We start from the raw sequence: 57285 nt of genomic DNA, 5'->3' as shown, positions 1-57285 counted from the left end.
GACGACGATCTCAAGGAACGCACCAAGCGTCAGGTGAAGGCGATCGACGGCTTCATCAACCGCTTCACCGAATTGCAGCGGAAGTCCGAGGACGCGCAGGTGGCCGAGAATCCGATCCGGGTGATCTTCGCGCTCGTCCGGCCCGATCATCGCCGAGGCGGCACCCTCGCCGGGCTGGTCGATCCGGTCATCGAGCGCGGTCGGCGGGAACGGTTGCCGGTGACGGCGAGCACGAGCGATCCCCAGCTGTCGGAACTGTACGCGCGCAAGTGGAATGCGTTGGTGCGCGCGGAGTTCACCCTGACCGGCGGGCCGACGGTGTGGGTCCAGCGCGTCGATCCGCCTGCCTGAGCGAGAACGAGCCGAGCCCCTGCCGCGGGTGCGACAGGGGCTCGTGGTCGGGTGGGTCAGCTACCGAAGAACCACGGGAACGTCTTGGGGCGGGCCTGCGGGCGCGCCTGATTGCGCTGCTGCGGGCGCGCCTGACGCCGGTTCTGGGACTGCGGCCGGCGGTTCTGCGCGGGTTTGTTGGGCATTCGTTCATCCTGTTCTCGTTCGGTCGCACCGATCAGGGAACCGGTGCGGTCGCACGTTCCGGCGACGAATCCCAAAGTAGGGAGCCAACCTTCGGGTTCGAATGGTTCCGGCTGTCAGCTTCCTGGGAGACCGCGCCCGCTGTCAGCGCGAGTGGCGGCCCGGCGCATCCGGGCCCTCACCCGGGAAGTCGCCCGGGTACTGCTCACCGGGGTAGCCCGTGCTGGGGCCGGGGGGCGGGTAGTTGCCGGCACCGGGATAGTTCCCGGGCGGCGGATAGCTACCGGGCGCGGGCTGCGGTGTGGGATACGGCTGTCCGGACGGGCCTCCCGGCGGCGGTCCCTGCGGAGGGCGATTCTGCGGGGGAGCGGACTGGGGCGGAGCCGACTGGGGTGGAACGGATTGCGGGGGATTCGGGCGCGAGGGCGGACCCTGGGGTGACGGGGGAGTCGAGATGCGTTGTGTGGTACCGGCTCCGGCAGGTGCCTCGTACGGCGCGAAGGAACCCGATGGCGGACCGTAGGAGTCGCCGACCGGTCCGGCCGGATCGGTGAGATGCGCAGGCAGGTCACTCTCGGCCTCCGCCTTGGCTTTCGAGGTGCCCTCGGGGTCGAGTAGATCGCGGATCTCCGAGAGCAGCGCGATCTCGGTGACCTCCGCTTTCTTGCCGAAGCCGCCCAGCTCGGCGAGCTTGTTGTACGGCAGGATGATGATGAAATACACCACTGCGGCGATGATCAGGAAGTTGATCACGGCCGTGATGACGCTGCCGAGGTCGACGAATGTCGATGGGTTGTCCGTGATCTGGAATCCGAGTCCCTGCGCGGCGTCGGAGCCGACGGGGATCGAGTTGATGATCGGCTGGACGATGCCGTCGGTGAAGGCGGTGACGATCGCGGTGAACGCCGCGCCGATGATGACCGCTGTTGCCAGCTCGACGACATTGCCCTTGAGTATGAAGTCCCTGAATCCCTTGAGCACGGTGTGCGGCCTCTTTTCGGTGATGTCCTGCTCTTGTCCGGCGATTCTGTGCACGATCGGAGCAAATCCGACATGCGCTGTGCGAGCTCGTACTACCCTATCCACGATCGTGAAGGAACCGATCCATTTGAGTTGATTCGCGCGGCTGTGTCGTCACGCCGCGATCGGCGTGTGCGCTCAGTGCAGGACGACCGCGAGCGACGTGTCGAGCCCGGCCGCCGCGACCCGGTGAGCAGATGCGGCGTCCATGGCGAGCAGCACCGGGGCGGCTGTCGTGCGGCTGGGGGCGAGGCCGCCCGACGGCGAATCGGCGCCGTGGAGGGCGACCACCGCCCGCCGCGCCAGTACTTCTGCCTCCTCGGTCAACACATCCACCACATCGCCGGGACGGAGCAGCGACGTCACCGCGTCGTCCGACAGCCGGATCGGCACGAGGCGGGCATCGCGCATCCCGGTCAGGTCGGCAGGCAGATGCGAGGAGAGCAACCGCGTGTCGGTCAGCATCTCGCCGGCGCGGACACGTCCGGTCACCGTCCGCCCGACCGCCGGCGCCGCATCGGTCAGGACCCCGTCGGGGACGCTCGTGCCCGCGACCCTCCGCGGTTGCACGTCACCGGACTCGACGACCTGACCGGGCAACAGGTCGTGAGCGGCGACGAGGACCTCGACATCGCCGTCGGCGCGGGTGCCGGCAACCCCGACCACGACCGCGGCGACGACCAGGGCCGCCGCGGCGACGCGACGGACCAGGAGGTTGCGGGTCCAGCCAGGTCGCAGTGCGGACCCCAGCCGGTCGCGAAGGCGGGGGGCCAGCGAGGCACGGGATGGATGCGTCGACGCGGGAGGCATGGGGCGACGGTAGGTCCGTGCCCGGTGGTCGTCGGCTCTCGGTGCGGGCCTGTGGACAACCGCCGGGTCCGGTGGCTCTCCTGGGGATGCGTCCGCCGCCGGCACCGGCGCGGCGGGCCGGGGTGTTGCGTGGGAGAATCGGTGGCGGTGTGCCGGGAAGTCTGGTCGGCCGTTGCCCGGTGCGGGCGACGTCGAGATGATCTGTCTGTCCGACCAGAGGAGCAGGATGACCGACGAGACACCAGGTGGCGGCATCAGCCGGGCGACCCGTGCGCGGCGCTGGGCCGCGCTCGACACGACCAGCGGCGCATTGCTCCTTGTGGCCGCCACAGTCGCCGTCGTTTGGGCCAACTCCCCGTGGGGGGAGACCTACGACGCCCTGTTGCACGTCGAGGTGGGACCCGAGTCGCTCCACCTGCACCTGTCGCTGGCGCACTGGGCGTCCGACGGATTGCTGGCGATCTTCTTCTTCGTCGTCGGAGTCGAACTGAAACACGAGTTCGTCGCCGGGAGCCTCCGGGACCTGAAGCTCGCCGGCGTGCCGATCGCGGCGGCGGTGGGCGGGATGGTCGTCCCCGCGCTCTGCTATGTCGTCGTGGTCGCGATCGGCGACCCCGAGGGGTTACGCGGCTGGGCGATCCCGACCGCCACCGACATCGCCTTCGCCCTCGCGGTTCTCGCGATCTTCGGCCGCGGCCTGCCACTTGCTCTCCGGACGTTCTTGCTGACGCTTGCCGTCGTCGACGATCTCCTCGGCATCATCGTCATCGCGACCTTCTACACCGATGAGATCGACTTCGTCATGCTGGCGGCCGCCCTTGCCGCGGTGGCCCTCTTCGCCGTGCTGGTGCGGCAGGCGTGGCGGTGGTGGCCGGTTCTCATCCCGGTCGCCGTCGTCGCGTGGGCCCTGATGCACGCCTCCGGGGTGCACGCGACCGTTGCCGGCGTGCTGCTCGGCTTCGTCGTGCCGGCCGTCGCGATCCGCGGCGAGAAGCAACCGCGCACCGAGCGGCTCGACGACGCGGTCCGCCCGTACTCGGCCGCGCTCGCCCTGCCGGTGTTCGCGTTCGCCGCCGCGGGGGTCACCGTCGTCGGCGGCGAGGGATCGATCGTGCAGCCGGTGTCGATCGGCATCGTCGTCGGTCTCGTCGTCGGCAAGCTCGTGGGTGTCCTCGGCTCGACGTGGCTGATGACGACGTTCACGCCACTGCGGTTGCCCGACTCGATCGGCATCCGCGACCTGCTGCCGGTGGGTCTGCTGACCGGCATCGGGTTCACGGTCGCATTGCTCATCGCCGAACTGAGCTTCGAGGGCGGCTCCGACGATCACGCCGCCGCGGCCAAGGCGGCCATCCTCGTCGGCTCGGTGGTCTCGGCGATCCTGGCCGCGGTCCTGCTCCGGTGGGACGCCCGCCAAGCGCGCGATCCGGACATGAACCGCGACGACATCCCCGACATCGACAAGGACGTCATCGGGGGATGACCCCGCAGGTGGGAACCCATCACACCCGTCGCTTAGCACTCGGAATGAGTGAGTGCCAAAGTCGGTTACACTGGTCAGCGTTTACTGACTTTTCGGAGGTTTCGGTGCCCACCTACTCGTATGCCTGCACGGAGTGCGACAACAAGTTCGACATCGTCCAGTCCTTCTCCGACGACTCGTTGACCGAGTGCCCGCAGTGCGCGGGTCGACTGCGCAAGCTGTTCAACTCGGTCGGCATCGTGTTCAAGGGAAGCGGCTTCTACCGCACGGACTCGCGTCCGGGATCCTCGTCGGACACCTCGACGTCGTCGTCCTCGTCGGACAGCTCGTCGTCGAGTTCCTCGTCGGACAGCTCGTCGTCGAGTTCCTCGTCGGACAGCTCGTCGTCGAGTTCCTCGTCGGACAGCTCGTCGTCGAGTTCCTCGTCGGACAGCTCGTCGTCGAGTTCCTCGTCGGACAGCTCGTCGAGCAGCACGAAGTCGGACACGTCGAGCTCGTCGTCGACCAAGAGCGAGACCAAGGCGGCGACGCCCGCCTGAGGGTGCCGCACCAACATCACCTAGTAGAACCCGGGTCGGGTCGCCACGACACCGCCCGGGTTCTGCTGTACCCGTCGATCAGCCGAGCCGGCGGAACCCGTCTCCGGGTGTGAGCGTCCAGCCGACCGGCACGTCGTGGTCGCCGGACGGCAGTGAATCGACGACCTCGTCGTCGTAGACCACACCGACGAGGTCGGCCGAGAGCCCGTGGAGGGTGCGGTCGTAGTACCCGGCGCCACGTCCGAGTCGCACCCCGCTCTTGTCGATGGCGAGCGCCGGTACGAGGATCACCGACGCCGCGCGGATCGCGGTCACGCCGACCCGGTCGGTCGACGGTTCGAGGAGCCCCCAGCGCCCGGAGGTCAGCGAGTCCGGTCCCGTGTAGGGGGCCCAGTCCAACGGTGCGGGACCGCCCTCGGGAACCACCGGGACGAGCACCGAGACGCCGCGGTCGACGAGTGCGTCGAGCATCGAATTCGAGCCGGGTTCGTTACCCACGGGGACATGGGCGGCAACCGTGACGTCGTACTCCAGACGAAACGGACAGGCATACATCCACTCGGCGAGTGCCGCCGCGGACCGGTCTCGCTCGGCCTCGGAGCGACGCGAGCGTCGCTCTTCGATCTCTTGTCGCAGTTGCTGTTTCAGCGTTGGCAAGACCCGACCGTCCTTCGCGTCGTCTCGACACCGGTGTCGTGTTGGCCCCGGCGGTGACAGCCGGGACGCCCGCACTGTATCCGACCGTCGGATCGCGTGCGATGAGGTCCCGGTCACCGCCGTCTGTCCGGCCGACAATCGGCTCCTGTCCTAGGGTGGATTCATGAGTGCGACGGATAAATCTGGTTTCAGTGAGTACGACGGTGTACCCAACACTCCGCCGATCCCGCGTACCGCGGTCGTTCCGGCAGCCGGGTTGGGCACGAGGTTCCTGCCGGCGACCAAGACGGTTCCCAAAGAGCTGTTGCCGGTCGTCGACACCCCCGGCATCGAGCTCGTCGCCGAAGAGGCCAAGGCGGCCGGCGCCGACCGTCTGCTCATCGTGACCTCGCCGGGCAAGGACGGTGTGGTCGCCCACTTCGTCGAGGACCTCGTTCTGGAGAACACGCTCGCCACGCGCGGCAAGGAGTCGATGCTCGCGAAGGTGCGCAAGGCGCCGAACCTGCTCGAGGTCGCCTCGGTCGTGCAGGAGAAGCCGCTCGGCCTGGGACACGCGGTGGGTTGCGTCGAGAGCTATCTCGACGACGACGAGGACGCGATCGCGGTCCTGCTGCCCGACGACCTGGTGCTCCCCGGCGGCGTCCTCGAGGTCATGGCCCGCACACGTCAGCGCCGGGGTGGGTCGGTGCTGTGTGCCATCGAGGTCCCCGAGGAGCGGATCAGCGCCTACGGCGTCTTCGACGTCGAGCCGCTGCCCGATGCCAACAACCCCAACGTCATGCGCCTCAAGGGCATGGTCGAGAAGCCCGAGCCCGAGGACGCGCCGTCGAACCTCGCCGCTGCGGGCCGCTACATCCTGGACCGCAAGATCTTCGACGCGCTGCGGCGTATCGAACCCGGGGCCGGCGGTGAACTCCAGCTCACCGACGCCATCGCGCTTCTCATCGAGGAGGGCGAGCCGGTTCACGTCGTCGTCCACCACGGCACCCGACACGATCTCGGCAACCCCGGCGGTTACCTGAAGGCTGCGGTCGACTTCGCGCTCGATCGCGACGATTACGGTCCCGATCTGCGCGAGTGGCTCGAGAAGCGCCTCGCCGACAGCTGAGTCCGCGCCGCGATCGAGGAGTGCATCCGCGCGCCTCGCACGCCGAGCCGGGACTGCTCGATAACGTTTCCGACGTGTTGTATCGAGTGCACGACGTGCCGACGGCTGTCGTCCGCGCGCTCCGGTGTGCTGACCGGTTGAGACGGGAAGAGCGGTGAGATGCGATCTGTCGAGGATCATCTGACGCTGGTGACCGCGGCGGCAGTGGCGCCGCGACCGGTGCGCGTCGCGATCTCCGAGGCGCAGGGCCTGATGTGCGCGGAAGAGGTCGTCACCGAGCACCCGATGCCCGGATTCGATCAGGCGGCGATCGACGGTTACGCGGTGCGTGCGGTCGACGTGGGACTGGCTGGGGTGCTCGCTCCCGAGGACCTCGAGGATTTCGACGCCAACGGCGCGGAGCTGGTCGACCTCGAAGCCGGCGAGCCGATGATCGTGTCGCTCCCGGTGGTCGGGGAGGTCGGCCCGGGCTCCCGTACGCCGACGCGACTGCAGCCTCGTCAGGCGGTGCGCGTCGAGACCGGGGCCCCGATGCCGACGCTCGCCGATGCCGTGGTTCCGCTGCGCTGGACCGACGGGGGCGATCAGAAGGTCAAGATCGGACACGGCGTGGAGAGCGGCAACTATGTCCGGCGGGTCGGCGACGACGTGCAGCCGGGCGACGTCGCGGTCCGCGCCGGATCGATCATCGGCCCGGCCCAGGTCGGGCTCCTCGCCGCCGTCGGCCAGGCGCGGGTGATGGTCCACCCCCGGCCTCGGTTGTCGGTCATCTCGGTCGGCAGCGAGCTCGTCGACATCGACCGCACACCCGGACCCGGTCAGATCTACGACGTCAACAGTTATGCGCTGGCCGCGGCCGCCCGCGACGCTGGCGCCGACGTCAACCGCGTCGGCATCGCCGAGCGCGATGCGTCGCGGATGCGGGAAGTCGTGGAGGCGCAGCTCATCCGCTCCGAGATCGTGGTGATCTGCGGTGCCGTCGGGGGCAGTGCGTCGACCGCCGTCGCCGACGCACTCGCCGATCTCGGCGACCTCGAGATCGTGCGGGTGGCGATGCATCCCGGATCGGTCCAGGGTTTCGGCCGCCTGGGACGCGACGAGGTTCCGACGTTCCTGCTCCCCGCCAACCCGGTGAGCGCTCTGGTGACCTTCGAGGTGATGGTCCGCCCGCTCATCCGGATCGCGCTGGGCAAGCGGCAACCGATGCGGCGGATCATCAAGGCGCGCACCATCGGACCGATCGCATCGGTCCGCGGTCGCAAGGGTTATCTGCGCGGGCAGCTGATGCGCGACGAACGATCGGGCGACTACCTCGTTCAGGTGCTCGGGGCGTCACCGACCGGGTCGTCGCACCTGCTCGCCGAACTGGCCGAGGCCAACTGTCTGATCATGGTCGACCCCGATGTCGAGGAGATGGGGACCGGCGACGAGGTGGAGGTTGCCTTCCTCGCGCAACGCGGGTGAGGCCGGACGTCGTGTGCGCTCACTCCCGCTGGTTGAGTCGAGTCGAAGCCGCCCGGCACGAGATGCAGGTCTCATGCCGGCGCCGGTGTGACAGCGCATAAACTTCTCCTCGTGTTCAGGTGGTTGAGCGGCAATCAGGGAAGCCCGGGCTGGCGGGCAACTCTCGGGCCGCTGCGCACCCGCACCGGCATGGTCACCCTGCGGCCCGTGAAGATGCGCGACGCCAAGACGTGGAGTGAGTTGCGGATCCGCAACCAGAACGCGCTGCTGCCGTGGGAACCGACCGGCGTGGGAAGCTGGGCCGAACGCCATCAGCCGGGGTCATGGCCGCCGCTGTTCGCGGTGCTGAAGTCCGAGGCGAAGCGTGGGGCGCTGCTGCCGTTCGTCATCGAACTCGACGGCCGCTACGTCGGACAGCTGACCGTGGGGAACATCCAGCGCGGCGCGGTGCGCACCGCATGGATCGGCTATTGGGTCGACTCGGACTTCGCCGGCAACGGCATCGCGACCGCCGCGGTGGCCCTCGGGGTCGACCACTGCTTCGGTGCCGTCGGCCTGCATCGGCTCGACGCGACGGTACAACCGGCCAATGAGGCGTCGCAGAAGGTGTTGACCAACATCGGATTCCGGCAAGAGGGCCTGTTGCTCCGCTACATGGACGTCAACAAGCGATGGCGTGACCACATGCTGTTCGCGCTCACGGCCGAGGAAGTGGCCGGCAGCGCGGCCGAGGCGCTGGTCCGGGCCGGCCGCGCGTCGTTCCAGTGACGATCCGGCGATCTGCCCGCGCTGGTCGGTCAGTAGACCGGAGCCGACACGTCGGCGCCTAGGCTCTCGTCCATGACCGAGCACATCGACGACCTGGAGATCGTGGTCCGCGGCCAAGCTCGCGGGCGCTACCGGCCCGAGCGCGGGATCATCCATCTCGTGGTCCGAGTGGAGGGTGCAGATAAACCGGCCGTCTACACGCGGGCGGTCGAGGTCCACGCCGACCTGACGAGGGCGCTCACCGACCACGAGTCGGCCGGCGGGGTTGCCCGCTGGTCCGCCGATTCGGTACGGGTGTACTCATACCGTCCGTACTCCGAGACCGGTGAGCGGAGAGAACCGGTATACAACACCCGTATCCGGATCGAAACCGAGTTCGTCGACTTCGAGAAACTGTCGGAGTTCATCGATGTCTGGGCGTCGGTCGACGCCGTCGAGATCGGTGACATCGACTGGGATTTGCGCGACGAGACCCGGCGTGAACGCGAGCGAGAGTTGCGACGTGCCGCCGTCGACGACGCGATCCTCAAGGCGCAGGCCTATTCCGACGCCGTCGGGCGGGGGCCGGTCACCCCGGTGCTCCTCTCCGATCCGGACATGGCCTCGCGGGTGCCGCCGTCACCGCGGCGGGCCATGCCGATGGCGGTTGCCGCGAGTCCGACGCCGTCGCCGTCGCTCGAACTGCGGACCGACGACATCGAGATCGCCGTCGCGGTGGACGCCCGTTTTCGAGCGCACTGACCGCGTCGGCGCCGGTGTTGCTGAGAGGTGCGTGTGAAACAGAGCCGATTCGCTCCCGCTCCGGCGCGTCTACCCGGGGGTGACGTTCCGCCGCCCTAGATTGTGAACTGGCCTCGTGTGACCAGAGTGAATGAAGGGAGAGTCGCATGCCCAACTCAGTACTGTGGGTCTGTCTCGTCGCGGTTTGGCTCTTCGTGCTGGTCCCGATGGTCATCAAAGGGCGTCCGCAGATCCTGAAGTCGACCGACGCGGCGCGCAAGACGCGACTGCTGCATCGCGGTGGGTCAAGGGCCACGACCGCATCGGGGAGCCGACGCCGGTCGTCCGCCCGACACCCACATGACCCGTCGTGGAAGTCCTCGCGCCGCAGCGCCACCGCGACCCTCGAGAAGGACGCCGACGTCGAGACCGAGGACGACGCGGACGAGTTCGTGGACGTCGAGGATGCCGAGTACGAGGACGCCGACGACAGCGAAGACGAGGACGCCGAGTACGAGGACGACTCGGACGACTCCGAATACGAGGACGCGACAGGCGAACTCGACGAAGACGAGTACGACGACTACGCCCGTGGCTCGCGGCACACCGAGGCGCCGTCGGTGATCGACGAGGACGATGCCGACGAGACCGAGCTCGACGAGATCGAGGACAGCCGCCCGACGGCCCGTTCGTCGAGTGGCCGGCGTTCCGGGCGCAGCATCTACTCGTCGGAGACGGAGCGCGCGCTCAAGTATCGGGAACGTCAGCGGGTCACGCTGGGGTTGTTCGTCCTGGTGCTGCTGGCGATCGCGGCAGGTTTCGTCGTGGGAACGCCCGGCTGGGTGGCCACCGGCATGCTCGGCCTGCTCCTGGTGGGTTACCTCGCCTACCTGCGTCGTGCGGTGAAGACCGAGCAGCAGATCCGGGCCCAGCGCCTGGCCCGTGCCAAGCGATCGGCGCGCGCCGAGGAGGAGCGTCGACGACGCGCAGCCTCGGTCCCGGAGTTCGCCGCCGCACCGCCCCCTCCGCGACTTCGGCGACCCGGTGGCGCAACGGTTCTCGAGATCGACGACGAGGATCCGGTGTTCGACCACATCCCGCCGTTCCAGCGTCGTCGCATGGACCGCGAAGACCTGCAGTACCGCCGCGTCGGCTGATCTGCGCAGACGCGCTCGGCAACAACCTCGTTCAGCAGTAGGTGTCGCTCACCGATACCTACTGCTGAACTGTTGCTGGGCCGAGGGTTCGGGTTAGGTGGTCAGCGCCGGCTTGCCGTGCGAATCCAGCCACGCCTGACCGGCTTTCGCCGCCTTCGACAGCGCGAATCGTTCACCGAGATAGGTCGCCGGAGCGCCGATGACGGGGATGTAGGCGAGCATGCGGAACAGCGCCATCGGCTGCGGGCGCTTCTCGAATTCGTCGTCGACCGCGCGGAGCAACTTCGCCGCATCCCAGATCGCCGCGAACAGCGACCTCTCGCGTTCCTTGGGTTCGGACGGCAGGGACTTCCCGGACCCGGCGGTGACGTCCGGGTTCGTGAGGTCGCGCTTGCACAGCACCGACGCGAGCAGCTGGACCTGTCGCTTGCGGTCGGTGACCTCGTACTCGCGGGCGATTGCGACCAGCACCATGGCCTGATTGGCGAAGCCGAGATACGGGGTGATCGGCAACCGCTTCGCCCACACCCCGAAGACCCCCGGGAACGCCACGGCACCGGTGTTCAGGGTGCCGATACGGGTCACCCACCAGCTCGCGCGCTTGTGCATCGACCGCTCGGACCAGCCCTTGGTGCCGGGCCATTCCGCGACGTCGAGCACCTTCGCCGCGGCGTGCTGGGCTTGCTGCAGACGCGACTCGGGATGGTCGTCGTCGTGGAAGGTGTGGCCCTTCAGCCCGAGCGGATCCCGCTCGGCGAGGGCATCGAGGACGGGGTTGATCACCCCCACCACATTGTCGAGAACTCCGGCCAACTGCTGATCAGACATCTTGGGCACGCGTCCAGCCTAGTGGTGGACCGGCCGTTTGGGATTCGACGACCCCGGGCTGATAAAGTGGCTCGCGGTTGGTCGCGAGACCTCCCGGGGCTATGGCGCAGTTGGTAGCGCGACTCGTTCGCATCGAGTAGGTCTGGGGTTCGATTCCCCATAGCTCCACAAGTTTCGACGACGACGCACCCTGCGGGCCACCGGCCGGCAGGGTGTTTCGTTGTGTGCGGCCGGCCACTGCGGCTTCGGCGCAGGTGCCGACGGTCGCCGGCCTGGCCGGTTACTACGCGCTGTGGGTTCGCTGTCTCCGGACGGGACGGCCGGTGGCGGCCCTGTATCGACCGGTCTGGGGTGTGGCGGTTCCGATGGCCGTCCTGCCGGTGCTGGTGTTCGTCGCCGCGGCGGGCTGCCTGCGCAATCCATGGCTCGGGGCGTCGGCTGTGGTCCTCGCCGTCGGGCACGTGCCGGCGGCGCTGCGTATCGCCCGCGAGGTCAGCGACGCGCGCTGACCAGGCCGGTCCGCACGACACGGACTCGTCGTCGCGGCGGTGCGCCCGTGACGGGTGCCGGGAGTACACTTCAGGCAACTGGATCGAACATCTGACAGACTCCTGTCGGCGTCGCCGGTGTCGAATGGTCACTCTTCGCGTGACCAAGTCAGGTGGCAACGGTGATGATCGGTTCACGTGTCGTGAGCATCCGCCCGCAAGGGCTCGCGTACACCGGAGATCGGCGATGAAGCCGCTGCTCGGCCCGCCCCGGGTCCGGTTCGGGCTGGATCCCGCCGCCGCGATCAACGGGGCTTGGTACCCGTACACCTTGCGCCTCGCCGAGGAACTGCCGGGCATGCTCGCGGCCGCTCGCCCTCAGATCGGCGAGGTCAGCGGAATCGACGTGAACTGGAGCAGCTTCCGCCGGCTTCCGGGCCTCGATTCACCGGACTCGCCGGAGATGCCGCCACTGATGACACTCACGTGCGGAAGCAATACCGTGATGCTCCTGGTCATCCCGCCGCGGACGGCGTCGTCGCTGGCGGCCATCCTCTTACGGCAGGCAAGCGACACCGCCGCGCCGGGCGGTCAGTGCCACTCGCTCGAATATCGACGTGCCGAGCGCATCCTGGTCCGTGCGGGTAGCCACGCGGCCCCAGCCGTCCGCTGAACCGCGTCGAAGGCAACGCCCGTCGCGCTGACTTCGACACCGCTGCCGAGCGGCCCAGTGTAAATTTCGCTCATGACCGCCGCGATGCTGACGTTCGCCGGGACGTTGCTCGTGGCGGTGATCGGTGCGGTCATCGCACGACTCGACGCCAACGACCGGCATCAGAAGCTCGCGCAGAAGGTCGACATCCTGGCCAAGCTGCCGCATGACTCACCGGCACATGCACGGATGAGCGGCATCGTCGTCGACGCCATCGACGAACTCGGTGAGTACGAACACCGACGGCGGAGCGCGGTCTTCCAACGTCGGGCTCTGACGATGGCATTTCTCGCCTGGCTCGTGGTGGTCGGCCTGCGCATAGCGGCTGAGCAGTTCGACGTCGGGCACTACGAGCAGATCATGCACTATGCCGCGGTCACGCTTCTCGTGCTGGGTTTCGTGCTCGTGTTCGCCTCGGCGGTCGCGACCATCCGCGACATCCGGCATCGCGACGGAGGACCCTCGTCGTGAGCTGAGTGGCGTGCCGCGGGTGTGCCCCTCCCCGCGCCACGATCGAACTGCCCCGACGGGTCCACCCAAACGCACGTCCCGGCCTGAGACGGTTTGTTAGCTTTCGTCCATGAGATCGCCGAGGATCCTGTGGGGCCTGGTCGTCGCCGTCATCGGGGTGCTGGTGGTGTCCGTGGCACCGGCCCGTGCCGACACGCTGCCGGTCACCTACAACTTCCTGGCCGGCATCCCGAATGAGCTGACCGACCCGGGCGGCTCGTTACACGGCTCGAATGACTGGGACTGCCGGCCGTCCGCACGCCATCTGAATCCGGTCATCCTGGTCCACGGGACGGGCGGGTCGCAGCAGACCAACTGGGGAACCTATGTCCCGCTGCTGAAGAACGAGGGCTACTGCGTGTTCGCGCTGACCTATGGTGCGGTCACAGGTGCGCCGTGGCCGATCAGCGCGATCGGCGGTATGGGCGAGATGACGCGGAGCGCCGCCCAGTTCGGTGCCTTCGTGGACAGAGTTCGTCGGGCGACCGGGGCGACCCAGGTCGACATCGTGGGCCACTCCCAGGGCACCGTGGTGCCCGCGTACTACGCGAAGTACCTCGGCGGACGGAATGCCATCGACAACTACGTGTCGCTGGCGCCGGCGTGGCGGGGTTCCGGCGTCGGCGGAAACGATGTGATCATGCCGATCGTCCGGTCCCTCGGACTACGGCCCGAGCAGGTGCCGTTCTGCCAGGCCTGTGCCCAGCTGGACCCCGGTGCCCACGTGCTGCGCAAGATCGCCGCCGGTGGCTTCTATCTGCCGTCGATCCGGTACACCAACATCGCCACGCGGTACGACGAGCTCGTCGTGCCATACACTCTCGGGTTGCCGCCGGGCGGCCCGAATGTACGCAACATCGTTGTGCAGGACGGGTGTTCGGTCGACTACACCGAGCACGCGGGGATCGCGGGGTCGCGCCGCGCGGCATTCTTCGTGCTCAACGCGCTCGACCCGGAAAATCCGCGACCGGTTCCGTGTGATCGTGCGGCACCCATCACCGGGAGTCCGTTCTGAGCACGTACCGGCGACGTTCCGGTGGCGGGCCCAGGCGAGTGCGTGTCGTGGCCATCGCGGCGGCCGCGACGCTCATCGCGATCTGCGGACTCGGCGGCGTCGGGGCGGCGTCGGCGAGCGTGCCATCGCTCGGTTCTGCCTTCGAATTCGGGGTCGCCCAATCGGGTTTCCAGTCCGAAGGGTACAACCGGGACTCGAACTGGGTGCGTTATGGCGATCAGGGCCGGGTCGCCCATCGCGTCGGCAATGCCGTCGACTTCACTCATCGCTACGCCGAGGACATCGCTCGTGCCGAGAGTCTCGGGGTGGGTATCTACCGGACATCGGTCGAGTGGTCGCGGGTGGAGCCGTCGCGCGGCCGGGACGATCCGGCCGGCTGGGCGTTCTACGACCGGGTGATCCGGGCGGTCGTCGACGCCGGGATGCGACCCATGATCACCCTCAACCACTGGGTTCATCCGGGTTGGGCGGTCGATCTCGGCGGCTGGAACCGCCCGCAGATGTCAGCCGACCTCGTGCGGTTCGCCGAGCGTGTGGTGGACCGGTACTCGTGGGCCGACCCGCTGTGGATCACTTTCAACGAACCCACCGAATACGTTCGGCGCGAACTGATGTACGGGGGAGTGGCACCACGGAACGTGGGGCTCATGGCGGACGGGATCGTGACGGCGCACCGGGCGATCTACCGTCACATCCATCGTGTCCAGCCCGGCGCCCAGGTGTCGTCGAACATGGCCTACTACCCGATCGCCGGCGTCCAGACGTGGCTCGAATCGGTGTTCCCGCAACGTATGCGGGACACCCTCGATTTCGTGGGTGTCGACCACTACTACTCCTTCTCGGTCACCGACGCTTCGGTCGCCAACGGTGCTTCGGGCGAGTTCTGGAAGAGTTCGCAGGCGCCGGAGAGCATCTACTACGTGCTTCGTCATGTGGCGGAGCAGTTTCCGGGTGAGCAGATCCGGGTGATCGAGAACGGTCTGGCCACCGACCCGCGGGGTCGACGGCCAGACGGTTATCGCCGTGCCGACCACCTGCGCGACACCGTGTACTGGCTGCAGCGCGCGCGTCAGGACGGCATCGACGTGGTGTCCTACAACTACTGGAGTCTCACCGACAACTACGAGTGGGGCGACTTCGATTCACGTTTCGGCCTGTACACCGTCGACGCGCAACGCGATCCGAGTCTGACCCGTCACCCGACCGACGCGGTCGCCGCCTACCGTGAGATCACCCGCGACAGCGGCGTGCGCAGCGGTTATCGCCCGACGCGGCTGCCGGTGGCGTGTTCGCTGGTCGCCGTGCCGGACAGCTGTACGAGCCCGGCCATCGTCCGGTGACGTTTCCCGACCCGGACATCAGGCGACGCCGAGTGCTCGCAATCCCGCCGCGGTGGCGGCGGCGAGGATGACCACGACGGCGAGGGGCGCTTTCAGGAGCGCCGCGATCACCCCGACCGTCACGCCCGCGGGCCGCGCCCATCCGGCGAAGTCGTGGTCGACGAAGAACGTACCGGTCAGCGCGACGGCGACGAGCAGGACGACCGTCGCCCGGTCCATCAGCTTCTCGGTCGCCTCCGACACCGAGATCCGGTTCCGCAGAACAGGTCCGGCCGCGCGCATCGCGTAGGTGCCGACCGCGAGCAGCGTGATGCCGACGGCCAGCGAGATCCCGGCGTTCATCGCCTACTCCGAACATTGTTGTGCCCGAGCACGTCCCGGGCCGAGGCGCCTTCCTTGGCGGCGTCGGTTCCCGTGCCGGCGGTTTCCGGTGCGCGCAGAGACGCTTCGCGAGACCGGCGGACTGTTTCCAGGGCGGCGAACCCTCCGAGCGCACCGATGATCGGCAATCCTGCGGGAAGGAAAGGCGTCGACGCCACGGCCACCGCGGCGCCGACGGTCACCGCCGCCCAGGTCGCGCCGTCGCGAAGGGCCGGGATGGCCAGTGCGGCGAGCAGGGCGGGGAACGCGGCGTCGAGGCCGAGCTTCGCCGGATCGGCCACCACGCCGCCGAGGGTGGCGCCCAAGGCCGCACCGGCCGGCCACGCGACGAGAACCCCCAGTCCGCACAACAGGAAGGCGGCGCGTGCACGACGCGGGTCGGATTCGGCGGTCGCCAGGGCGGCCGTCTCGTCGTTGATGAGGTGGGCGCCCAGGAGGATCTCGGGGGTGCCGCGCAGGTGCTTTCCCACGGCGAGGCCGTATCCGAAGTTGCGCGTGTTGACCAGCAAGCCCGCCAGCGCCGCCAGGATCGGCACCCCGCCGGCGGCCAGGATGCCGACGAAGACGAACTCCGACGACCCGGCGAGCACCACCGTGGCGACCAGCACGATCTGCCAGAGAGCAAGACCCGCGCCGTGCGCAGCCACCCCGTACGACGTGCCGATGACGAGGACCGACAGAGACATCACCACGACGGCGCGCAGGGTCGCTGTGTCGAGTGTTCTCCAAGCCGAACGCATGACTATCATAGTGAACAGTAGTTGTGTGTTCGTCAAGATGGACGATCGGACGGTTTGATGAACGAAGCACGATCGGTGAACCCGAAAGAACTCGTCGCCGCGTCGTTGAAACGGGAACGCACACGGGCCGGTCTGTCCCTGACCGAACTCGCGCGTCGTGCCGGCATCGGGAAGTCGACGCTGTCCCAGCTCGAATCGGGGGAGGGGAACCCGAGCGTGGAGACGCTGTGGGCCCTCTCGACGGCGTTGGGGGTGCAGTTCTCGGCGCTGCTGGACTCGCCGACGCCGACCGTCGAGGTCATCCGTTTCGGCGAGGGGCCGGTGATCCCGGCCGCGGATGCCGACTACTCGGCCACACTGCTGTCCACCGCGGCGCCGGGATCGAGGCGCGACTTGTACGTCATCCGGGCGGAGCCGGGCAAACCCAGGGTGTCGGCACCGCACGCTCGCGGAATGATCGAGCACGTCGTGATCAGTTGCGGCCGTGCGCGTCTCGGCCCCACCGCCGCCGCCGAGGTTCTATCGGCCGGCGACTACATCTCTTACCCCGGCGACGTCGAGCACGTCTTCGACGCACTCGAACCCGGCACCGTCGCGGTCATGCTGAACGAGGCGTTCTGACAACTGTGTTGTCGTGTAGGGGTTTCGATGGCGTGCCGTGGTCGCGCAGTCCGGGGCCGTCGCCCACGGTTCCAAACGCGACCTGCATCACAGCGATTCGCGGTATCGATTACCGACGCGTACTGTTGCTGAAAGTGATGCGCCCGTACCGGCCGCGTCTAGCGTCGTAGAACGCCTCTCTCGCAGGTTGGAGATTCCGACACCGGTCGGCCACCTGCCATTGACTTCATACGGCGAACGAGCTCGCGCACCCGCGTGTTCGCCACCGGCACCGCCCTCGCACGTCAGTCGTGCTGTTCGCGTGCCAAGCACAGGAAGACACCTGCACACCACATGACTGCTGTACTCGAAAACCCGACGACCACCTCTTCCGACGCCGCTGCGGTGTCTCCGGGAGTGTCGTTCGAATCGCTCGGTGTTCCAGCCGAACTCGTCAAGGTTCTCGCCTCGCAGGGCAAGACCGACGCCTTTCCGATCCAGGCAGACACCCTGCCGGACACCCTCGACGGCAAGGATGTCCTGGGCCGCGGCAAGACCGGCTCCGGCAAGACCCTCGCCTTCTCCATCCCTCTCGTCGCCGGCCTGGCCGAGATGCAGGTCAAGCGTTACGTGGGAGCACCCACCGGCCTGATCCTGGCGCCGACGCGTGAACTCGCGACCCAGATCGCCGCCGTCGTCGAACCTCTCGCCGCGTCCGTGGGGCTCACCGTCACCACCGTCTTCGGCGGGGTCAAGCAGACCCGCCAGGAGCAGGCGTTCCGCCGCGGTGTCGACATCGTCGTCGCCTGCCCCGGACGCCTCGAGGACCTGATGCGCCAGGGCATCGTCCGTCTGGACGAGGTCGAGATCACCGTGATCGACGAGGCCGACCACATGGCCGACCTCGGCTTCCTGCCGGTCGTGACCAAGATCCTGGCCGCGACTCCCGCAGGCGGCCAGCGGATGCTGTTCTCGGCCACGCTGGACAACGGCGTCGACAAGCTCGCCAAGCGCTTCCTCGACAACCCGGTGTTGCATTCGGTCGATTCGGCGGAGTCGCCGGTCGCCGCGATGACCCACCACGTCTTCGAGGTCTCCTCGTCGGACAAGCAGGATCTCGTCACCGAACTCGCCTCCGGCACCGGTCGCCGCATCCTGTTCATGCGCACCAAGCACCAGGCCAAGAAGCTCGCCAAGAAGCTGACCGAGTCCGGCATCCCCGCCGTCGACCTGCACGGCAACCTCAGCCAGGCGCAGCGTGACCGCAACCTCGCCGCATTCGGTCAGGGTGACATCCGGGTCCTCGTCGCCACCGACGTCGCCGCCCGCGGCGTACACGTCGACGGCATCGAACTCGTCGTGCACGTCGACCCGCCGGCCGAGCACAAGGCATACCTGCATCGCTCGGGCCGTACGGCTCGCGCCGGGTCGGCCGGCGACGTGGTCACCGTCTGTCTGCACGAGCAGCGTCGCGAGGTCGCGCAGCTGCTGCGCAAGGCCAAGATCAAGGTGACCCCCGTCTCCGTGGCCGCCACATCGGCTGCCGTCGACGAACTCGTCGGCGAGCGCGCGCCCCGCGTGTCCGCTGCGGCACGCGCCGCGGCAGAGGCCGCTCGTGGCGGCTCAGCTCAGGGTGGCGGCTCGCAGGGCGGTCGCTCCCAGGGTGGCCGGTCACAGGGGAGTCGACGCGGTGGCCGTGGCCGAGGCCAGGGCGGTAACGGCGGCGCCCGCGGTGAGAACCGGAGCGCCGGTGGCAGTGACTCACGCGGCACACGCGGCGAGGGCCGCGGCCGCCCGGTCCGGAGTGACTCACGCGCGGGCGGTTCGCGCTCGTCGGAAGCACGGACAGGCGGACAGGGTCGAGGCGCGGGACACTCGCGTGCCGGCGACCAGCCGCGAGCAACCGGCCGCGGGCAGGGACGCCGCGTGAGCCGCCCGGCCGGTTCGCCTGCCGGTCGCTGACCGGGGCGTCAGCCGCGACAATCGAACAACAATGCTCGCCGTAGGGCGAGCGTAGCGAGCCCTCTGTGTCCCCCGAGGTGCGAGCGTAGCGAGCCCTCTGTGTCCCCCGAGGTGCGAGCGTAGCGAGCCTCGAGGGGCGGCGACTTCGGTTGCCGCCCTTCAAGGCTCGTCGCTTTCGCTCCTCGCACCTCAGGGAGCGGGGAGGGCTCGCCGCTTGTTCGGGCCGGCCGATCAGGCCGGCAGGAACCGCTGGGCCAGCCGCGAGGCGAGCCACGGGCGGGCGCCCCAGGCGATCCCCTTGCCGGTGAGGCCTATCCACCCCGGTGACACGCGGCCGTAGCCGGCGAGCAGGGCCGTGGCGGGGTCGACGCTGATGTGGACGTCGGGCCGGCGTGGATCCGGCGGATCGATCTGCAGCTCACCGTCGGTGAACTCGTAGACGTGGCGTTCGCCGCACCCGCGCAGCCGGATGTCGTAGGTGCCGGAGTGCCCGGCGGCGTTCACGGGATCGACCCAGCTCGGCAGGATGTGCTGGCGGGCACGAAGGACCATCATGACCACCTCGGGCTCGACCCACCAGCGGGCCCCGACCGCTCGGGCGATGTCGTGGGCGTGCACCACGAACTCGCCGATCAGCAGCCCGAGGGCGGCGTCGGCCCGGATGAGGCGGTCGCCGTCGAAGTGCATCTTGGGGACCTGGGCGTGAAAGTGTGACACCTCGTCGACGAGTTCATGCAGGTCGTCGGTCAGTCGACGGCACAGCTGCCGCACGTCCCGGGTGGGCAGGTTGGCGATCTGTTTGGCGTTGAAGTCGGGCAGGTCGACCGCGGACGAGCACCATTCACCCTCGCCGCGGGCGAGTTCGAGGAAGCGCGACGGTGCCACCGCGACATGACCGACGCAATCGGTCAGTGTCCAGCCGGGGACATCGGCGAGCCGGGTGTCGGGGTCGTCGACCCCGAGCACGAGATCGATGAAGCGATCCCCAGTCGTGAGCGCGGCGTCGATGTAGTCAAACCTCGAGAACATCCCCGTCGCGCGTGGTTCCTCCCCCCACATGGGGCACGAGACTACCCCGGCCCGTTGCGACGTGCGACACATTCCTTTCCAACACGCCGAACTGTGGACAGATGTGCAACGTGCGCAACATTATTCACAAATGCGCACAATGATTCTCACTCGCGCGACCGCGCCGGGACGATTCTCATTCGCGTGACCGCGCCGGGACGGCTTCGCCGAGTCGGACGCAGATGACGCCGAGCACGATGAGCAGTCCGCCGGCGAGTTGGATCGGTGCCGGCAACTCGTCGAGAACCAGCCAGGCGAAGACCACCGCGAACAGCACCTCGGACAGCGCGACGAAGGACATCACGCGGGCGCCGAGAAGACGGCCACCCGCGATGCCGAACCCGTAGGCCATGGCTGCCGAGACCACACCGAGCAAGACCAGCGGCACCCACCAGGCCACCTCGAGCTCACCGACGCGAACCGGAACGGTCGTCGTGCTCATCGGCAGGAGTCCGGTCAGTCCGGCGCCGACCAGGGCCAGCGCCCCGATCAGCAGGCCGCCGGCGGCGAGGCTGAGCGGGGGCCAGCCCGTGCGGTCATCGGCCGAGATCACGAAGTAGGCCGCTGCCCCCACCATCGCCGCGAGCGCCCACAGCACCCCGACAGCACTGATCGGGACGTCCCCGGTCAGGTCGAGGACGAGGGCCAGTCCACCGATGGCGAGCGCCGCGCCGAGGACGGTGACACGTCCCGGACGCTGACCGTGCCGCAACCACATCCACACCAGCACCGCGACCGGTGCGGTGTACTCGATGAGCAACGCGACGCCGACCTGCAGGTAGGTCACCGCATAGAAGTAGGCGAGCTGACAGCCCGCCACCGCGAGGAGCCCGTAGCTGACGAGCACCGCCCACGACCGGCGGCTGGGCCGGTCGGGGATGGGCTGTCGACGGTCGCGGAAGGCGAGCAGGCCGGGTACGGCCAGCACCAGACCACCGAGCGCGATGCGAACCGTGACGGTCGCGCCGGCCGACCACCCGGCCTCGATCATGGCCCGGGCCAGCACGCCGGAGATACCGAAGCACGCCGATGAGATCAGGGCGAGCGTGATACCGAGGGCGGGTCGCGAGACGGCGGTGTTCGCGGCGTCACGGATTCTTCGCTGCGACGATGGCCGCGTGCACGGCGTCGCGGCATTCCGGCCCGGCCGGCTCCCCGGTCCCGAGGTAGAAGCTGCCCGGACGCCCGCCGTCACCGGCGAACCCGGTCACCGAGAATCCGTCCGATTCCGGAACCGAGGGGGTCGACGACATCGACGCGACGGCCAGCGGACACGACAACGCCGCGACCCCGCGCTTCGCCCCGGACACGACGACGATCAGGTGGGTCGGGTGCAGCACGATCAGTGTCTGGTGTTCGGAGTCGGGGTCGACCGGATTGCTGCGTCGCCCGAAGACCTTGCCGAGGAACGAGGTCGACGGCGGGTTGATGCTACGGGTGATCCACGCCGGCAGGTCATCGGTGACGGTGAGCTGCCTGGAGTCGGCGTGGTCGCGCAGCGTGGCGGCGACATCGGCGGGAAGGTCGGACAGATCGGCGCGCACGGTGGTGCGCTGATACGCGGGCCCCATGGCTGCAATCTAGTGCAGCGGTCCCGCCGTCGACTCCGGCAACGGCGAGGCGGCACCCGGGCGTCGGCCGAAGAGCCGACGCCGGCGCGGTGCCGAGACGTCTGGGTCGCTCGCTTCGAGGTCGTCGAGCAACGACGCGACGGTCTGCGCGGAGTCGGTCTTGTTGGTGCCGATGAAGCCCGACGGGCCGCGCTTGATCCACCCCGTCACGTACATGCCCGGCACGGGTTCGGTCCCGTCGAGGACACGCCCGTCGATGTGCGGGATGACCCCGGCAGCGTCGTCGAACGGCAGACCGGGGACCGCGACACCGCGGTAGCCGACCGAGGTGAGGACCAGTCCGGTCCCGAGCGCGGTGGTGTCGCCGGTGGGTTCGATGCCCACCGCGACTCCGGAGTCGTCGAGGACGGGACGGTTACGACCGACGATCAGCGAGCTCGCGCGACCGTCCGGGCCGACGGCCACTTCCACTGGCGAGGTGAAGAACGCCAACCGGATTCGGCGGCCGTCGGGTTCGGGGCGCGCGGCGCACTCGGCGAGGATCTCGAGTTTGGCGCGGACGGTGGCGTCGAGGCCGGCAGGTGCGGGCAACGCGAGGTCGGCGGCGTCGACGGTGACCGGGACACCCGAATCCACCAGGCCGATGAGCTCGGGCAGGGTGAACGCCGCGTGGGCGGGCCCGCGGCGGCCCATCACGACCACCTCGTGCACCGACGAGGCCCGCAGTGTCGCCAGGGCCGGACGGGAGATGTCGGTCGCGGCGAGAGTGTCCGGGTCGGCGACGAGGATGCGCGCGACATCGAGGGCGACGTTGCCGTTGCCCACGACCACGACACGCTCGGTGTCCAGGTCGACGTCGAGGTCGGTGAAGTCGGGGTGGCCGTTGTACCAGCCCACGAAGGAGGTCGCGCTGGACACACCCGGTCGATCGAATCCGGGCAGCGCGAGTTGGCGATCCGTCGGGGCGCCGCCGGCCCAGATGACGCCCTGGTGCCGGCCCCGCAGGTCGGCCAGCGTGAGATCACGCCCGACCTCGGTGTTGAGCAGGATCTCCAGACGCGGGTTGCGCGCGATGTCGTCGAACAACTGCATCACCTTGCGCGTGTGCAGGTGATCGGGCGCGACGCCGAAGCGCGCCAGCCCGAACGGCCGGTCGAGGCGTTCGTACATGGTGACCGAGATCTGCGGCTGCCGCAGCAGCTCGTCGGCCGCGTACATCGCCGAGGGACCGGAGCCCACGATGCCGATGGAGATCGAGGTGTCGACGGCCAGCTGCCGCGGACGGTCGATGGGTGCGAGGGGCAGGCGACGGGCGGGGTCGACGGGGAAGCGGGCGGCCCCGTCGACCGGATCGTGGTACTGGGTCGCGTTGACCTCGACGAACCGTTCCTGGCCCGCCGGCAGGCGATGTCCGGGGACGATGGCGCCGACCGGGCACGCACTGACACAGGCGCCGCAGTCGACGCAGGTCGCGGGATCGATGTAGAGCATCTCGGCGATGCCGAAATCGGGCTCTTCGGGTGTGGGGTGGATGCAGTTGACGGGGCATGCGTACACGCACGACGCGTCACCGCAGCACGCCTGGGTGACGACGTGAGGCATTGGTCTCGGGTTCTACTCGCGTGGAGTTCGGCTCAGGCCGCGGTGTAGGTGGGTTCGCTGCGGAACCGCGAGGGGCGGCCGCTGATACCGAGCGCGCGCCACAGCAGACGCGAGACGGGATTCATCAGCCCACTCTGCTCACCGAGCATGCGGACGTCGCCGAACACGTTACGCAGGAACCGCTTTGATTCCGGTGAGCGCCAGAAGATGTCCTTCATGACCTCGTCGGGCACGTCGAACCGCTTGGCGAAGCTCCGCGGGGGCACCACGATGGCGCCGCAGAGGATGCGCATCGTCAGCGGGAGCATGAGCGACAACAGGAACCGCTGGATGCGTCCGCGCTGCGGAACCTGCTCGCGGATCAGGTGATGGGCGAAGGAGATGTGGCGTGCCTCTTCGGCGACATGCAACTGCATGACCGCGGCCATCGTGGGATGCAGGCTGGCGCGGGTACGCAGGAAGTCCTTCTGGATGTGGTCGATCGGCTCCTCGCCGCCGAGGACCCCGAAGAAGAACAGGGTGGGGAAGACGGTCGAGACGAGCGGGACGAACGGAGAGATCAGCCGGTAGCCGATCTTGGCGCCCGGCACGTCCACCCCGGTGCGGTTGATGAACTCCTGGAACATCAGGGTGTGGTTGCACTCCTCCTTGGATTCGTGCGTGGTGTAACGAAATTCGCGCGCGCCGTTGGGGAGTTTGAAGCTGTACTGCATCAAGCCGCGGATAAGGATCGACTCGAACTGCAGCCCGACCTTGGCGACATTGGCCTGACGCCACATGCCTATCTCGATCTGCTTCTCCTGGGGGAGCTGCTGGTACCACGGGTGCCGGCCGATGGGATCGACCTCGTAGGACAGGATCCACCGGGGGTCGTTCTCGACGATCGCCATGTGCGGCGCATCCCAGTCGATGTCGACATAGGGATCGAAGTTGCGATGGACCGAGGCTGCGGACAGATCGTCGAGGACCTGCCCGTAGTCGTGGTCGCTGCCGGACTTGTCGTGCTGCGGCACGTAGCGGGTGGGGGCCCCGTGCTCCCGGTCGGTCGGGGTCAGTGCTTTCGTCATCGTCGCATCCCTTCGGGGTGGGCGGCTCGGTCGGTGAAACAGACCACAGCGGATGATCCGAACGTATTTCGGCGACGCCTACTTTGTCAACACTCGATGTCACATTAGGTACCGGCACAATGGCTCGGTGTATGTGCCGGCAGCCGCATCGGCCGCCGCGCGACTTCGGCGGCTGACCTGGTGAGACGGGTGTAATTCGTTCGAGTTATATAACGCCGTCGGGACCCCGTGCGCGGGTTAGAGTTACCGCACCATCCGTGCCCGTGCCTGCTCACCTGGAGGAGCGATGTCCCGTTGTGTTCGCGCGTCCCAGCGCTTGCGGGGCGCGACGCATTCCGCCTGCGCCCACCGCCGCGGGCTGTCCGCGGACGTGATCCGGGCCCGGAGCCGGTCGTGAACCAGCCGCCGCAGGGTCCCACGCGTGTCGTTCCCCAGCCGGGCGGGCCCCAGCCGGGCGGGCCCCGGCCGGGTCCGCGGCAGCCCGGGCCCGCGCAGCCGGCGCCCGGCCCACGACGGCCGACCCCGCCGCCCCCACCCGGCCCGATGCCGCGGCGGGCGCCGCAGTCGCCCCACCGGGGCGCGCCCGGACCCGCCGGCATCGTGGGTGATCTGACCCCGGAGCTCATCGGCACCGACGTCTGGACCGACGCGATGGTCGAAGCCGCGGGCATCCCGGTCGTCGACGTCCCGTTCGTGACGGTCGGGTCCGGTATCGGCTCGTTCGTGACCGTCGACTATCTGCGGATCAGCGGGGTGCCGCTCGATCGGATCGCCGTACTCGGACCACAGGACGTGCCGTGGCACAGCTACGAGTACCTGACGCGGGTGTCGCAGATCCCGCGCGGGGAGCGCTTGCGCTCCGACTCGGCGTCGACCCCGGACAACATCTGGGGCTTCCCCTCCTATGCCGTCCGGGAGGCGTGGGCGGACAAGAAGTTCAAGCCACTCTGGAATGTGCTGGTGGAACCCGTCTTCGCGAACTTCTACACACCGAAGGCCGGGCAGGCGTTCGCCTCGATGGAGAAGGAGTGCGAGCGCATCGGTTACCTGAAGTGCCTGCACCGCGGTCAGGTCCGCATGATCCGACGCCGCGCCGGTGGCGGCTACTTCACGATTCTCACACCGCCACAAGGGACTTCGCCCACGAAGCGAGTGGCCTTCCGCAGTCAGTGGGTCCATGTCGCGATCGGATACCCCGGCATCAAACTCCTGCCCGATCTGCAGGCCTTCCGGGAGACCTACCGCGACGCCAGCAAGGTCGTCAACGCCTACGAGTCCCACGAGCACATCTACCAGTCCCTGCAGCGCAAGCCCGGCACCGTGGTGATCCGCGGAGCGGGGATCGTCGCCTCCAGGGTCCTGCAGCGGCTCATCGACGACCGCGACGCATATGGACTGCAGACGCAGATCGTGCATCTCTTCCGCACGTACTACGACAAGCCGCACGGGCCGCACATCTTCATGCGGCGCAAGGGCAAGGACGGCTGGGCCTACCAGGGCTTCAACTACCCGAAGTCGGTGTGGGGCGGGCAGCTCAAGGCCCGTATGCGCAAGCTCGAGGGGCACGAGCGCGCCGAGGCGTACAAGCAGATGGGCGGCACCAACACACCCGTCCGCGACGACTGGCAGGAACAACTGGCCCGCGGGCGGCGCGAGGGCTGGTACCGCGTCGCCGTCGGCAAGGCGGAGAGCCTGGTGCCGGCCGCGGGCGGGCAGGGGGTGGTGACCACGGTGCGGGTCGACCCGCACGCACCGATCCGGCAGGAACACCGGCCCGACGGGACCTTCGAGATCTATGCCGACTACGTGATCGACTGCACCGGACTCGAAGCCGATGTGCGCGAGCACCGCCTGCTGCGCGACCTGCTCGACCACACCGGTGCCGGCATCAACCCGGTCGGCCGCATGGACGTCGAACGCGACTTCGAGCTGAAGGGCACCCGTAGCGGCAACGGCAAGCTCTACGCCTCCGGCAGCGCGACGCTCGGCGGTTACTTTCCCGGCGTCGACACGTTCCTCGGTCTGCAGATCGCCGCCCTGGAGATCGTGGACGACCTCGCCCGGCAGGGATTCTGCAAGCGACTGACGCCCTGGCGATCGACGGCCCAGTGGTGGCGCTGGATGAACAACAAGGGAGTCGACTGACATGTTGCCCACCCTGTGGGGGCGAATCCAGACCCGCGTGTTCGTGCTCGGCATCCTCGGCGGTCTGTGGACCATCGTGCTCGTCCCGTTCCTGTGGCTGATCTCCTCGGGGGACCCGTCGATCGCCGACGTCTACCGGGTCGCCTTCACCGTCCTCGTCACCGTCATCGTCCTCGGCGTGCTCTGGGAGTTCCTGTACCACTTCCTGCAGCAGTTCCGCTGGGAGAAGGACTGGCCGACGCTGTTCGGACTCCTCACCGCGATCAACGAGGGCATCCTCGTGTGGATCGTGATCGACGGCACGGGAGTGATCCCGGAGTCGCTGAAACCGTCGCCCTTCGTGTTCTCGGTCCAGTTCGTGACCACGTGGCTCCTCGTGTGGGTGGCGGTCAACGGGCCACTGCGCGCCGTCTTCCCGCACTGGCGATTCCAGGGAGGCCGGTTCCTGTGACCATTCCGGGTGACATTCCCAGCGTCACACCGACCGTGACGCTGATCCCCGGCGCGGGGGTCGTGATCCGCACGCCGGCGTTCCTGTGTCTGATGGCCGACACGGTGCCGACGTCGTTCACCACCGACCTCCTCGACATCGAATCAGCGGTGTCCGTGCCGGATTCGATGCCGCGACGCGGCCGGCACCTCGTGCGGGCGCTGGCGCAACTGGTGGCCACCGCCGACGAACCGGTCGACATCGCGTTCGCCGCACCCGACAGTGCCGGCATCGCGATCTTCCTGTCCGGCCGGGTCTACGGGGAGACCGACGGCAAGCGGATGGAGCCGGCTGCCGGCGACACCTACGACCGCGCCGTGCCGTGGCCGTACGAGGGGCTCGGGCTCTACCTCGCCGGCACGGAACCCGCCGAAGTCGGCGAGGAGCGATTCGACCTCGTCGAGGGAATGGTGCCCGCCGCGGGCGCGCTGCTGCACACCCCACTGGGCCTGCGCGGCACCGAGTTCCATGCGGTACCCCAGCGATCGGCGCCCCAGCGACCGGCACAGCCGGGGCCGGACAGGGTGGTCGAACCGTCCCGACCCGATCCGGACCCGGGTCCGCCGACCGAAGCACTGCGGGATCTCGACGATCCGGAAGACGAGAAGCCCCAACCCCCTGTGTCCGAACTCCCTGCGCCCGAACCTCCTGCTCCCGAAACCCCTGCGCCCGAACCGATCCGGAAGAGGTCACCCTTCGACGACCTGCCGCCCCGGCCGGCGAGCCCGGACCTCGACGTCGAACCCGTCGGGGACCACCGCTCCGCGACACCGGAGCCGGACCCCATGGGTACCACCGAACGGATGGCCCCCGGCGCCGGCCTGCCGGCATCGGACCCACTGCCGTTCACCTCGACTCCGCTCGGCGGTCCCTTCGAGCGCGAGCCGTTGTCGCCGCCCGGACCTCGTCAGCCGGAGCCGGCTCCGCGGGACGCGACACCGCCGGGTGACCGGCCGCACATCGAGCCCGCACCCGCGCCGAACCCGTTCGCCGAACCCCTCGAACCGCGCGCGCCCCTGCCCAAGGAGGAGCACCAGAAGCCCGCGACCGAGGTCGTCAAGATCGAGGCGTCACGGGCCATGGTGCACGGGATACGTTGTTCGCGAGGCCATCTGAACCATCCGCAGTCGTGGCTGTGCGGGGTGTGCGGGATCCGGATGGACCAGCTGACGACCTTCCTCGTCGAGGGGGAGCGGCCGCCGCTGGGCTGGTTGCTGCTCGACAACGGATTCACCTTCCTGCTCGACGAGGACCTGGTCATCGGCCGGGAGCCGGGGTCGGCCGGTGGCGGATCGGCGGGCTCGCCCAAACCGATTCGCGTCCAGGACGAAACCGGTCAGCTCTCGCGGCGTCACGTGGAGATCCGGCTGGTGGAGTGGACGGTGCAGCTGGTCGACCTCGGGTCGGCCAACGGCACCTTCGTCGCCGATCCCAGCAACGGCAACCGCGAGACCCGCCTGCTGCCGCATCGTGCCCACGTGCTGGTGCCCGGATCGCACGTCCGAATAGGCGGACGGCACTTCATCTTCGAGTCACACCACGCGCGCATCTGAGCGAACGGATCCGAGGCCATGGAGAAACACACGATCGCCTTCCTGCTGCTCGACGTCGCGATCGTCATCGCCGCCGCCCGAGTGGGTGGGATGATCGCGCGTGCGTGCCGTCAGCCGGCCGTCGTCGGCGAGATCGCCGCCGGGATCGCGCTGGGTCCCAGCCTGCTGGGACTCCTGCCCGGCAACCCCGACGAGTGGTTGTTCCCCGACGACGTCCGGCCGTTGTTGGGTGCACTCGCGCAGATCGGCCTCGTGCTGTTCATGTTCATCGTCGGTCTCGAACTGGACATGCGGCTGACCAAGGGACGAGAACGTGCGGCCGCGAGCATCTCGGCGTTCTCGATCGCCTTGCCGTTCGGCCTCGGTGCCGCGCTCGGACTGCTGCTCTATCCCTCGCACAACATGGTCGGGGGCATGGAGATCGAACGGCTCGGGATGGTGCTGTTCATGGGCGTCGCCATGTCGATCACCGCCTTCCCGGTGCTCGCGCGCATCCTCACCGATCGCGGGATGATGCGCACCGTCCCCGGTGTGTTCAGCCTTGCCGCCGCCGCGATCGACGACATCCTGGCGTGGACTCTGCTGGCCTTCATCATCGCGATCATCCAGGGCGGCAGTCCGCTGGAGGTCGCGAAGATCGTCGGACTCACGCTCGTGTACGCGGCGGTGATGTTCGGCGTGGTGCGGCCATTGCTGGCGAAGCTGATCGTCTGGCGCGACGCCGCGGGCCGGCTGACCCCGGACATTCTGGCGGTCATCCTGATCGGGCTGTTCCTCTCGGCGGCGGCGACCGATGTCATCGGCATCCACCAGATCTTCGGCGCCTTCGTGTTCGGCGCGGTCATGCCCAAGGTGGGGGCCGAGCAACTGCACCGGGAGATCCTCGAGCGACTCGAGCAGGCGAGCGTGCTGCTCCTGCTGCCGATGTTCTTCGTCGTCACCGGCCTCAACGTCGACCTCACCGAGATCGGGCTCGCCGGGTTGGGGCAGTTGCTCCTGGTTCTCCTCGTCGCGATCGCGGGCAAGTTCGTCGGTGCCTATGCCGGCGCGCGGGTGAGCGCCATACCCACCAGGCAGAGCGCGGCCATCGCGGTGCTCATGAACACGAGAGGACTCACCGAGCTCGTGATCCTCGCCGCCGGCCGTGAGCTCGGCGTGCTGAGCGACGAGCTGTTCGCGATGCTCGTGGTGATGGCGCTCGTGACCACGATCCTGACCGAGCCCTTGCTGCGGGTGGTGTATCCGGACAAGGTGGTGGCCAACGACATCGCGGCAGCCGAACGCCGCGCACTGGCCACCGCCACCGCGCCGCGGGTCCTGGTGCTGATCCGCGACCCCGTCGGGACGGTCGCGGATCTACGGGCACGGCATCGTCGAATGCTCGACTGCGCCACCGGATTCGACGTCGTGCTGGCCGGTCTGCTCACTGCGCCGGATCGTGCCGCCCGTCCGCTCGAGGTCGGGATCCCGGTGGTGCCGGACTTCGCGGCGATCGCCTCGGCCGTGGAGAAGCTCAACGAGCTGGGCTCGTCGCTGACCGGCGCGGGTTCGGTCTCGGTCCTGTGCCGGTTCAGCGCCGACCCGGCCGTCGACCTCGACGCGATGTCGGAGAACGCGAATGCCGACATCATCGTCGTGGACAGCGCGGACCTCTCCCTCGGCGGGTCACTGCGGTCGGCTCCGGTCGCCGTCATCGACGAGACCGCCGATGCCGCGGTTGCTCCGAGTCGCAGCACCGTCACCTGTGTCGCCGCCGACAGTCGCAGCGGCCGCACCGCTGTGCTGATGGCCGCCGGGCTGGCGCTCTTCGGGTCACGGTCGCTGACCATCGTGGCCTCCGGTTCCCGACGCCGGTGGCTTGCCGACCTCAACGCCGTTGCCGAGCAGGGGGTTTCGGTGTCGGTCCAGGATCCTCGCCGGCATCGGGACGAGTCCGTGTCGTTCACCGTGGCCGCGGCGGACGAGAGTAGACAGGGCGCGCCGGTTCCGGTCACCGTCGTCGACAACACCGGGACGAGCGAGGAATCGCTCGGTGACCGCGTCGCGGATCTCTACCGCTCGACACCGGCCGCGCAACCCACGCCGTCGCGAGCGGCGCCCGACACGTCCAGCCCGAACATCGGTTCATCATCGGAGAGGCCCTGACATGGCGACAGTCGAGATCCCGCAGCAGCTGGCGGATTTCACGGTGCTCGAGAAGCTCGGCATCGGCGGCAACGGCACGTTCTACCTCGCCGTCCCGCCCGCGCGACTGGGACTGGGCACCGACCGCGTGGTGGTGAAGGTCTTCAGCGGCGTCTGCAGCGACGACGCCTACCGTCGAGGGGTGCGTGAACTGCGGGCGTTCGCCGCCGTCGTGTCGCCGTTCCTGGCGGGCCTCTACGACGCGGTGCTGCAGGGGCAGTTCATGTACGCGATGGAGTACTTCCCGCTCGGTTCGCTGGGCAGTCCGGCGCGCGAGCTCAGCCGGGACGAGAAGCTGGCGGCGATCGCCGACGCGGCACGCGGCGTCGACGCACTGCACGAGGCCGGGATCGCGCACGCCAACATCACACCGTCGAGCATCATGGTCACCGAGACCGGCGGTAAGATCTCCGATCTCGGCCTGGCCCGGGTCCTCGCCGCCGACGAGCCCATCACGAGCTTCGCCCAGCCCGGTGCGGTGCAGTACATGGACCCGGCGCTGCTGGCGGGTGACGTGCCCTCGCGTGCGACCGACATCTGGTCGCTCGGTGCGTGCCTGCATCGCGCCCTCACCGGCGACGGGGTGTACGGGGAGGTGCCGGACACCCAACCGCTGCTGGCGATCCGGGCCGCGCTGTCGACCCCGCCGGCACTGTCGGAGAACCTGGATCGCGACGAGCGCACCCTCATCGCGAACTGTCTCGCGCTCGCCGGAACGAGGCCGTCGACCGCGATGGAGGTCGCGGTCCGCATCGACGCGCTCCGGGGCCGCTGACCAGGGCTCGCCGGTTGCTGTGCGGGTGGGGTGGTCGTCGGGTTCGGTCAGCCCAGCGGAGCGGTGCGCCACCAGTCGTCGAGGATCTCGCGGCCGGTGTGTCCGGGCCACGTGGTCACCACGGTGTATGTCGCACGCGGTGACCCGGCGAAATTCGTGACGACCCAGCCGTCCACGACGCTGTCCCGGCTCGCCGACGCCGGTCCGTCCCGCCAGCTGATCTCGTCTCCCGGATAGCCTTTCAGGCCGGCGGTGACCGCGGCACGTGTCGGAGGCGTGGGTGTGCGCCACACCACGAACCCGACATTCGCGTCGTCGGTACACGAGATGCCGTCCACCCCGTCGCGGAGGACGGCCTCGCAGCGGGCACCTCGCCATCCCGTCGACTCCGGTGTCTCGGGCAGGAGTTGGGGGAAGGTCGCGGCGATGGGAGCGACGGCCGACGGCCACGGCGGCCGGGTGGTGCTCGCACCGAGCAGGATCAGCGTTCCGACGACGAGGGCGACGATCACCGCGGCGACGAGGATCGGTGCGATCCAGCGCCGTCGACGCGGCGATGCGGAGACCGGCGGCGGTGTCGGCGGTGTCGCGACCGCCCGGCGCCGCTCGGTGTCGACCTCTGTCGGCCGGTCCGGATGACCGGCGGGCGTGAACACCCGCGGGACGCCGCGGTCGGGCCCGGGCGTGCCCGCGGCGATGACCTCGGTCGCTGGTTCGCCGTCGGTGTGCGTGAGATGCAGGGCGAGCTCGGCGGCGCGGACGAACTCCGCGCAGGTGCGGTAGCGGTGGTCGGAATCGGGGTCGAGGGCGCGGGCCAGCACGGCGTAGAAGGCCGGCGAGACCGCCCCCGACACCCGATGCCGCGCGACCGATCCTGTGCCGGTGAGCAATTCGACCAGCGTGCGGCCCAGTGCGGCGACATCGCCTGCCGGATGCGGCATCTGGCCGTCGTGTCCTGGGGCGGTCAGTCCGAAACCGGTGAGCGTGACGACACCAGGGGTCGCCGCGGCGGAACCGGTCAGGTCGCCGGGCTCGGCGAGCAGGATGTCGGCCGGGGAGACGTTGCCGTGGACCAGTCGTCGGCGGTGTGCGGCATCGAGCGCGTCGCCCACGACGGTGATGATGCGTACCGCGAGATCGATGTCGATGCCGTCGGGATGGCGGCGGATCAGCAGTGCTGCGTCGGACGCGGGCACGGGTTCGATCGCCACCCAGGCCCGACCGTCGGCGTAACCGTGACCGGCGACCTGCGCGATCGCGGGATGCCCCATCGTGGAAGCCCTTTCGACCGCCAGCGGGAACCAGCTGCGAAAGCCAGGGCCGGCCGAGGTGCTCCGGTCGACGACGGTGAGCATGACCCGATCGGGAGGTGAACCCGCCGTCCGTGGGTCCCCGGCCCCAGGGTGGAGGACCGTTGCCAGATAGTCGTCACCCACCGGGCGCCGGCGGAGCAGTCGATCGACGCGATGACGCCCGACGAGAGTGCCGGGCGGGAGTGGTTCATCGTGAGCCGGACCGACAGACACGGTGCCTCCCTCACCTCGGGTGAGTCCTGACTCTACCGGTCCGGTCCCACCCGCCCGGGGTGGAACAGGCCCAGGCCGTCGCCGTCGACGGTCACTCGAACAGCACGGGTGCGGAATTGAACAGCATCACGATGAAGAAGATCAGCAGAAACCATGCCCCGCCCTGCCACACCTGCCAGCGGCCGTTGCGCTTCCAGGCCAGGTAGGTGCGATACAGCATGGCGCTCGCGCCCAGGAGGACCACGATGGGGGAGGCGATGATGAGCACGGTCTGCAGTGGATCCGACGACGCGTGCGCGAGTACCAGCAAACCGAGTCCGAGGACGACGGTGATCCCGATGTGGATCAGGATCGCGCGAAAGTCGTTGGTGCCGTTCTGCGGAAGGGGTGACGTCATGGTGTCCACCAGGTTACACGTCGGGCGAATCGTGCAGAAAGCCACCGTGATCAGGACTTCGTACTCATTGCCGCGGCCACGACGCCGGGGCAGGATGGGGGGTCGGGGCCGAAACCGGGCCGCGCGGGGCGACCCCGAGCAGACCCGCGGCCGAACCCGAGGACCCCACACGGGGCGTCGAGATCAGAGGAGATGAGCCACAACATGAATGCGATACTCGTCGGCGTGGACGGATCGGACGCGGCCACGGGCGCGGTGCGCTGGGCTGCCCGGACGGCCGCGGCCGAAGGTCTCGATCTCAAGCTCGTCGGTGCGTATGACGCCAGCACGAGTGACTACGCCCCCGGCCTCATCATCCCGCAGGACGTGGTCGACGCCATCCGTCAGGATGCGTCCGACGCGGTGCACGCGGCCGCCGACGCGGCGAAGGATGTGGCGCCCGGGGTGACGGTGGCCACCTCGATCGTCGACGGCGACGCGACACGCGTGCTGCTCGAACTGGGCAAGGATGCGGCGATGATCGTGGTCGGCACCCGTCGGCTCGGCAGCGTGAAGGGCTTGTTCCTGGGATCGGTGAGCACCAGCGTCGCCGCCCACGCGCACGGCCGGGTCACAGTGGTGGCCGCCGAGGGCGACGACGCCGGGCCCGTGGTGGTCGGTGTGGACGGTTCGCCCGTCAGCGATGCCGCCGTCGCCGAGGCGTTCCGGCAGGCGTCGCTGCGCAATGTCCCGCTCCGCGCGGTGCACACGTGGACCCCCCTCGACGCCGACGCGCTCCACGGATACGGCATCGGCGCCGACGAGGTGGCGCGGATGACGCAGGATGCGGTGGAGGTGCTCGCCGAGCGGCTCGCCGGATATGCGCAGGACTACCCGGACGTGACCATCGAACGGTCCGTGCTGCCCGAGGAGCCGGCCAAGGCGCTGCTCGACGCGGCGGGCGCCGAGGCATCGCTCCTCGTGGTCGGCAGTCGTGGGCGCGGCGGTTTCCGCGGGCTTCTGTTGGGCTCGACCAGCCAGAAGGTGATGCATCACGCGGAGTGCCCGGTGATGGTGGTCCGCACCTGACGGAGCTGCGCGGTACGGCGGCTCCTCGTTACCGGTTGTGGACCGGGGACGAGGAGCCGGCGACGCTTACCATCGAGCCATGACGCTGAAGAAGCTGGAGCTCTCGGTCGGGGAGCTCGCCCAGCGAGCCGGCATCGCGCCGTCGGCGGTCCGCTTCTACGAGGATCAGGGCCTCATCTTCAGTCGGCGCACCTCGGGAAACCAGCGCCGCTACCACCGGGCGATGTTGCGGCGCGTGGCGTTCATCCGGGCGTCGCAGGTCGCCGGGATCCCGCTGTCGGTGATCGGTGAGGTGCTCGCCGAACTCGGCGACCACGAATCGCCACCCAAGTCGATGTGGGAAGCGGCGTCGAAGCGCTGGATGGACGACATCAACCACCGCATCGCGCTGCTGGAGAACATGCGGGACATGATCGGGTCGTGCGTCGGTTGCGGGTGCCTGTCCCTGGGGGAGTGCCACCTCCTCAACCCGGGCGACGAACTCAACAAACTGGGTCCGGGCCCGCGCCGCCTCCTCACCGATCAGTAGCGTCCGCGACCCGAACCCGGCGACCGGACCATCCGGGGACGTGGGCACGGACCGCAGGCGATCGCCGCCGCTTGCGGTTTCGGCGAGGGAAAACAGCGGCGGTACTGTTGCCCCATGGCTCGACCGTCGCGCGTGGCGCTGGCTCTGGGAAGTGGCGGCGCCCGCGGCTACGCGCACATCGGGGTGATCGCCGAACTCGAGGCGCGGGGATTCGAGATCGTCACCGTCGCCGGGTCGTCGATGGGTGCGCTCGTCGGCGGCCTCTATTGCGCGGGCAAGCTCGACGACTATGTCGACTGGATCTCCGGTCTGTCCCAGCTCGACGTCGTCCGACTGCTCGACGTCTCGCTGACCAAGCCCGGTGTGATCGGTGCCGAGCGCATCCTGCTGCGGGTGCGGGAGATCCTCGGCGACACCGCGATCGAGGACCTGCCCGTCCCGTTCACCGCGGTCGCCACCGACCTGAACGCCGGCCGCGCGGTCTGGTTCCAGCGCGGTGTCCTCGCCGACGCCCTGCGCGCCTCGATCGCGATCCCCGGAGTCATCAGCCCGCACGAACACGGCGGCCGGTTGCTCGCCGACGGCGGCATCCTCGATCCGCTGCCGGTGGCCCCCACCTCGGCGGTGTCCAGCGATGTGACCATCGGCGTCATCATCGGCTCCGACGGTGGGCCGGAGGCCGGAGCCATCCGGGAGCCGAAGGCCAGGGGACTGTTGCGCCGCAACGTGGCGCCGATCCTCGACAACGAGTTCATCCGAGCGGTCCGCGACCGGCTCGGTCACGAGATGCCCACGGCCGAGCGCGGCGAGCACTCCGCCACCGACGGGGCGGTGATCGCCACCGACGGGGGTGCCGACGCGGTCGACGCCGCGGGCGAGCCGGCCTCCGTCCCGACCGCCGAGCAGGCCGGGTTCGGCGTCGACGAACCGGCCCGGATGGGACGCGTGGAGGTGCTCAGCCGCTCGCTCGACATCATGCAGGAGGCCCTGACCCGCTATCAGGTCGCGGGCTACCCGCCCGACGTGTTGATCCGCGTGCCCCGTCGAACGGTTCGCACCCTCGACTTCCACAAGGCCTCCGAGATGATCGAACTCGGCCGCGCCCTGACCGCGCGGGCCCTCGACGACCTGCCCGAGCTGCCATGAGGCGGATCCCCCGCGGCATCTGGGTCCTGCTGTCGGCGAACGTCGTCATCGCCCTCGGATACGGTTTCATCGCGCCCGCGCTGCCCACCTTCGCCAGAACCTTCAACGTCTCGTTCACCGCCGCGACCGCGGTCGTGTCGGCGTTCGCAGTCATGCGGTTGATGTTCGCGCCCGCGACCGGCCGGCTGGTCACCGTCTTCGGCGAGCGGCGCATCTATCTGACCGGTCTGCTGATCGTCGCGGCCAGCACCCTGGCGTGCGCGTTCGCCCAGACCTACTGGCAGCTGCTGGTCTTCCGCGGCCTCGGCGGAATCGGCTCGACGATGTTCAGCATCTCGGCGATGGCCCTGCTGATCCGGATGGCGCCGAGCGACATTCGCGGGCGGGTGTCGGGCTTCTTCTCGGCGGGGTTCCTCATCGGCAGCATCACCGGACCGCTCATCGGGGCGGCGCTCGTCGGCTTCGGACTACGGGTCCCGTTCGTCGTGTACGCGGTCGCGCTGCTGGTCGCGTCGACCGTGGTGGCCACCCAGTTGCGGGAGGTCATCGCCCCGGACCAGGCCGACGGCCCGACGGGTGCGCTGATCGGTTTCCGGACCGCCCTGCGCGACAGCGCCTATCGGGCGATCCTCGCGTCGAATTTCACCCAGGGCTGGGCATCCATGGGTGTCCGGGTCGCGGTGGTGCCGCTGTTCATCACCGAGAGTCTCGGTGCCGGCGCGGGAATGGCGGGGATCGTGCTGGCGGTCTACGCCGCGGGCAACGTGCTGGCGATCCTGGTCGCCGGCCGGTTGTCGGACCGGTTCGGGCGGCGGCCCATCATGCTGCCCGGTCTCGTCATCACCGTCGTCGCGACCATCGCCCTCGGCTTCTCCCCGAACGTCGGCGTCGCGCTGGCGTTGTCGGTGGTCGCCGGCGTGGGCTCGGGACTCTTCGCGCCCACCCATCAGGCCGCCCTCGCCGACGTCCTCGGCAACCGTCAGCAAGGCGGTTCGGCGCTGGCCGCCTACGGCATGTCGTCGGACCTCGGCGCCGTCACTGGACCCGTGATCGTGGGGTTCGTCGCCGACCGGGTCGGCTTCGGACCCGCCTTCGTGCTGACCGGTGTGGTGGCCGCGGTCGCGCTGGTCCTGTGGGTCTTCGCCCGCGAGACCGCGCCGGCGATCGTGGGCGACGGCCCCACGATGACGCCGACCGAGGATTCCGGGACATCCGCCACGCCGGCCGAACCCGACCCGGGTACCGATCCGCTCGGCGCCTCGGAAACGGTTCGTCGGGACGCGGCCGACGATCGGTGACGTTCCGAGCCGGCCGGCCGCGCCGACACGGCAACCCCGCGGTGCCGATGAGTGCTGTGCGAGGGCGGACGACGAATTACGGTTGAGCGATGACCGGTGCAGGGCAGTCGGATCACCCCGCTCAGCGGACCGCAGGGTGCGTGGGCCCGTGACGTCCGGCGAGGGCCTCGCGCCCGGGTACGACTACGCGCTCGGGGCCGATTCGGAGGTCGGCACACTGCGGGCGGTCATGCTGCATCGGCCCGGCGACGAACTGCGTCGCCTCACCCCGCGCAACAACGACCAGCTCCTGTTCGACGGGCTCCCGTGGGTCGGACGCGCGCAGGAGGAACACGATGCGTTCGCGGAGGTGCTGCGCGACCGGGGGGTCGACGTCTACCTCCTCGGCGACTTGCTGGCCGAGACCATCGCGCACAGCGGCGCCGCGCGGATCCAGGGCATCGCGGCGGCCGTCAGCGCGCGCAGGCTGGGAACGCACCTCGCGGACGATCTGGCCACTCATCTACGGGGACTGTCGCCGGCCGACCTCGCCTACGTGCTGATGGCCGGGATGACGTTCGACGAGCTGCCGATCACTCCCTCGGCGGAACGGTCGTCACTGGTGCGGCGAATGCACCACGGCCCCGAGTTCGCGATCGAGCCCCTGCCCAATCTGCTGTTCACCCGAGACAGTTCGTTCTGGATTGGCGGACGGTTCGCGATCACCTCCCTCGCACTGCCCGCCCGGGCGCGGGAGACGTCGCTGACCGATCTGATCTACGCACACCACCCGCGGTTCACCGGCGCCCGGCGGGCCTACGAGTCGCAGGTCGCGCCGGTCGAGGGCGGCGACGTGTTGCTGCTCGCCGCCGGCGTGGTGGCCGTCGGGGTCGGCGAACGGACCACGCCCGCCGGAGCAGAAGCGCTGGCGCGCAGTTTGTTCGACGACCACCTGGCGCACACCGTGCTCGCCGTGCCGATCGAACAGTCGCGCGCTTTCATGCACCTCGACACCGTCTGCACGATGGTCGACACCGATGCCGTGGTGATGTACCCGAACATCCGCGACACCATGTCGGCGTTCACCCTCGTCCACGACGCCGCGACCGACGCGGTCCGGATCACCGGCGAACAGCACTTTCTCGATGCGGCCGCCGAGGCGATGGGCATCTCCAAGCTGCGTGTCATCGACACCGGACTCGACCCGGTGACCGCCGAGCGGGAACAGTGGGACGACGGCAACAACACCCTGGCCCTCGCTCCCGGGGTGGTGGTGTCCTACAACCGGAACTCCGAGACCAATCGGCGACTCCGCGACTCGGGCATCGAGGTCATCGAGATCGAGGGTCGCGAACTGGGGTCGGGCCGCGGCGGGCCGCGGTGCATGTCGTGTCCGCTCGCGCGTGATCCCCGGTGAGGCTCGCGTCATGACCGGAGATCCGTCGGCCCCCGACCCGAGCAGCACCGGCCCGGCCGGCACCGGCAGCGCGTCGGCGCTCGACGCGCTGCGGATCGACGCCGGCTCCGACCGTCCCCCCTTCGAACAGGTGCGGATCGGCGTCATCGACCTCATCGAATCCGGGGAGCTGCTCACGGGTGAACGCCTCCCGACCGTGCGGGCCCTGGCATCGCGACTCGGCGTGGCGGCCAACACGGTCGCGCGCAGCTACCGGGAACTCGAGGCGGCAGGCGTCATCGAGACCCGCGGGCGGCAGGGTTCGTTCATCAGGGCCGGTCGCCACGATGCGCTCGACGCCGGTTTCGCGGCCGCCACGGCGTACGTCGAAACCGCCCGTGAGCTGGGCCTCGACGATTCCGTGATCGTTGAGATGCTCAACCGTGTGCTCGGACGAACTTGAATAGATGCACCGAGATTGATTGGCTTGAACGATGACAAGTGAACAGGATGTGATCACTGGGCGTCCGAAGCAGACACTGGACCCGGTGGTTTTCACCGTGACCGCGGTGCTCGTCATCGCCTTCGTGATCTGGGGGATCGGGGACAAGGAGAGTCTCAACTCGACCACCACCGAGGTGTTGAGTTGGATCACCAACAACCTCGGCTGGCTGTTCATCCTCTCCGCGACGGGCTTCGTGATCTTCGCCGTGTTCCTCGCCGTGTCCAAGTACGGCCGGATTCCCCTCGGCCGGACCGGGGAGAAGCCGCAGTTCCGCACCGTGAGCTGGATCGCGATGATGTTCAGCGCCGGCATGGGCATCGGGCTCATGTTCTTCGGCGCGTACGAACCGCTCTACCATTTCGCAAGTCCGCCACCGGAAATCGGTCAAGACGACATCCGCGCGGCCATGGCGACGACGATGTTCCACTGGGGTTTCCACCCGTGGGCGATGTACGCGGTCGTCGGCCTCGCACTGGCCTACAGCACGTACCGGCTGGGCCGGACCCAGCTGATGAGCGCCGTGTTCGAGCGGCTCCTCGGTCCGCGGGTGGCCAACGGCCCGGGCGGCAAGATCATCGACATCCTGGCCATCTTCGCCACCCTGTTCGGCACCGTGGCCTCCCTGGGGCTCGGCGCGCTGCAGATCGGATCAGGACTCGACACCCTCGGCTGGGTCAACGAACCGACGAAGATGTTGCTCGTCGCGATCATCGCGATCCTCACCGCGGCGTTCGTCGCATCGGCGGTGTCGGGCATCGCGCGCGGGATCCAGTGGTTGTCGAACATCAACATGGTGCTCGCCGTCGTGCTGGCACTGTTCGTCTTCATCGTCGGCCCGACAATTTTCATCCTCAATCTGCTGCCGACCACCCTGGGTGCCTACCTCACCGACATCACCACCTTCGCGGCCCGCTCCGACGCGACGGTGACCACCGAAGCGGGCCATCAGTGGCTGGCTGACTGGACGATCTTCTACTGGGCGTGGTGGGTGTCGTGGACCCCGTTCGTGGGTCTCTTCCTCGCGAAGATCAGCCGCGGCCGCACGATCCGTGAGTTCGTGATCGGCGTGATGGTCGTCCCGACGACGGTGTCGCTGGTCTGGTTCTGCATCTTCGGCGGTACCGCGATCCATCAGGACATGGAGGGCACCCTGGCATTCGATCCGGCCACCGCGGCCAGTGAGAGCACGCTGTTCGACGTGCTCGCCCACCTGCCGTGGACCGGTGTCGCCTCGGCTCTGGTGATGATCCTGGTCGGCATCTTCTTCGTGTCCGGCGCCGACTCGGCGTCGCTCGTGATGGGCACGCTCTCGCAGCGGGGTGTCGAACACCCGTCGCGTTCGCTGACGGTGTTCTGGGGTGTGCTGACGGGCGTCGTGGCCGCTCTGCTGCTGGCGATCAGTGGCGATGGCGCGCTCGACGGCATCAAGACGATGGCGATCATCGCCGCGTTGCCGTTCGTCGTGGTGATGATCGGCATGTGCCTGTCGCTCTTCCTCGACCTCCGGCGCGACCCGCTGATCGTCTCGCGTCACGTGTTGTCGGCCCAGGTCGACGAGCACGTCCGCGAGCAGGCCGTCGCCATCGCGACCGGTGAACTGGAATCGATCGACGCCGACGCGGTCCGGCATCTCGAGAGGATCGACCCCGACCTGGTCGAGCAGGCGAACGGTTCGGAGTCGGCCGGGTCGACCAACGGATCGGCGCCCGCCGAATCGACTGTCGGCGACGCCGATCGCACCGACGGGGGTCGTGACGAGGGGCAGCGCGGCACCGACCGGCTGACCGGTCCCGCGGTGTAGCGACCTCGACCCCCAAGCACGACGAATCCCGGTGGACCGCGCGGTGATGCGCGGCCCACCGGCGTATCTGGTGGGTATGGTGAGACGGCCGGCGGACCGTCGTCAGACCTGTGAGATCGCGTCGGCGAGAGCAGTCGTGAACTGTTCTGCGGTTGCCCGGTCGAGCCGGGATGTCGTGACCCGCAGACCATTCCGTTGTGTGGCGTCGTCGACGGCGAAGATCGTTCCGGGTTGCACCGCCCAACCCCGGCGTGCGAGTTCGGTGCTGACCTTCTCCGCGGGACTCTCGTCGGGCAGGTCGACCCATGCGTTGATCCCGTCCGGTGGCCCCAGGGTCGACGCGACGCCCCGCGTGGTGAGCTGATCGACGAGAAGTCGCGCGCGACGGGCATATTCGCCGCGCGCCGTGGCGATGAGCCGGGTTGTCGCCGGATCGGTCAGCAGGTGAGCGGCGGTGGTCTGCAGCAGGTGGCTGACCCAGGGGCGACCGGAGCGTAGTCGGGCGTCGAGCGCGGCGGCGGTCGTCGCGTCGGCATCGACGAGGGCGACCCGCAGGTCCGGACCCAGGAACTTCGCGACGGACCGGACGACCGCCCAGTGCCGGCTGTTGTCGGGGATCACCCGGTGGTAGTCGTGGACCGACAACAGCGAGAAGTGGTCGTCTTCGACGACGAGTACCTCGGGGTATCGCTCCAGGAGCGCACGGAGTTCACCCGCACGCGCTTCGGACAGGGCGATCCCTCCGGGGTTGTGGCCGCGGCAGGTGACGATGACCGCTCGCGCACCCTCGTCCAGCACTCGCGCCAGGTGATCGGGACGCATCCCGTGCTCGTCCAGTTCCACCGCCAGCGCGCGGTACCCGTTGACGCGGATCGTGCCGACGCTGGCGAGAAAGCACGGGTTCTCCACGGCGACGGAGTCGCCCCGGACGAGGTGCGTGTTCAGGAGTCTCTCCATCGCGTCCACGGCTCCGTGGGTCGCGATCAGTTCTCCCTGCTGCGGATTATCGCCGAACAACACCGGCGCCGCTGCCCGCAGTGCCGGTGCCACGGCGGAGGTTCCGTACATCGTCGGGCGGTAGGGCGCCGCGGCGATCGCGGCGCGCAGATCGGGGAGGAGATCGGGGTCCGGATTGCCGCCGGCCAGGTCGACGGCGTCTGCGGGAGCGGCGAGTTCGCTGCCGGGTTGAAGTCGGTCGGCGACGACCGTGCCTCCCCGACCGCGGGTGTCCGCCGCACCCAGCGCGACGAGCTGGCGGTACGCGGTGGCCACGGTGTTGCGATTGACGCCCAGCTCGACGGCGAGTTCACGGATCGGCGGCAACGAATCGCCCGGCCGTAACCGACCGGCGACGATCGCGTCGCGGGCGCTCTGAACGATCGCGTTCACTGTCTGCCCGGTGATCACGACGCACACTGTACTTCCGCCTCGACATTTTTTGTCCTAGGACAAATGCTACCGTGGCTGTACACGCGGAAGTCAGGAGTGCGCCCATGAACCAGCCACACGAATCCTCGAGCCCGGTCTGGTGGCGTTACGTCGCCTACTGGTATGGCGGCAGATTGCCTGTCTCGGTGCAGGATTGGGTGATCAACGATCTGACCGGACCAGGTGCGGCGGTGCGGATGGTCACACGGTGGTCGATACCGTGCATCCTCCTCGTGCTCCCGATGCTGTTCGTGCCGGGGCCGTGGGGGGTGCGGATCACGATGACCATGCCGATCCTGCTGTCGTACCTGTTCTTCTCCATCGCGCTGAACCGTGTCTACCGCCGCTACCGGCTGGTCCAGCACGGACTCGACCCCGAGCTGATCAACACACTCGAGCGCGCGAAGAACGCCGACCTCTATGTCGAGTACCACCGGAAATATCGCAACGAGACCACCCGGCCGTCGTCGGTCTCCCGGTAGGACCGTCCGGGGAGCCCGCCCGCTCCCGCCGGTGTCAGCCCCAGCTCGGCAGCCAGATCTGCTGCCGCCAGAGGCCCGGCGATATCGGGGAACCGGTGAGGATCGGCCACAACCACACGAAGTTGGCGACGACCAGACCCACGTACATCGCGACGACCATGATCGCCAGCGCCCGGCGCTCGGGCCGGGCGCGCGCTGTCGCGGCGGCCGAACGCAGGAGGTCACCGCAGCACAGCGCCAGGCCCATCACCAGGAACGGCGCGAGCACGGTCGCGTAGAAGAAGTACATCTGCCGGTCGAGGGCGAGGAACCACGGCAGGATGCCGGCGAGGTAGCCGACGAGCACCGCTGCGTACCGCCAGTCGCGGCGCACGATCCACGACCACAGCCCCCACAGCAGCATCGGCAACGCCAGCCACCAGAGGGCGGGCGAACCGATCAGCATCTGCGCGCGCACGCATTCGCCCCCGCCGCACTGGTCGGGACCGTTCTCGAGCGCGTAGAGCATGGGCCGCAGGCTCATCGGCCACGTCCACGGCTTGGACTCCCACGGATGATGGTTGCCCGCGGAATTGGTGAGTCCCGAATGGAATTCGAGGATGCCGGATTCGTAGTACCACAGCGATCGCCAGGCACCGGGAACCCAGGCGAACGGGCCGTCGGTGCCGATCGTATTACCCACCTGGTAGCGGTAGACCGCCGTCTCGCTGGTGAACCACGGGATGTAGGTCAGGAAGTAGATGACGACCGGCATCACGGCGAGACTCGCGCCGCTCGGGACGACGTCGCGCACGAGGGTGCCCACCCACGGACGCGGGACGCGATACGCGCGGCGGGCGGCCACGTCGAAACCGATCGCCAGGGCGGTGAAGAAGATGACGTAGTAGATGCCCGACCACTTGGTGCCGCAGTTCAGTCCCAGCATCACACCGGCGGTGAACCGGTACCAGCGGAAGCCGAGACGGGGTCCGAAGGGACTGTCGGCGATCCGGCCCTCGAGATAGACGCGGTACATCCGCTCCCGGACCTGGTCGCGGTCGGCGACGAGCGCGGCGAAAGTGGCCACGATGAACAGGGTCTGGAAGATGTCGAGCATGCCCATCCGGGACTGCACGAACAGCACGCCGTCGCAGATCGCGAAGACCCCCGCGATCGCACCCACCAGCGTCGACCGCGTGAGCCGGCGCACCGCGCAGTAGATCAGCACGACGACCAGGACGCCCGAGACGGCCGGCGCCACGCGCCATCCGAGCGGGCCGTAACCGAAGATCGCCTCGGACGCGGCCAGCATCCATTTGCCGACCGGCGGATGCACGACCAGCCCGTACGCCGGGTTGTCCTCGATCCAGTTGCCGCCGGACAGCACCTGCCAGCCCTGCGGGACGTAGTGCTTCTCGTCGAAGACCGGTGTGCCCTTGTCGGTGGGATGGGTCAGGGCCCAGAACCGGGTGACGGTGGCCAGGAGCGCGATGACCACACCGACGACGAGTCCACGACCGCGGTCGGGGGCACCGAACAGCGGTGCGGGCACGTCCGGGCCCAGGCGAGCTGGCGGGATCGGACGCCGTGCGCCGCCGCCGGACACCGGGGTGTCGTGCACGGCGGTGATGGTCACCCGATCGATCCTAGTGGTCCCTCGTAAGCTGGCTGTCGATGAACGCCGCCCAGTCCGACACACCCGATCTCGACGACGATGCGAACGTGCCCGACGATCCCGCCGTGATCGCCGATCCCGGTCCCGACCCCGAGCGCGCCTCGGACGGTGGCGGCCGGCTGGTCCTGGCGGCCACGCCGATGGGCCAGGTCGACGACGCCTCGCCGCGTCTGCGTGCGGCGCTGCAGACCGCGGACATCGTGGCCGCCGAGGACACCCGGCGTGCCCGTGCGCTGGCCGCGGCTCTCCAGGTCGAGATCGGTGGCCGGCTGGTCAGCTACTACGACCAGGTCGAGGCCGCCCGCACCCCGGGTCTGGTCAGCGCGATCGCCGGGGGACAGACCGTGTTGCTCATCACCGACGCCGGCATGCCCTCGGTCAGCGACCCCGGGTATCGGGTGGTGGTGGCGTGCGCCGACGCCGGACTCCCGGTCACGGCGCTGCCCGGGCCGTCGGCGGTCACGACGGCCCTCGCGGTGTCGGCACTGCCCTCGGAGCGGTTCTGTTTCGAGGGTTTCGCCCCCCGCAAGCCCGGCGCGCGAGCCGCGTGGCTGCGCGAACTGGTCTCCCAGCCCCGGACCGCCGTGTTCTTCGAATCACCCCACCGGCTTGCCGACACGCTCAACGCCGCGGCAGAGATCCTCGGCCCGGACCGTCGCGCCGCGGTGTGCCGCGAGATGACCAAGACCTATGAAGAGGTACGGCGCGGCGGACTGGCCGAACTCGCGGAGTGGGCGGGCACCGGCGTACGCGGCGAGATCACCGTCGTGATCGCCGGAGCCGTCGCCGCCGAACCCGACATCGACGACCTCGCTGACCAGGCCGAAGAACTCGTGGCCGGCGGCATGCGACTCAAGGACGCGTGCGCGGAGGTCACGCAGGGTTCCGGTGCCTCTCGACGCGACGTCTACCAACAGGTGCTCGAAAGACGTCGAGCTGATCCGGGCTGACCCGCAGTTCCACGCGCGGTGCGAGACGGTACGGCCGGCTCGAGACGAGCGCCCCGACCACCCGGCGCAGCCGCGACAGCTCGGCGCGCACACTCACGGTGTGCCCGTCGTCGCCGAAGAGCAGCTGGCTCAATCGCTGTGAGGTGAGGCCCTGCTCGCCGGCATCGGCGAGGAGCAACAGGATCTGGGCATGCCGTCGGGTCAGCACGGTGCGCCACGGCTCGCCGTCGCCGGTGACCGTCACGGTGGGTTCCCCGTCGAGGGAGAGTTCGGCCAGGACCGGGCCGGACGGGCCGGCCGGACGCACCAGCCAGCCCTGGCCTAGGCGCTCGACGACGCAGATGCCCAGACCCGCCACGAACTGACGCATGTTGTCCGTCGGCGCGGCGACGCGGACGGGCGGCGTGCAGCCGCGCCCCTCGGCCACCCACCCGTCGTCGTCGATGAGCAATCCCGGCCCGTGCAGGCCGGCGAGCTGGGCCTGACCGGCGAATCGCAGGTCGGCGAGCTCGCGCTGATGGGTGAGGGTGATCTCGTGTTCGCCGAGGGCGGCCAGTGCGGAGGTGAAGGCCGAGGCCGCGGGCTGCATCTCCATGGCAGGTCCGGCCAGGCCCGCGATGGCGATCATGTCGCCGGTGCGGTGGTCGTGCACCGGCACGGCGGTGCAGAACAGTCCGTGCAGTGAGCTGTAGTAGTGCTCGGCCCCGAACAGCCGTGTCGGGCGCTGCAGGCGAACCGCGAGGCCCACCGCCGTGGTCGCCGTGGAGTCCTCGTCCCACCGGCTGCCCTCGACGAGCTCGAGCCGGTCGGCCTCCGGGAGCACCGAGGCCGAACCGCCACGCCACAGCAGCACGCCGTCGGCGTCGAACACGCCCAAGGTCATCGACGCGTCGTCCGCGGACTGGGCGAACAGACGCTGGAGTGGTTGCACGGCGTCGCGCAGTGGGTGCGTGGCGCGGCGGGTCTCGAGTTCGTCGTCCGATATGTGACCCGGGTTGTGCGCGTCGACGGTGGAGCGGTGCCGGCCCGACCGGACACGACCCCACGATTCGACGACATCCCCCGGCACGTCGGAGCGTGGTGTGCCGCCCGACATGAAGGCATCGTGGTCACGGCGCAGATCACGATCGAGCACCGTGAGATCGGTGGACGACCGGATGGGCACAGTCATGTGCGGAATCGTACCCAAAGCGGCCGCCGATCATGCCCAACCGCGCGGCCTCACGATGCTCGCGGCCTTGTCGAGGCATTCCTGCCATTCCCGGGCGGGGTCGGAATCGATGGTGATCCCACCGCCGACGCCGAGGGCGAGGGTCCCGTCGGGGGTGATCTCCACGGTCCGGATGGCGACGTTCAGGTCGAGCGCGCGGTCGGGGCCGGCCATGCCGATCGCCCCGCAGTACACGCCGCGCGCGTCTGCCTCCCAGCCGTCGATCAGCTCCATCGCCCGCAGCTTCGGAGTGCCGGTGACCGACGCCGGGGGGAACGTCGCCGCGAGGACGGCGTCGTTGCCCGTGCCCGGGGCCAGGATCGCCTCGACGCGTGACACGAGGTGCCAGACGCCGGGCGCGGGCACCACCGTCAGGAGCTCGGGGACGCGCACGCTGCCGGTCACCGCGATGCGCCCCAGATCGTTGCGGACCAGGTCGACGATCATGATGTTCTCGGCGATGTCTTTGGCGGAGGCGGCCAGCGTATCGGGGTCGGCGAAGGCCGGCAGGGTGCCCTTGATCGGCGACGACGAGATGATGTTGCCGGTCCGGCGCAGGTAGGTCTCCGGTGAGAGGCTCGCCACCGACCCCCAATCTCCCTGCAGGAAAGCGGCTTTCACCGGTGCGGTGGCTCCGGCGACATCAGTGAAGTAGTCGACCGGGCGGCCGGTCAGTGTCCCGGTGAAGCGGGTGCACACGCATGCCTGGTACACCTCGCCCGCGCGGATCGCCTCGAGGCACTCCGCGATGGCGTCCAGGTGCGGAACACGTTGCGGGGGATGCCATTGCGCCGTCGGGACGGTGTCGGTCCGACGATGAGTGACAGAGGTGCGAGCCGCCCCGGCGGAGTTCACCACCGCCTCCGCCCAGTCGGGTACACCGGTGCCGGCGCAGCTCCAGCGACCGTCGCGGAGTACGAGCACGCCGTCGGTGTGCCCGCCGACATTCGGTGGCAGCGACGCGTCGTGCGGCCGCACCGGGAAACCGAGGTAGCCGAACCAGAATCGATCGGGGTCGTCCGGCGGGAGACAGCCGGGCGTCAGTTCGATCGAGGGCGCGATGACGGCGTCGGCGTCGTACCAGTCACCGATCAGCGCGGCGGGCGGCGGCAGTCGACGCGCGGCGGTCTCGGCGTGCAGGGCGCGCAGCACGTCGAGCGCCGGTGCTGTCGCGCTCGGGCCGAGCGAGCCAGACCCCACCCCGTCCGACGAGATCATGCTCGGCGTGCGGGATCAGTTCTCGTACCGAGGGAACACCGGTGACGGCTTCGGCAGCGCAGTACCGGGCGCCAGGCGGGTGCCCACGGCGGTGAATCGACGGTCGTCGCCGACGACGAGGAGGTCGAGGATCTTGCCGGACGACTCCGGCATGACCGGCTGGCTCAGGAGTGCGACGATGCGCACGACCTCGGCGCAGACGTAGAGCACCGTGCCGGTGCGCTCGAGATCGGCCTTCGCCAGTTTCCATGGCTCCTGCGCGGAGATGTACCGGTTGGTCTCGGCGAGCGTCGACCACAGGGCCTCGAGTGCCAGGTGGATGGCCTGGTTGTCGATATGGGTTCGCACGGTGTCGAGCAGCGAGTCGGCACGCGCCAGCAGCGCGGCGTCGGTCTCGGTGAGCTCGCCCGGCACCGGCAGGGTGCCGTCGAAGTACTTGCCGACCATCGACAGCGTGCGCTGGGTCAGATTGCCGAACTCGTTGGCGAGGTCGGCGTTGATGCGGGACACGATCGCCTCGGCGGAATACGAACCGTCCTGACCGTAGGACACCTCGCGGAGGAAGAAGTAGCGCACCGGATCGAGGCCGAACTCGTCGATGAGGTTCTCCGGGTCGACGACGTTGCCGACCGACTTGCTCATCTTCTCGCCCTTGTTGAACAGGAAACCGTGCGCGAAGACCCGCTCGGGCAGGTCGATACCCGCACTCATCAGGAAGGCAGGCCAGTACACACAGTGGAACCGGATGATGTCCTTGCCGATGATGTGCAGGTCGGCGGGCCAGTAGCGGGCGAACGTCTCCGGGTCGTCGACGAAGCCGACGCCGGTGAGGTAGTTGGTGAGCGCGTCGACCCACACGTACATGACGTGTTCGGGATGGTCGGGGACCGGCACGCCCCAGTCGAAGGTGGTGCGCGACACCGACAGGTCGGTCAGGCCGCCCTTGACGAAGCTGATGACCTCGTTGCGCCGGACGTCGGGGCCGATGAAGTCGGGCCGGGATTCGTACAGCTCGAGCAGTTTGTCCTGGTAGGCGGAGAGCCGGAAGAAGTAGGTCTCCTCCTCGGTCCAGGTCAGCACGTGCCCGGTGTCGGCGGCCACCCGGTCGCCGGCCTCGTTGACCTCGGTGTCGCCCTCGCTGTAGAAGGTCTCGTCGCGGACGTCGTACCAGCCCGAGTACTTGTCGAGGTAGATGTCGCCGCGGTCGCTCATGCGCCGCCAGATCTCTTCCGATGCCCGCTTGTGGTCCTCGTCTGAGGTCCGGATGAAGCGATCGAAGCTGGACCCCAGCCGCTCCTGCAGCGCCTGGAACCGGTCGGAGTTCCGGTTGGCGAGCTCTGCGGTGGGGATGCCCTCGGCGTTCGCGGTCTGCTGCATCTTCTGCCCGTGGACGTCGGTGCCGGTCAGGAACCGGACGTCGAAGCCGTCGAGTCGCTTGAACCGTGCCAGGGCGTCGGCCGAGATGTACTCGTAGGCGTGCCCGATGTGCGGAGCGCCGTTGGGGTAGGCGATCGCGGTGGTGATGTAGTACGGGCGTCCGCCGCCGTGGGAGGTACCGGACGGATCAGGGCTGGTCAGATCGGGTGCCATAGTGCCCAACAGACTACCGATCGGTGGAGACGACACCCAATTGCGGTCCGCACGATTCCTGACCGGCCCTGGTCGATCTTGCGGGTGCGCACAGTCTGTTGAAGGCTGCGGACGACGCGCCCGGGTCGGCACCGCGCGTACAGGTAGGGGACCGGCGCGCTGACCGACCTCGGACCGGTGCTGCGTCCGATCCTGCAGCCGGGTGCGTCGCCGGATACCGCGCCGGGCTCTCACACTGTGGAGTTGTCAAAGAACTGTTGTGACGATCGGGTCGCCGGGTTCTACGTACGGGTACGTCGTCGTCTCACTCGAAATGCGAGTCCGACAGCTCGGACTTGAGCGACCTACACAAGCACGTCGTCGAGCCGCATGGTGCGTCGGTTGTAGGCGGGCCGTGGCCGGCGGTCGGGGTCGATGTCTGCAGGAGGGATCAGCCAGGGGTGGCGGTCGTGGCCCATGATCACTTCCCAACCGTGGTGATGTACCTGGGTGTGACAGCGTTGGCAGAGCAGGCATCCGTTGTCGAGGTCGGTGGGGCCGCCGTCCACCCACGGCACGATGTGATGCACCTCCGTATGTGCCGCGGGTGCACCGCATTTGATGCAGCACAGGTCGCGGACCGTGATGGCCCTTCGTAAGTGAGACGGGAAGAGTCGTCTGCTGGTCCCCATCTGTAACGGCACTCCTTCTCGGTCCAGCACGATCTCGCCCACGATGGCGTCGCACGAGAGTCGTCTCGCGGTGGCCTGTGACACCGAACCGACCCAGGGCAGTCTCGCCGGCTCCTTCGCATCGGCCGGGATCGTGACCAGTAGTTGGGTTCTGGGTGTGCCGCTGGTGTCGAGGGTCGCGCCGATCGCCGCCTGATCCAGCAACAATTCGAAGCCGTCCGCCCACCGTTGTTCGCGCGTACGCCGATCCTCACTGCCGTCGGGCTCTGGTCGCGGGCAGGATCGCTCGTCGATCATGGACAGGAACTTCTCACCGATCACAGCTGTGACGTCGGCCTTGATCTCCACGCGACCGTCGTCGGTGATGTGCGAGTTCACCGCGTTCAGGGAGGAGTCCTCGGCAGCGGGGATGGCGTCGTCGGCGGTGACCTGGATGCGGTGGGAGATGGTGCGTGCGTGGTCGGCGACCTCGGTGGGGGTGGCACCCGAGAATGCCTGCGCCAGTAGTTCGGACTCGTAGCGCTCTCGATCGTCGTCGGAAAAATCTGTCGGGGTTCGTTTCTCGATGATGGTCATGCCACGGACAACGGCGTCGACGCATTCGGTCGCCAGATACCCGTCAGCGGCGCATGCGCCGAGCTTCGGCAATGAGTCGATGCCCGCCCCGATTCGCACGCTGCGGTGAGCGACCGCCGGCGCGAAACCCATCTCGATCAGCACCCCGCGCGTGGTCGACCCCACCTTGTCGGCCGCGCCGGTCGCATCGAAAGCTGCTGCGTGCACGGCGATCTGATGGCCTACCGCGTTGTACAGGAACCGGAGCTCGTCCAGTCGGTCGAGAATGCCCCGACCGGTCGGGTCGATCGGTGGTCCGAGTGCGATGACGACGTCGCGCATCTGGGGGAGCGAGGGCATGCCACCAAGGTAGTCGACAATTTGTTCGAAGGCGAGCGATTTCCACAACCAATAGTGCCCAATTAAATTACGCGGCAATGCAATTAACTTGTGCACCCTCAGTGAGCAGCAGTACCGCCAGTGAACTGCAGTGAACCGAGGTGAACAGAAGTCTCATGAGTCCCAACGTTTCACGTCGAGTGAGAATCGACGGCGACATCACCGCATTGCTGGGCGTTGTTCCGGATCGGCGGACCGCGCCATAGTGGCTCTGCCACAACGGATTCAGAGAAGTCGATCAGTCCCCGGGCCGCTGATCCAGGATCACGATCGCTGTTCGCGCCACCATGCTGTCGGCGTCACCGATGAACGCTTGCAGCGCCGAAGTCGCTGCGGTACCGGGTATCTCGGCCAGCGCCTGCACCAGTCGGGATCGCACGGCCGCATCCGGGTCGGCCCCCAGGCGGTCGACGAGCAGGTCGACGATCCGCTCGCGGTGGGCTTCGTGGCCGGCGAGGATCTCGGCGGCCTCGACATCGCGGTCGCCGGCGGCGATGAGCTCGACGAGTCCGTCGACCGCCGCGTCGATGCCGCGCCGCCCGAGCGTCAGGGCGGCCACGCGCCGGACCACGGTGTCGGGATCGTCGAGCAGGCTGTGCAACACCGCGTCGACCTGATCGTTCTCCGCGAGTGCCGCCAGCGCGGTGACCGCGCGACGCCGGATCATCGGATCGGGGTCGGCGGCGCCGTCGGAGAGTCGCCCGACTCCGCCCGGTCTCTGCGCGAGCGCCCACCGGAGCGCACCGGCGACGTTGGGATCGTTCTCGGCCAGCAGCGCGTCGGCCAGCGACTCCCCGGACACGCCCACCTCGCCGGCGAGCAGCGCGGCCCGCTGGCGAAGGGCCGCGTGTTCGGACTGGACCGCACGGAGCAGACCGATCACGTCGAGTACCGACGTCCACTCGGTGGGACCCGTCACCGCGACGCGCTGCAGCCGCTCCAGGAGCCGCGTGTCCGCGGCGATCCGCGCGCGGGTGTCGTCGATGAGCCGGTCCATCAGCGAACCGGGTTCGAAGTCCGGATCGTCGAGCGCGCGACCGACCTCGCGCAGCGAGAGTCCGAGCGATCGGAGACTCTCGACGTGCATGAGCCGCTCGAGATCCGCCGCGGCGTACTCCCGGTAGCCGCCCGACGTCCGCCCGGTGGGCCGTACGAGTCCGAGTGAGTCGTAGTGGCGCAGCATCCGGCTGCTCAAGCCGGTCTGCTGCGCCACCTCGCCGATCAGCACCGTCACGCCCCGTCGACCGACTCGGCGCCGGACGAATGCTGCTCGGACGAATCGCCGTCGGACGAATCCCTTTCGGAGGCATCACCGTTCAAGCGCGAGGCGAACTCCAAGGTGGCCTCGAAGTCGCTTTCCGGATCGTCGATCAGTCGCTCGGTCGCGGCCACGTGCGCCCGCACCTCGCGATCACCGCGCTTCTTCGCGGTGGCGAGCGGCCCAGCCGCGGAGTCGCCGAGTCCGGCGAGGGCACGGCTGAGACTCCGCCGGACGTCGGTGCTCCCGCGGCCGAGTTCGCCGGCCAGTTCGTTCGCGAGCCAGGCCTCGCGGCCGGCCGGGACCAGGACGGCGGCGGCCCGCCAGGCGGTGCGCGCCACCTCGTCGTCGGCGTCGTGCAGGAGCGTGGGGGAGATCGACGTCCATGCCGACCGGTCGCCGATCTTCGACAGGGTGTGCAGGGCCTGCGCCCGGGCCTGGGGTGACGCCGACTCCAGCTGGGGGAGGAGGACGGGCACCGTGAGGTCGGCCGGTAGGCGCGTCAGGGCCCAGGTCAGCATGTCCCGCACGAAGAAGTCCGGTTCGACGGCGCAGCGTCGGATGAGATCGTCGACGTACCCGGGATGCGGGTTGGTGCCCGCGGCCATCGCGGCACGGAGCCTCGTCGACGCGTCACCGGCCGCGAGTGCGGCCACGAGCGCGGGATCGAACGGTCGAATAGTCTGGTCGGTCATCGTCGACCACCTCCTTCGCCGTCGATCACACCCCTTGACACAGTGACAACGTCAAGTGCGCGGACCCCGACCGTCGGGCCGGGCCCTAGATCTCCCGTCGGTAGGGTTCGCATCCCGGTGGCGCCTTCGGCGGCTCGCGATACTCCAGCTCCGGGATGTGCATGGTCACCGGGGCCGACTCGAGCGTGAACTTCTCGCCGTGATGGGCCAGGTCGATCGGCGGACCCGACAGCAGCCGGTACGTCGCGTTGTCCTTGTCGACGGCCACCACGATCTTCGAGTCGCGGATGATCATGCGGAACGACATGTACGTCAGCCGCCGGGGGAGCCGGGGCGCGAACGTGATGTTCCCGCCGAAGTCGCGCATGCCGCCGAAGCCCGCGACGCAGTCGGTCCAGGCACCGGCCAGCGCGGCGATGTGCAGGCCGCTGCTGACGTTGTTGTGCAGGTCGTGCAGATCGGTGAACACCGACTCGGCGAGCAGATCGTAGGCGAGGTCGGGGTAGCCGACCTCGGCGGCGGTGACCGCCTCACAGCACGCCGACAGCGACGAGTCGCGGACGGTCAACGGGTAGTAGTAGTCGAAGTTGCGCAGCTTCTGCTCGGCGGTGAACGCATCGCCGAACAGGTAGGTCGCGAACACCAGGTCGGCCTGCTTGACCACCTGCTTGCGGTAGAGGTCGTAATACGGGTAGTTCAGCAGGAGCGGATAGCGTCCGACCGACGACTCGAAGTCCCAGGCGCCCAGCAGGGTGAACGACTCACACTGCTGGTGGACGCCGAGGGCGTCGTCGTAGGGGATCGTCATGTCGTCGGCACACGCTTCCCAGTGCGCCGCTTCGGCGGTCGTGACCCCGAACTGTTCGGCGAGGTCGGGCCGGCGGTGTACGGCCGCCACGGCGTCCCGCAGGTTCTGCTGCGCCGCGAGGTTGGTGAAGGTGTTGTTGTTCACCACGGCGGTGTACTCGTCGGGACCGGTCACGCCGTCGATGCGGAACTTGCCGTTCACGTCGTGGTGCCCGAGGCCGGCGAACAGTCGTGCGGTCTCGACGAGGAGTTCGACGCCGCACTCGGTCTCGAACTGTTCGTCGTTGGTCGCCCGGAGGTAGCGGGCCGTGGCGTTGGCGATGTCGGCGGACACGTGCACGCCTGCGGTGCCCGCGGGCCAGTAGCCCGAACACTCGTCGCCGTTGATCGACCGCCACGGGAACATCGCCCCGCGCTGACCGAGTTCGGCGGCGCGGGATTTCGCCTTGTCCATGGTGGAGTGGCGCCATCGCAGTTCCTCGCCGGCGGCGGCGGGGACCGTGTAGGTGAGCATCGGGAGGATGAAACTCTCGGTGTCCCAGAAGGTGTGACCGTCGTAGCCGGGGCCGGTGAGCCCCTTGGCCGGGATGGCGCGGGACTGACCGCGCGCGCCGGCCTGCAGCACGTGGAACAGCGCGAACCGGACCGCCTGCTGCAACTCCGGATCGCCGTCGAGTTCGACGTCGGCGTCGCGCCAGAAGTCCTCGAGGTAGCGGACCTGGTCGGCCTTGAGCGAATCCCAGCCGGTCTCCATCGCCATCGCGAGCGCCGCGTCGACCTGGGCGCGCAGCGCCGGCACCGAGCGTCGGGCCGACCAGCCGTACCCCATGTACTTGGTGAGGGTCAGGCTCTTGCCCTTCGGCACGTTGGCCGCGATGGTGAGTCGGGCCAGGTCACCGTCGGCGCGGATGAAGGTGTCGGCCTTGTCGGGGAAGTAGATCTCGTGGTCCATCCCGGCCGCGATGTGTAGGCCGGACTTCTTGGTGTGGTGGACCAGCATGCCCCAGTAGTTGCGGCAGGTGGCGAGGTCGGAGACCAGCGGGGCGTCCAGCGCGGCCGCCAGGCGCGGGTCGTTGCCCGGTGCCGGCACCGGCTCGTTGGCCAGGAGATCGGACTGCAGAACGAGTTTCATGTCCTCGTCGACCGGCTCGACCTCGTAGCGGATCGCCGCGATCGTGCGCTTGGTGAAGGACACGAGACGCTCGGACTTGATCCGGACCTTGCGGCCGGTGGGTGAGGTCCACACCGTGTGACGACGGAGGGTGCCGGTCCGGAAGTCCAGCGTCCGCTCGTGCTCCTCGGTACGCCCGTACCGGAGGTCCATCGGCTCGTCCTCGACCAGCAACCGGATGATCTTGCCGTCGGTGACGTTGACGACGGTCTGTCCGGACTCGGGATAGCCGTAGCCGCTCTCCGCGTAGGGCAGGCCGCGCAGCTCGTAGAAGCCGTTCAGGTAGGTGCCGGGATGGTCGACGGGCTCGCCTTCCTCGAACGACCCGCGTAAACCGATGTGCCCGTTGGACAGTGCGAACAGTGTCTCGGTTCGGCCGAGCATGTCCAGATCGACCCCGCCGCGCCATTTCAGCTGCCACGGATGGATCTCGAAGCCGAAGTCGTGGCCGTGCTCGGCGGTCATGCGGGCAGCAATTCGACGAGATCGGTCACGACGACGTCGGCACCGGCCGCGCGCATGGCCTCGGCCTGCACACCACCGACGCGGTCGACGCCCACGACGTAGCCGAATGCTCCCGCGCTGCCGGCCTGGATGCCGGAGATGGCGTCTTCGAAGACCGCCGCCGCAGCGGGTTCGACGCCCATCTGCTCGGCGCCCAGGAGGAACGAGTCGGGAGCGGGCTTGCCCTTCAGGCCCTTCGCCACGATGTCGAGCCCGTCCACCCGGACCTCGACGAATTTCGACAGATCCGCTGCATCCAGCACTGCTGCTCCGTTCTTCGAGGAGGTCACCACCGCGATCCGGAGGCCGGCATCTCGCGCCGCCTCGAGGTATCGCACCGAACCCGGATACGCCTGCCCACCGTCCTCGGCCAGGCTGACCAGGAACATGTCGTTCTTCCCGTTCCCGATCCCGGTCACGGTCTGCGGGTCGACGTCGTCGATCCCTCGGGAGGCGAGGAAGGCCCGGACGCCGTCCTCGCGGGGACGCCCGTCGACGTAGGCGAGGTAGTCCTGGTCGGTGAACTCGACGAAGTCGGCATGGTCCGCGCCGCCCAGGCGCGCGGCGAGAAAGGCGTCGAACGCCTTCTTCCATGCCTTGCGGTGTAGCACCGCGGTCTCGGTGAGAACTCCGTCGAGGTCGAACAGTGCGACGGTGATCGAATCTGGCAATCCCAACACGCTTCGCCACGCTACCCGTCCCGGACGACTCCGGCGCGATTTGCGTGGCCGGGCGGACCGTTTTCCCTCGACCACGTCCGCGCGCGTGTACCCGTCGTGTCGGGCGGTGTCCGCCCGGGTCGGGGTGGGCGACCCGAAAACCCTTTGACCGGGCAACAACTGGGAGTGAGACGATGAACCGATGACCCGACGATTCGCCCAGATCGATGTGTTCTCCGCCACTGGAACCGGTGGTAACCCGGTGGCCGTGGTGCTCGACGCCGCCGACATCCCCGACGACCGGATGGCCGCGTTCGCCCGCTGGACCAATCTGTCGGAGACGACGTTCGTGCTGCCGCCGACCGACGCCGCCGCCGACTACCGCCTGCGTATCTTCACCCCGGACGGGGAGTTGCCGTTCGCCGGGCACCCCACTCTCGGCTCCGCGCATGCCTGGCTGACGACGGGCGGCCGCCCGGCCGGGGAGGACATCGTGCAGGAGTGCGGCGTCGGCCTGGTCCGACTGCGCCGCTCGGGTGCACGCCTGGCCTTCGCGGCGCCGCCGTTGCGGCGGTCCGGCCCCGTCGAGCCCGCGGTCGTCGCCGAGGTCGCAGCCGCGCTGGGAGTCGATGTCGGCGAGGTCCTCGCGGCCGAGTGGGTCGACAACGGGCCGGAATGGATGGTGCTGCAGCTCGGGTCGGGGGAGCGGGTGCTCGAGGTGGCGCCGGACATCCCGGCCCTCGGGGATCACAAGGTCGGGCTGTTCGGGCGGTACGGCTCGGGTGACGGCGAGGTCTTCGGTGAGGTGCGGGCGTTCGTGCCGGGGATCGGTGTCCCCGAGGACCCGGTGACGGGCAGTCTCAATGCCGGTATCGCGATGTGGTTGCGTGCGCACGGCCACGCACCGGCGTCCTATGTTGCCGCGCAGGGTGCGGCACTCGGCCGTGCCGGGCGCATCCACGTCCACGACGACGGCGAGAACATCTGGATCGGCGGGGACACCACGACGGTGATCGAGGGCACGGTGACGCTCTAGGCGGTCGGGGCGCACCGCGGCCGGAGGCGTCGGGCGCTCTGTGCCAAGGTGGGTGCCATGAG

54 protein-coding genes, 1 tRNA gene and 1 pseudogene (2 of these 56 cut by a window edge) are annotated in these 57285 nt (G+C 68.9%); 32 read left to right on the top strand and 24 right to left on the bottom strand.

The window, feature by feature from the left end:
• Positions 1-351 carry the 3' portion of a hypothetical protein gene (locus AMD30_RS08480; protein ID WP_055475329.1) on the top strand. Its footprint begins 273 nt before the window's first position, so only the last 351 of its 624 coding nucleotides appear in the window; its start codon lies beyond the left edge, outside the window; it ends in the stop codon at positions 349-351.
• A gap of 56 nt (positions 352-407) precedes the next feature.
• On the opposite strand, the gene AMD30_RS25700 is transcribed toward AMD30_RS08480, so the two are convergent.
• The 3 genes from AMD30_RS25700 to AMD30_RS08465 all read right to left on the bottom strand — a co-directional run bounded on the left by AMD30_RS25700 (position 408) and on the right by AMD30_RS08465 (position 2364).
• Positions 408-536 (bottom strand): hypothetical protein, encoded by a 129-nt coding sequence (locus AMD30_RS25700; protein ID WP_269432767.1) that lies wholly within the window; start codon positions 534-536, stop codon positions 408-410.
• A 142-nt stretch (positions 537-678) separates the two neighbouring features.
• A complete protein-coding gene (gene mscL / locus AMD30_RS08470) occupies positions 679-1515 on the bottom strand; it encodes a large conductance mechanosensitive channel protein MscL (protein ID WP_055475365.1) in 837 nt (278 codons plus the stop codon).
• Positions 1516-1692: 177 nt separating this feature from the next.
• Positions 1693-2364 (bottom strand): SAF domain-containing protein, encoded by a 672-nt coding sequence (locus tag AMD30_RS08465; RefSeq protein WP_055475327.1) that lies wholly within the window; start codon positions 2362-2364, stop codon positions 1693-1695.
• Between the two features lie 226 nt (positions 2365-2590).
• On the opposite strand from AMD30_RS08465, the gene nhaA reads away from it, so the two are divergent.
• Positions 2591-3847: a Na+/H+ antiporter NhaA gene (nhaA, locus tag AMD30_RS08460; protein WP_055475364.1), complete on the top strand. Its 1257-nt coding sequence runs from the start codon at positions 2591-2593 to the stop codon at positions 3845-3847.
• Between the two features lie 104 nt (positions 3848-3951).
• Positions 3952-4287, top strand: a pseudogene (locus tag AMD30_RS24495) (FmdB family zinc ribbon protein); the annotation flags it as partial.
• A gap of 177 nt (positions 4288-4464) precedes the next feature.
• On the opposite strand, the gene AMD30_RS08450 reads toward AMD30_RS24495, so the two are convergent.
• Positions 4465-5043, bottom strand: a complete 579-nt coding sequence (locus AMD30_RS08450) for a 5-formyltetrahydrofolate cyclo-ligase (protein ID WP_010843486.1) — start codon at positions 5041-5043, stop codon at positions 4465-4467.
• Between the two features lie 163 nt (positions 5044-5206).
• Between AMD30_RS08450 and AMD30_RS08445 the strand changes: the two genes are divergently transcribed.
• The 5 genes from AMD30_RS08445 (at position 5207) to sepX (ending at position 10260) form a co-directional block, all read left to right on the top strand.
• Positions 5207-6151 (top strand): UTP--glucose-1-phosphate uridylyltransferase, encoded by a 945-nt coding sequence (locus tag AMD30_RS08445; RefSeq protein ID WP_010843485.1) that lies wholly within the window; start codon positions 5207-5209, stop codon positions 6149-6151.
• Positions 6152-6310: 159 nt separating this feature from the next.
• Entirely contained in the window at positions 6311-7615 is a 1305-nt protein-coding gene (gene glp / locus AMD30_RS08440; RefSeq protein WP_010843484.1) for a molybdotransferase-like divisome protein Glp, read from the top strand.
• 111 nt (positions 7616-7726) lie between these two features.
• Positions 7727-8383, top strand: coding sequence for a GNAT family N-acetyltransferase (locus AMD30_RS08435; RefSeq protein WP_055475325.1), 657 nt, complete (start codon positions 7727-7729; stop codon positions 8381-8383).
• A gap of 72 nt (positions 8384-8455) precedes the next feature.
• Complete coding sequence (locus AMD30_RS08430; RefSeq protein ID WP_055475324.1) at positions 8456-9124, top strand: SIMPL domain-containing protein; 669 nt, start codon at positions 8456-8458, stop codon at positions 9122-9124.
• Between the two features lie 146 nt (positions 9125-9270).
• A complete protein-coding gene (gene sepX, locus AMD30_RS08425) occupies positions 9271-10260 on the top strand; it encodes a divisome protein SepX/GlpR (protein WP_055475323.1) in 990 nt (329 codons plus the stop codon).
• Between the two features lie 93 nt (positions 10261-10353).
• On the opposite strand, the gene AMD30_RS08420 is transcribed toward sepX, so the two are convergent.
• Positions 10354-11097: a hypothetical protein gene (locus AMD30_RS08420; RefSeq protein ID WP_014925903.1), complete on the bottom strand. Its 744-nt coding sequence runs from the start codon at positions 11095-11097 to the stop codon at positions 10354-10356.
• Between the two features lie 86 nt (positions 11098-11183).
• Between AMD30_RS08420 and AMD30_RS08415 the strand changes: the two genes are divergently transcribed.
• The 6 genes from AMD30_RS08415 to AMD30_RS08390 all read left to right on the top strand — a co-directional run bounded on the left by AMD30_RS08415 (position 11184) and on the right by AMD30_RS08390 (position 15153).
• Positions 11184-11256 (top strand) — tRNA-Ala (locus AMD30_RS08415).
• A 56-nt stretch (positions 11257-11312) separates the two neighbouring features.
• A complete protein-coding gene (locus AMD30_RS08410) occupies positions 11313-11597 on the top strand; it encodes a hypothetical protein (protein WP_197282758.1) in 285 nt (94 codons plus the stop codon).
• Between the two features lie 226 nt (positions 11598-11823).
• Positions 11824-12249 (top strand): DUF5994 family protein, encoded by a 426-nt coding sequence (locus tag AMD30_RS08405; RefSeq protein WP_010843478.1) that lies wholly within the window; start codon positions 11824-11826, stop codon positions 12247-12249.
• 72 nt (positions 12250-12321) lie between these two features.
• Positions 12322-12759: a hypothetical protein gene (locus tag AMD30_RS08400; RefSeq protein ID WP_055475322.1), complete on the top strand. Its 438-nt coding sequence runs from the start codon at positions 12322-12324 to the stop codon at positions 12757-12759.
• A 109-nt stretch (positions 12760-12868) separates the two neighbouring features.
• A complete protein-coding gene (locus tag AMD30_RS08395; protein ID WP_055475321.1) occupies positions 12869-13813 on the top strand; it encodes an esterase/lipase family protein in 945 nt (314 codons plus the stop codon).
• Between the two features lie 38 nt (positions 13814-13851).
• Positions 13852-15153 carry a family 1 glycosylhydrolase gene (locus tag AMD30_RS08390; RefSeq protein ID WP_055475320.1) on the top strand — a complete coding sequence of 434 codons (1302 nt, stop codon included), beginning with the start codon at positions 13852-13854 and terminating at the stop codon, positions 15151-15153.
• Between the two features lie 18 nt (positions 15154-15171).
• On the opposite strand, the gene AMD30_RS08385 is transcribed toward AMD30_RS08390, so the two are convergent.
• Together AMD30_RS08385 and AMD30_RS08380 are read right to left on the bottom strand one after the other, a co-directional pair.
• A complete protein-coding gene (locus AMD30_RS08385; RefSeq protein WP_055475319.1) occupies positions 15172-15495 on the bottom strand; it encodes an AzlD domain-containing protein in 324 nt (107 codons plus the stop codon).
• Complete coding sequence (locus AMD30_RS08380) at positions 15492-16274, bottom strand: AzlC family ABC transporter permease (protein WP_055475318.1); 783 nt, start codon at positions 16272-16274, stop codon at positions 15492-15494. Before AMD30_RS08380 ends, AMD30_RS08385 begins: the two co-directional genes overlap by 4 nt.
• Positions 16275-16331: 57 nt before the next feature.
• On the opposite strand from AMD30_RS08380, the gene AMD30_RS08375 reads away from it, so the two are divergent.
• Positions 16332-16895, top strand: coding sequence for an XRE family transcriptional regulator (locus AMD30_RS08375; RefSeq protein WP_010843472.1), 564 nt, complete (start codon positions 16332-16334; stop codon positions 16893-16895).
• A gap of 333 nt (positions 16896-17228) precedes the next feature.
• A complete protein-coding gene (locus AMD30_RS08370) occupies positions 17229-18836 on the top strand; it encodes a DEAD/DEAH box helicase (protein WP_055475363.1) in 1608 nt (535 codons plus the stop codon).
• A 231-nt stretch (positions 18837-19067) separates the two neighbouring features.
• Here the strand turns inward: AMD30_RS08370 and AMD30_RS08365 are convergent, their stop codons facing one another.
• The 5 genes from AMD30_RS08365 to AMD30_RS08345 all read right to left on the bottom strand — a co-directional run bounded on the left by AMD30_RS08365 (position 19068) and on the right by AMD30_RS08345 (position 24144).
• On the bottom strand, positions 19068-19895 hold the full coding sequence (locus AMD30_RS08365) for a maleylpyruvate isomerase N-terminal domain-containing protein (protein ID WP_035717764.1): 828 nt from the start codon (positions 19893-19895) through the stop codon (positions 19068-19070).
• A 145-nt stretch (positions 19896-20040) separates the two neighbouring features.
• On the bottom strand, positions 20041-21000 hold the full coding sequence (locus AMD30_RS08360) for an EamA family transporter (RefSeq protein ID WP_055475362.1): 960 nt from the start codon (positions 20998-21000) through the stop codon (positions 20041-20043).
• Entirely contained in the window at positions 20993-21475 is a 483-nt protein-coding gene (locus AMD30_RS08355) for a hypothetical protein (RefSeq protein WP_055475317.1), read from the bottom strand. Before AMD30_RS08355 ends, AMD30_RS08360 begins: the two co-directional genes overlap by 8 nt.
• A 9-nt stretch (positions 21476-21484) precedes the next feature.
• Complete coding sequence (locus AMD30_RS08350; protein WP_055475316.1) at positions 21485-23077, bottom strand: 4Fe-4S binding protein; 1593 nt, start codon at positions 23075-23077, stop codon at positions 21485-21487.
• Positions 23078-23109: 32 nt separating this feature from the next.
• Complete coding sequence (locus AMD30_RS08345; protein ID WP_055475315.1) at positions 23110-24144, bottom strand: AurF N-oxygenase family protein; 1035 nt, start codon at positions 24142-24144, stop codon at positions 23110-23112.
• Between the two features lie 543 nt (positions 24145-24687).
• Here AMD30_RS08345 and AMD30_RS08340 point away from each other — a divergent pair.
• The 5 genes from AMD30_RS08340 to AMD30_RS08320 are packed head-to-tail and all read left to right on the top strand — an operon-like array spanning position 24688 to position 31291.
• Positions 24688-26289: a hypothetical protein gene (locus tag AMD30_RS08340; protein ID WP_044506259.1), complete on the top strand. Its 1602-nt coding sequence runs from the start codon at positions 24688-24690 to the stop codon at positions 26287-26289.
• Between the two features lies 1 nt (position 26290).
• Positions 26291-26740 (top strand): hypothetical protein, encoded by a 450-nt coding sequence (locus tag AMD30_RS08335; RefSeq protein ID WP_010844407.1) that lies wholly within the window; start codon positions 26291-26293, stop codon positions 26738-26740.
• Positions 26737-28332 (top strand): FHA domain-containing protein, encoded by a 1596-nt coding sequence (locus AMD30_RS08330; protein WP_055475314.1) that lies wholly within the window; start codon positions 26737-26739, stop codon positions 28330-28332. The genes AMD30_RS08335 and AMD30_RS08330 overlap by 4 nt, the downstream gene beginning before the upstream one ends.
• 18 nt (positions 28333-28350) lie before the next feature.
• Positions 28351-30477: a cation:proton antiporter gene (locus AMD30_RS08325; protein ID WP_055475313.1), complete on the top strand. Its 2127-nt coding sequence runs from the start codon at positions 28351-28353 to the stop codon at positions 30475-30477.
• A gap of 1 nt (position 30478) precedes the next feature.
• Positions 30479-31291, top strand: a complete 813-nt coding sequence (locus tag AMD30_RS08320; RefSeq protein ID WP_055475312.1) for a protein kinase domain-containing protein — start codon at positions 30479-30481, stop codon at positions 31289-31291.
• A 47-nt stretch (positions 31292-31338) separates the two neighbouring features.
• Here the strand turns inward: AMD30_RS08320 and AMD30_RS08315 are convergent, their stop codons facing one another.
• Together AMD30_RS08315 and AMD30_RS08310 are read right to left on the bottom strand one after the other, a co-directional pair.
• Positions 31339-32817, bottom strand: coding sequence for a hypothetical protein (locus AMD30_RS08315; RefSeq protein ID WP_055475311.1), 1479 nt, complete (start codon positions 32815-32817; stop codon positions 31339-31341).
• Between the two features lie 91 nt (positions 32818-32908).
• The gene (locus AMD30_RS08310; RefSeq protein WP_014925970.1) at positions 32909-33214 is read right to left on the bottom strand and encodes a hypothetical protein; all 306 of its coding nucleotides are present in this window, start codon (positions 33212-33214) and stop codon (positions 32909-32911) included.
• A gap of 204 nt (positions 33215-33418) precedes the next feature.
• On the opposite strand from AMD30_RS08310, the gene AMD30_RS08305 reads away from it, so the two are divergent.
• The 7 genes from AMD30_RS08305 to AMD30_RS08275 all read left to right on the top strand — a co-directional run bounded on the left by AMD30_RS08305 (position 33419) and on the right by AMD30_RS08275 (position 40936).
• Positions 33419-34282, top strand: coding sequence for a universal stress protein (locus AMD30_RS08305; RefSeq protein ID WP_010844401.1), 864 nt, complete (start codon positions 33419-33421; stop codon positions 34280-34282).
• A 79-nt stretch (positions 34283-34361) separates the two neighbouring features.
• Positions 34362-34811 (top strand): redox-sensitive transcriptional activator SoxR, encoded by a 450-nt coding sequence (gene soxR / locus AMD30_RS08300; protein WP_004019988.1) that lies wholly within the window; start codon positions 34362-34364, stop codon positions 34809-34811.
• 114 nt (positions 34812-34925) lie between these two features.
• Complete coding sequence (locus AMD30_RS08295; protein ID WP_055475310.1) at positions 34926-35957, top strand: patatin-like phospholipase family protein; 1032 nt, start codon at positions 34926-34928, stop codon at positions 35955-35957.
• Entirely contained in the window at positions 35954-37255 is a 1302-nt protein-coding gene (locus tag AMD30_RS08290; protein WP_055475309.1) for an MFS transporter, read from the top strand. The genes AMD30_RS08295 and AMD30_RS08290 overlap by 4 nt, the downstream gene beginning before the upstream one ends.
• A 148-nt stretch (positions 37256-37403) precedes the next feature.
• On the top strand, positions 37404-38651 hold the full coding sequence (locus tag AMD30_RS08285) for an arginine deiminase (protein ID WP_148281167.1): 1248 nt from the start codon (positions 37404-37406) through the stop codon (positions 38649-38651).
• A gap of 10 nt (positions 38652-38661) precedes the next feature.
• A complete protein-coding gene (locus tag AMD30_RS08280; protein WP_055475361.1) occupies positions 38662-39093 on the top strand; it encodes a GntR family transcriptional regulator in 432 nt (143 codons plus the stop codon).
• A 31-nt stretch (positions 39094-39124) separates the two neighbouring features.
• Positions 39125-40936, top strand: a complete 1812-nt coding sequence (locus AMD30_RS08275) for a BCCT family transporter (protein ID WP_197282757.1) — start codon at positions 39125-39127, stop codon at positions 40934-40936.
• 102 nt (positions 40937-41038) lie between these two features.
• Here AMD30_RS08275 and AMD30_RS08270 read toward each other — a convergent pair whose 3' ends face one another.
• A complete protein-coding gene (locus AMD30_RS08270; RefSeq protein WP_231632661.1) occupies positions 41039-42343 on the bottom strand; it encodes an aminotransferase class I/II-fold pyridoxal phosphate-dependent enzyme in 1305 nt (434 codons plus the stop codon).
• An 86-nt stretch (positions 42344-42429) separates the two neighbouring features.
• On the opposite strand from AMD30_RS08270, the gene AMD30_RS08265 reads away from it, so the two are divergent.
• Positions 42430-42846 (top strand): DUF5313 domain-containing protein, encoded by a 417-nt coding sequence (locus AMD30_RS08265; protein ID WP_055475306.1) that lies wholly within the window; start codon positions 42430-42432, stop codon positions 42844-42846.
• 34 nt (positions 42847-42880) lie between these two features.
• Here the strand turns inward: AMD30_RS08265 and AMD30_RS08260 are convergent, their stop codons facing one another.
• A complete protein-coding gene (locus tag AMD30_RS08260; protein ID WP_055475305.1) occupies positions 42881-44461 on the bottom strand; it encodes a glycosyltransferase family 39 protein in 1581 nt (526 codons plus the stop codon).
• A gap of 38 nt (positions 44462-44499) precedes the next feature.
• Between AMD30_RS08260 and rsmI the strand changes: the two genes are divergently transcribed.
• Positions 44500-45450, top strand: a complete 951-nt coding sequence (rsmI, locus tag AMD30_RS08255; protein ID WP_084817227.1) for a 16S rRNA (cytidine(1402)-2'-O)-methyltransferase — start codon at positions 44500-44502, stop codon at positions 45448-45450.
• Here the strand turns inward: rsmI and AMD30_RS08250 are convergent.
• The 8 genes from AMD30_RS08250 to AMD30_RS08215 form a co-directional block, all read right to left on the bottom strand.
• Positions 45374-46621 (bottom strand): helix-turn-helix domain-containing protein, encoded by a 1248-nt coding sequence (locus AMD30_RS08250; protein ID WP_014925980.1) that lies wholly within the window; start codon positions 46619-46621, stop codon positions 45374-45376. The genes rsmI and AMD30_RS08250 overlap by 77 nt on opposite strands.
• 30 nt (positions 46622-46651) lie before the next feature.
• Positions 46652-47878 carry an aminodeoxychorismate synthase component I gene (locus AMD30_RS08245; protein WP_055475304.1) on the bottom strand — a complete coding sequence of 409 codons (1227 nt, stop codon included), beginning with the start codon at positions 47876-47878 and terminating at the stop codon, positions 46652-46654.
• 15 nt (positions 47879-47893) lie between these two features.
• A complete protein-coding gene (gene metG / locus AMD30_RS08240) occupies positions 47894-49468 on the bottom strand; it encodes a methionine--tRNA ligase (RefSeq protein ID WP_055475303.1) in 1575 nt (524 codons plus the stop codon).
• A 344-nt stretch (positions 49469-49812) separates the two neighbouring features.
• Positions 49813-51054 carry an HNH endonuclease signature motif containing protein gene (locus AMD30_RS08235; protein WP_055475302.1) on the bottom strand — a complete coding sequence of 414 codons (1242 nt, stop codon included), beginning with the start codon at positions 51052-51054 and terminating at the stop codon, positions 49813-49815.
• Between the two features lie 277 nt (positions 51055-51331).
• A complete protein-coding gene (locus AMD30_RS08230) occupies positions 51332-52321 on the bottom strand; it encodes a HEAT repeat domain-containing protein (protein ID WP_055475359.1) in 990 nt (329 codons plus the stop codon).
• Between the two features lie 2 nt (positions 52322-52323).
• Complete coding sequence (locus tag AMD30_RS08225) at positions 52324-53046, bottom strand: HEAT repeat domain-containing protein (RefSeq protein WP_055475301.1); 723 nt, start codon at positions 53044-53046, stop codon at positions 52324-52326.
• Positions 53047-53131: 85 nt separating this feature from the next.
• Positions 53132-55489, bottom strand: coding sequence for a glycoside hydrolase family 65 protein (locus AMD30_RS08220; protein ID WP_044506266.1), 2358 nt, complete (start codon positions 55487-55489; stop codon positions 53132-53134).
• Positions 55486-56208: a beta-phosphoglucomutase family hydrolase gene (locus AMD30_RS08215; RefSeq protein ID WP_055475300.1), complete on the bottom strand. Its 723-nt coding sequence runs from the start codon at positions 56206-56208 to the stop codon at positions 55486-55488. Before AMD30_RS08215 ends, AMD30_RS08220 begins: the two co-directional genes overlap by 4 nt.
• Positions 56209-56389: 181 nt before the next feature.
• On the opposite strand from AMD30_RS08215, the gene AMD30_RS08210 reads away from it, so the two are divergent.
• Both AMD30_RS08210 and AMD30_RS08205 read left to right on the top strand, forming a co-directional pair.
• Positions 56390-57223, top strand: a complete 834-nt coding sequence (locus tag AMD30_RS08210) for a PhzF family phenazine biosynthesis protein (RefSeq protein WP_010844383.1) — start codon at positions 56390-56392, stop codon at positions 57221-57223.
• Positions 57224-57280: 57 nt separating this feature from the next.
• Positions 57281-57285: the 5' end (the start) of a TatD family hydrolase gene (locus AMD30_RS08205; protein WP_055475299.1), read on the top strand. The gene runs 913 nt beyond the window's last position; only the first 5 of its 918 coding nucleotides appear in the window; it begins with the start codon at positions 57281-57283; the stop codon falls past the right edge of the window.

Source organism: Gordonia sp. HS-NH1, from assembly GCF_001418765.1.
In the GTDB taxonomy this organism is placed as follows: Bacteria; Actinomycetota; Actinomycetes; order Mycobacteriales; family Mycobacteriaceae; genus Gordonia.
The sequence above is the reverse complement of the archived record's forward strand: the minus strand, read 5'-3'. Positions and strand labels throughout refer to the sequence as shown.

Coding starts and splice junctions, on each gene's coding strand:
- AMD30_RS25700 (WP_269432767.1), bottom strand. CDS start 536: ATGCCCAACAAACCCGCGCAGAACCGCCGGCCGCAGTCCCAGAACCGG.
- AMD30_RS08465 (WP_055475327.1), bottom strand. CDS start 2,364: ATGCCTCCCGCGTCGACGCATCCATCCCGTGCCTCGCTGGCCCCCCGC.
- nhaA (WP_055475364.1), top strand. CDS start 2,591: ATGACCGACGAGACACCAGGTGGCGGCATCAGCCGGGCGACCCGTGCG.
- AMD30_RS08445 (WP_010843485.1), top strand. CDS start 5,207: ATGAGTGCGACGGATAAATCTGGTTTCAGTGAGTACGACGGTGTACCC.
- glp (WP_010843484.1), top strand. CDS start 6,311: ATGCGATCTGTCGAGGATCATCTGACGCTGGTGACCGCGGCGGCAGTG.
- AMD30_RS08430 (WP_055475324.1), top strand. CDS start 8,456: ATGACCGAGCACATCGACGACCTGGAGATCGTGGTCCGCGGCCAAGCT.
- sepX (WP_055475323.1), top strand. CDS start 9,271: ATGCCCAACTCAGTACTGTGGGTCTGTCTCGTCGCGGTTTGGCTCTTC.
- AMD30_RS08405 (WP_010843478.1), top strand. CDS start 11,824: ATGAAGCCGCTGCTCGGCCCGCCCCGGGTCCGGTTCGGGCTGGATCCC.
- AMD30_RS08400 (WP_055475322.1), top strand. CDS start 12,322: ATGACCGCCGCGATGCTGACGTTCGCCGGGACGTTGCTCGTGGCGGTG.
- AMD30_RS08395 (WP_055475321.1), top strand. CDS start 12,869: ATGAGATCGCCGAGGATCCTGTGGGGCCTGGTCGTCGCCGTCATCGGG.
- AMD30_RS08385 (WP_055475319.1), bottom strand. CDS start 15,495: ATGAACGCCGGGATCTCGCTGGCCGTCGGCATCACGCTGCTCGCGGTC.
- AMD30_RS08380 (WP_055475318.1), bottom strand. CDS start 16,274: ATGCGTTCGGCTTGGAGAACACTCGACACAGCGACCCTGCGCGCCGTC.
- AMD30_RS08375 (WP_010843472.1), top strand. CDS start 16,332: ATGAACGAAGCACGATCGGTGAACCCGAAAGAACTCGTCGCCGCGTCG.
- AMD30_RS08370 (WP_055475363.1), top strand. CDS start 17,229: ATGACTGCTGTACTCGAAAACCCGACGACCACCTCTTCCGACGCCGCT.
- AMD30_RS08365 (WP_035717764.1), bottom strand. CDS start 19,895: ATGTGGGGGGAGGAACCACGCGCGACGGGGATGTTCTCGAGGTTTGAC.
- AMD30_RS08355 (WP_055475317.1), bottom strand. CDS start 21,475: ATGGGGCCCGCGTATCAGCGCACCACCGTGCGCGCCGATCTGTCCGAC.
- AMD30_RS08350 (WP_055475316.1), bottom strand. CDS start 23,077: ATGCCTCACGTCGTCACCCAGGCGTGCTGCGGTGACGCGTCGTGCGTG.
- AMD30_RS08345 (WP_055475315.1), bottom strand. CDS start 24,144: ATGACGAAAGCACTGACCCCGACCGACCGGGAGCACGGGGCCCCCACC.
- AMD30_RS08340 (WP_044506259.1), top strand. CDS start 24,688: ATGCCGCGGCGGGCGCCGCAGTCGCCCCACCGGGGCGCGCCCGGACCC.
- AMD30_RS08335 (WP_010844407.1), top strand. CDS start 26,291: ATGTTGCCCACCCTGTGGGGGCGAATCCAGACCCGCGTGTTCGTGCTC.
- AMD30_RS08325 (WP_055475313.1), top strand. CDS start 28,351: ATGGAGAAACACACGATCGCCTTCCTGCTGCTCGACGTCGCGATCGTC.
- AMD30_RS08320 (WP_055475312.1), top strand. CDS start 30,479: ATGGCGACAGTCGAGATCCCGCAGCAGCTGGCGGATTTCACGGTGCTC.
- AMD30_RS08310 (WP_014925970.1), bottom strand. CDS start 33,214: ATGACGTCACCCCTTCCGCAGAACGGCACCAACGACTTTCGCGCGATC.
- AMD30_RS08305 (WP_010844401.1), top strand. CDS start 33,419: ATGAATGCGATACTCGTCGGCGTGGACGGATCGGACGCGGCCACGGGC.
- soxR (WP_004019988.1), top strand. CDS start 34,362: ATGACGCTGAAGAAGCTGGAGCTCTCGGTCGGGGAGCTCGCCCAGCGA.
- AMD30_RS08295 (WP_055475310.1), top strand. CDS start 34,926: ATGGCTCGACCGTCGCGCGTGGCGCTGGCTCTGGGAAGTGGCGGCGCC.
- AMD30_RS08290 (WP_055475309.1), top strand. CDS start 35,954: ATGAGGCGGATCCCCCGCGGCATCTGGGTCCTGCTGTCGGCGAACGTC.
- AMD30_RS08280 (WP_055475361.1), top strand. CDS start 38,662: ATGACCGGAGATCCGTCGGCCCCCGACCCGAGCAGCACCGGCCCGGCC.
- AMD30_RS08275 (WP_197282757.1), top strand. CDS start 39,125: ATGACAAGTGAACAGGATGTGATCACTGGGCGTCCGAAGCAGACACTG.
- AMD30_RS08265 (WP_055475306.1), top strand. CDS start 42,430: ATGAACCAGCCACACGAATCCTCGAGCCCGGTCTGGTGGCGTTACGTC.
- rsmI (WP_084817227.1), top strand. CDS start 44,500: ATGAACGCCGCCCAGTCCGACACACCCGATCTCGACGACGATGCGAAC.
- AMD30_RS08250 (WP_014925980.1), bottom strand. CDS start 46,621: ATGACTGTGCCCATCCGGTCGTCCACCGATCTCACGGTGCTCGATCGT.
- AMD30_RS08245 (WP_055475304.1), bottom strand. CDS start 47,878: ATGATCTCGTCGGACGGGGTGGGGTCTGGCTCGCTCGGCCCGAGCGCG.
- metG (WP_055475303.1), bottom strand. CDS start 49,468: ATGGCACCCGATCTGACCAGCCCTGATCCGTCCGGTACCTCCCACGGC.
- AMD30_RS08235 (WP_055475302.1), bottom strand. CDS start 51,054: ATGCCCTCGCTCCCCCAGATGCGCGACGTCGTCATCGCACTCGGACCA.
- AMD30_RS08225 (WP_055475301.1), bottom strand. CDS start 53,046: ATGACCGACCAGACTATTCGACCGTTCGATCCCGCGCTCGTGGCCGCA.
- AMD30_RS08220 (WP_044506266.1), bottom strand. CDS start 55,489: ATGACCGCCGAGCACGGCCACGACTTCGGCTTCGAGATCCATCCGTGG.
- AMD30_RS08210 (WP_010844383.1), top strand. CDS start 56,390: ATGACCCGACGATTCGCCCAGATCGATGTGTTCTCCGCCACTGGAACC.